Source organism: Lysinibacillus sp. FSL L8-0312 (assembly GCF_038003285.1).
Taxonomy (GTDB): Bacteria; Bacillota; Bacilli; order Bacillales_A; family Planococcaceae; genus Lysinibacillus; species Lysinibacillus fusiformis_D.
The window spans coordinates 519,045-573,730 of sequence record NZ_JBBOOV010000001.1; the positions used below are offsets into that span (position 1 = coordinate 519,045).

The 54,686-nt window shown below is 38.4% G+C and carries 75 protein-coding genes and 4 pseudogenes (2 of these 79 cut by a window edge); 49 read left to right on the plus strand and 30 right to left on the minus strand.

Translation table 11 applies throughout. The annotated features are described in order from the left end of the window. The 4 genes from MHI22_RS02630 to MHI22_RS02645 all read left to right on the plus strand — a co-directional run. On the plus strand, positions 1–318 hold the 3' portion of the coding sequence (locus MHI22_RS02630) for a toast rack family protein (protein ID WP_230594005.1). Its footprint begins 405 nt before the window's first position; 318 of the gene's 723 nt are visible here — the last part of the coding sequence; its start codon lies beyond the left edge, outside the window; its stop codon occupies positions 316–318. A gap of 400 nt (positions 319–718) precedes the next feature. Further along, positions 719–1,243, plus strand: a complete 525-nt coding sequence (locus tag MHI22_RS02635) for a tubby C-terminal domain-like protein (protein WP_340810966.1) — start codon at positions 719–721, stop codon at positions 1,241–1,243. Between the two features lie 26 nt (positions 1,244–1,269). After that, positions 1,270–1,998, plus strand: a complete 729-nt coding sequence (locus MHI22_RS02640) for an alpha/beta hydrolase (RefSeq protein WP_231745129.1) — start codon at positions 1,270–1,272, stop codon at positions 1,996–1,998. 420 nt (positions 1,999–2,418) lie between these two features. Further along, the gene (locus MHI22_RS02645; RefSeq protein ID WP_036128987.1) at positions 2,419–2,985 is read left to right on the plus strand and encodes a hypothetical protein; all 567 of its coding nucleotides are present in this window, start codon (positions 2,419–2,421) and stop codon (positions 2,983–2,985) included. Positions 2,986–3,677: 692 nt separating this feature from the next. Here MHI22_RS02645 and MHI22_RS02650 read toward each other — a convergent pair. The 5 genes from MHI22_RS02650 to MHI22_RS02670 form a co-directional block, all read right to left on the minus strand. Next, on the minus strand, positions 3,678–4,532 hold the full coding sequence (locus MHI22_RS02650) for an IS3 family transposase (RefSeq protein ID WP_340812692.1): 855 nt from the start codon (positions 4,530–4,532) through the stop codon (positions 3,678–3,680). Beyond that, the gene (locus tag MHI22_RS02655; protein ID WP_180957783.1) at positions 4,517–5,023 is read right to left on the minus strand and encodes a helix-turn-helix domain-containing protein; all 507 of its coding nucleotides are present in this window, start codon (positions 5,021–5,023) and stop codon (positions 4,517–4,519) included. The genes MHI22_RS02650 and MHI22_RS02655 overlap by 16 nt, the downstream gene beginning before the upstream one ends. Before the next feature lie 243 nt (positions 5,024–5,266). Next, entirely contained in the window at positions 5,267–7,738 is a 2,472-nt protein-coding gene (locus MHI22_RS02660) for an ABC transporter permease (protein ID WP_340810968.1), read from the minus strand. Then, positions 7,738–8,466 (minus strand): ABC transporter ATP-binding protein, encoded by a 729-nt coding sequence (locus tag MHI22_RS02665; RefSeq protein ID WP_036128982.1) that lies wholly within the window; start codon positions 8,464–8,466, stop codon positions 7,738–7,740. The genes MHI22_RS02660 and MHI22_RS02665 overlap by 1 nt, the downstream gene beginning before the upstream one ends. A 52-nt stretch (positions 8,467–8,518) precedes the next feature. After that, on the minus strand, positions 8,519–9,133 hold the full coding sequence (locus tag MHI22_RS02670) for a sigma-70 family RNA polymerase sigma factor (RefSeq protein ID WP_283778132.1): 615 nt from the start codon (positions 9,131–9,133) through the stop codon (positions 8,519–8,521). Between the two features lie 105 nt (positions 9,134–9,238). On the opposite strand from MHI22_RS02670, the pseudogene MHI22_RS02675 reads away from it, so the two are divergent. The 6 genes and pseudogenes from MHI22_RS02675 to MHI22_RS02700 form a co-directional block, all read left to right on the plus strand. After that, positions 9,239–9,439: pseudogene (locus tag MHI22_RS02675) on the plus strand (DoxX-like family protein); the annotation flags it as partial. A 188-nt stretch (positions 9,440–9,627) separates the two neighbouring features. After that, on the plus strand, positions 9,628–10,065 hold the full coding sequence (locus MHI22_RS02680) for a hypothetical protein (RefSeq protein ID WP_058843070.1): 438 nt from the start codon (positions 9,628–9,630) through the stop codon (positions 10,063–10,065). Positions 10,066–10,227: 162 nt separating this feature from the next. Next, positions 10,228–11,910, plus strand: coding sequence for a methyl-accepting chemotaxis protein (locus tag MHI22_RS02685; RefSeq protein WP_340810969.1), 1,683 nt, complete (start codon positions 10,228–10,230; stop codon positions 11,908–11,910). A gap of 71 nt (positions 11,911–11,981) precedes the next feature. Further along, complete coding sequence (locus tag MHI22_RS02690) at positions 11,982–12,938, plus strand: hypothetical protein (protein WP_340810970.1); 957 nt, start codon at positions 11,982–11,984, stop codon at positions 12,936–12,938. Positions 12,939–13,546: 608 nt separating this feature from the next. After that, entirely contained in the window at positions 13,547–15,076 is a 1,530-nt protein-coding gene (locus MHI22_RS02695) for a right-handed parallel beta-helix repeat-containing protein (protein WP_340810971.1), read from the plus strand. 457 nt (positions 15,077–15,533) lie between these two features. Then, complete coding sequence (locus tag MHI22_RS02700; RefSeq protein ID WP_036128950.1) at positions 15,534–15,725, plus strand: hypothetical protein; 192 nt, start codon at positions 15,534–15,536, stop codon at positions 15,723–15,725. 62 nt (positions 15,726–15,787) lie between these two features. On the opposite strand, the gene aac(6') is transcribed toward MHI22_RS02700, so the two are convergent. Further along, positions 15,788–16,222, minus strand: a complete 435-nt coding sequence (gene aac(6') / locus MHI22_RS02705; RefSeq protein WP_340810972.1) for an aminoglycoside 6'-N-acetyltransferase — start codon at positions 16,220–16,222, stop codon at positions 15,788–15,790. Between the two features lie 121 nt (positions 16,223–16,343). Here aac(6') and MHI22_RS02710 point away from each other — a divergent pair, with 121 nt between their 5' ends. Genes MHI22_RS02710 through MHI22_RS02720 form a run of 3 tightly spaced genes read left to right on the plus strand, consistent with a single transcriptional unit; the run spans position 16,344 to position 18,218 of the window. Then, a complete protein-coding gene (locus MHI22_RS02710) occupies positions 16,344–16,940 on the plus strand; it encodes a class I SAM-dependent methyltransferase (RefSeq protein ID WP_340810973.1) in 597 nt (198 codons plus the stop codon). A gap of 26 nt (positions 16,941–16,966) precedes the next feature. Beyond that, positions 16,967–17,542, plus strand: a complete 576-nt coding sequence (locus MHI22_RS02715) for a DNA-3-methyladenine glycosylase I (RefSeq protein ID WP_036128944.1) — start codon at positions 16,967–16,969, stop codon at positions 17,540–17,542. Further along, complete coding sequence (locus MHI22_RS02720; RefSeq protein ID WP_340808874.1) at positions 17,532–18,218, plus strand: DUF1963 domain-containing protein; 687 nt, start codon at positions 17,532–17,534, stop codon at positions 18,216–18,218. The genes MHI22_RS02715 and MHI22_RS02720 overlap by 11 nt, the downstream gene beginning before the upstream one ends. Here MHI22_RS02720 and MHI22_RS02725 read toward each other — a convergent pair. After that, on the minus strand, positions 18,212–18,520 hold the full coding sequence (locus MHI22_RS02725) for a hypothetical protein (RefSeq protein WP_036128940.1): 309 nt from the start codon (positions 18,518–18,520) through the stop codon (positions 18,212–18,214). The two genes, MHI22_RS02720 and MHI22_RS02725, sit on opposite strands and share 7 nt — an antisense overlap. Before the next feature lie 72 nt (positions 18,521–18,592). On the opposite strand from MHI22_RS02725, the gene MHI22_RS02730 reads away from it, so the two are divergent. Together MHI22_RS02730 and MHI22_RS02735 are read left to right on the plus strand one after the other, a co-directional pair. Beyond that, a complete protein-coding gene (locus tag MHI22_RS02730) occupies positions 18,593–18,796 on the plus strand; it encodes a hypothetical protein (RefSeq protein ID WP_170829805.1) in 204 nt (67 codons plus the stop codon). A 161-nt stretch (positions 18,797–18,957) separates the two neighbouring features. Next, the gene (locus MHI22_RS02735) at positions 18,958–19,257 is read left to right on the plus strand and encodes a hypothetical protein (protein WP_036128937.1); all 300 of its coding nucleotides are present in this window, start codon (positions 18,958–18,960) and stop codon (positions 19,255–19,257) included. A 116-nt stretch (positions 19,258–19,373) separates the two neighbouring features. Here MHI22_RS02735 and MHI22_RS02740 read toward each other — a convergent pair whose 3' ends face one another. Beyond that, the gene (locus tag MHI22_RS02740; RefSeq protein ID WP_036128935.1) at positions 19,374–19,898 is read right to left on the minus strand and encodes a hypothetical protein; all 525 of its coding nucleotides are present in this window, start codon (positions 19,896–19,898) and stop codon (positions 19,374–19,376) included. Positions 19,899–20,135: 237 nt separating this feature from the next. Between MHI22_RS02740 and MHI22_RS02745 the strand changes: the two genes are divergently transcribed. The 4 genes from MHI22_RS02745 (at position 20,136) to MHI22_RS02760 (ending at position 21,724) form a co-directional block, all read left to right on the plus strand. Next, on the plus strand, positions 20,136–20,522 hold the full coding sequence (locus MHI22_RS02745) for a hypothetical protein (protein WP_036128933.1): 387 nt from the start codon (positions 20,136–20,138) through the stop codon (positions 20,520–20,522). A gap of 87 nt (positions 20,523–20,609) precedes the next feature. Next, entirely contained in the window at positions 20,610–21,230 is a 621-nt protein-coding gene (locus MHI22_RS02750) for an NAD(P)-dependent oxidoreductase (protein ID WP_340810974.1), read from the plus strand. Between the two features lie 15 nt (positions 21,231–21,245). Beyond that, complete coding sequence (locus MHI22_RS02755; protein WP_340810975.1) at positions 21,246–21,428, plus strand: hypothetical protein; 183 nt, start codon at positions 21,246–21,248, stop codon at positions 21,426–21,428. A gap of 140 nt (positions 21,429–21,568) precedes the next feature. Next, positions 21,569–21,724, plus strand: a complete 156-nt coding sequence (locus MHI22_RS02760) for a hypothetical protein (RefSeq protein WP_170829804.1) — start codon at positions 21,569–21,571, stop codon at positions 21,722–21,724. Between the two features lie 193 nt (positions 21,725–21,917). Here MHI22_RS02760 and MHI22_RS02765 read toward each other — a convergent pair whose 3' ends face one another. Beyond that, positions 21,918–22,118, minus strand: coding sequence for a hypothetical protein (locus MHI22_RS02765; protein WP_036128927.1), 201 nt, complete (start codon positions 22,116–22,118; stop codon positions 21,918–21,920). Between the two features lie 144 nt (positions 22,119–22,262). Here MHI22_RS02765 and MHI22_RS02770 point away from each other — a divergent pair, with 144 nt between their 5' ends. The 4 genes from MHI22_RS02770 to MHI22_RS02785 all read left to right on the plus strand — a co-directional run bounded on the left by MHI22_RS02770 (position 22,263) and on the right by MHI22_RS02785 (position 25,229). Then, complete coding sequence (locus MHI22_RS02770) at positions 22,263–22,598, plus strand: hypothetical protein (protein WP_271913164.1); 336 nt, start codon at positions 22,263–22,265, stop codon at positions 22,596–22,598. Continuing rightward, entirely contained in the window at positions 22,582–23,220 is a 639-nt protein-coding gene (locus MHI22_RS02775) for an O-methyltransferase (protein ID WP_036128923.1), read from the plus strand. Before MHI22_RS02770 ends, MHI22_RS02775 begins: the two co-directional genes overlap by 17 nt. A 60-nt stretch (positions 23,221–23,280) precedes the next feature. Further along, on the plus strand, positions 23,281–23,838 hold the full coding sequence (locus MHI22_RS02780) for an isochorismatase family protein (RefSeq protein WP_271913169.1): 558 nt from the start codon (positions 23,281–23,283) through the stop codon (positions 23,836–23,838). A gap of 506 nt (positions 23,839–24,344) precedes the next feature. After that, a complete protein-coding gene (locus MHI22_RS02785) occupies positions 24,345–25,229 on the plus strand; it encodes an AraC family transcriptional regulator (RefSeq protein ID WP_340810976.1) in 885 nt (294 codons plus the stop codon). Between the two features lie 12 nt (positions 25,230–25,241). Here the strand turns inward: MHI22_RS02785 and csaA are convergent, their stop codons facing one another. After that, a complete protein-coding gene (csaA, locus tag MHI22_RS02790) occupies positions 25,242–25,574 on the minus strand; it encodes a chaperone CsaA (protein WP_340808876.1) in 333 nt (110 codons plus the stop codon). Positions 25,575–25,663: 89 nt separating this feature from the next. Further along, a complete protein-coding gene (locus MHI22_RS02795) occupies positions 25,664–25,840 on the minus strand; it encodes a hypothetical protein (protein ID WP_036128914.1) in 177 nt (58 codons plus the stop codon). 241 nt (positions 25,841–26,081) lie between these two features. On the opposite strand from MHI22_RS02795, the gene MHI22_RS02800 reads away from it, so the two are divergent. The 5 genes from MHI22_RS02800 to MHI22_RS02820 all read left to right on the plus strand — a co-directional run bounded on the left by MHI22_RS02800 (position 26,082) and on the right by MHI22_RS02820 (position 29,483). After that, complete coding sequence (locus MHI22_RS02800; RefSeq protein WP_271913176.1) at positions 26,082–26,366, plus strand: DUF5316 domain-containing protein; 285 nt, start codon at positions 26,082–26,084, stop codon at positions 26,364–26,366. A gap of 1,045 nt (positions 26,367–27,411) precedes the next feature. Further along, positions 27,412–27,621, plus strand: a complete 210-nt coding sequence (locus tag MHI22_RS02805) for a hypothetical protein (protein ID WP_230593831.1) — start codon at positions 27,412–27,414, stop codon at positions 27,619–27,621. 105 nt (positions 27,622–27,726) lie between these two features. After that, the gene (locus MHI22_RS02810; RefSeq protein ID WP_036122729.1) at positions 27,727–28,035 is read left to right on the plus strand and encodes a hypothetical protein; all 309 of its coding nucleotides are present in this window, start codon (positions 27,727–27,729) and stop codon (positions 28,033–28,035) included. 103 nt (positions 28,036–28,138) lie between these two features. Next, the gene (locus tag MHI22_RS02815) at positions 28,139–28,558 is read left to right on the plus strand and encodes a hypothetical protein (protein WP_051891658.1); all 420 of its coding nucleotides are present in this window, start codon (positions 28,139–28,141) and stop codon (positions 28,556–28,558) included. 103 nt (positions 28,559–28,661) lie between these two features. After that, a complete protein-coding gene (locus MHI22_RS02820; RefSeq protein ID WP_036122725.1) occupies positions 28,662–29,483 on the plus strand; it encodes a DnaD domain protein in 822 nt (273 codons plus the stop codon). 322 nt (positions 29,484–29,805) lie between these two features. Here the strand turns inward: MHI22_RS02820 and MHI22_RS02825 are convergent, their stop codons facing one another. Continuing rightward, positions 29,806–30,294 (minus strand): aminoglycoside phosphotransferase family protein, encoded by a 489-nt coding sequence (locus MHI22_RS02825; RefSeq protein ID WP_340810977.1) that lies wholly within the window; start codon positions 30,292–30,294, stop codon positions 29,806–29,808. 362 nt (positions 30,295–30,656) lie between these two features. Here MHI22_RS02825 and MHI22_RS02830 point away from each other — a divergent pair, with 362 nt between their 5' ends. Next, complete coding sequence (locus MHI22_RS02830) at positions 30,657–31,433, plus strand: N-acetylmuramoyl-L-alanine amidase (RefSeq protein ID WP_036122718.1); 777 nt, start codon at positions 30,657–30,659, stop codon at positions 31,431–31,433. A 106-nt stretch (positions 31,434–31,539) separates the two neighbouring features. Next, positions 31,540–31,824, plus strand: coding sequence for a hypothetical protein (locus MHI22_RS02835; RefSeq protein ID WP_036122715.1), 285 nt, complete (start codon positions 31,540–31,542; stop codon positions 31,822–31,824). A 40-nt stretch (positions 31,825–31,864) separates the two neighbouring features. Here MHI22_RS02835 and MHI22_RS02840 read toward each other — a convergent pair whose 3' ends face one another. From MHI22_RS02840 to MHI22_RS02860, 5 genes and pseudogenes are all read right to left on the minus strand, one after another. Next, a complete protein-coding gene (locus tag MHI22_RS02840) occupies positions 31,865–32,455 on the minus strand; it encodes a copper amine oxidase N-terminal domain-containing protein (RefSeq protein WP_058843076.1) in 591 nt (196 codons plus the stop codon). Between the two features lie 457 nt (positions 32,456–32,912). Further along, positions 32,913–33,011: pseudogene (locus MHI22_RS02845) on the minus strand (DUF2975 domain-containing protein); the annotation flags it as partial. A gap of 5 nt (positions 33,012–33,016) precedes the next feature. Continuing rightward, the gene (locus MHI22_RS02850) at positions 33,017–33,172 is read right to left on the minus strand and encodes a hypothetical protein (RefSeq protein WP_340810978.1); all 156 of its coding nucleotides are present in this window, start codon (positions 33,170–33,172) and stop codon (positions 33,017–33,019) included. A 105-nt stretch (positions 33,173–33,277) separates the two neighbouring features. After that, on the minus strand, positions 33,278–33,985 hold the full coding sequence (locus MHI22_RS02855) for a DNA alkylation repair protein (RefSeq protein WP_340810979.1): 708 nt from the start codon (positions 33,983–33,985) through the stop codon (positions 33,278–33,280). Positions 33,986–34,136: 151 nt separating this feature from the next. After that, positions 34,137–34,757, minus strand: coding sequence for a hypothetical protein (locus tag MHI22_RS02860; protein WP_271913563.1), 621 nt, complete (start codon positions 34,755–34,757; stop codon positions 34,137–34,139). A 147-nt stretch (positions 34,758–34,904) separates the two neighbouring features. On the opposite strand from MHI22_RS02860, the gene MHI22_RS02865 reads away from it, so the two are divergent. The 6 genes from MHI22_RS02865 to MHI22_RS02890 all read left to right on the plus strand — a co-directional run bounded on the left by MHI22_RS02865 (position 34,905) and on the right by MHI22_RS02890 (position 38,253). Then, positions 34,905–35,147: a hypothetical protein gene (locus tag MHI22_RS02865; RefSeq protein WP_180957795.1), complete on the plus strand. Its 243-nt coding sequence runs from the start codon at positions 34,905–34,907 to the stop codon at positions 35,145–35,147. A 71-nt stretch (positions 35,148–35,218) separates the two neighbouring features. After that, complete coding sequence (locus MHI22_RS02870; RefSeq protein WP_230593830.1) at positions 35,219–35,401, plus strand: hypothetical protein; 183 nt, start codon at positions 35,219–35,221, stop codon at positions 35,399–35,401. Positions 35,402–35,586: 185 nt separating this feature from the next. Continuing rightward, a complete protein-coding gene (locus MHI22_RS02875) occupies positions 35,587–35,805 on the plus strand; it encodes a hypothetical protein (protein ID WP_080717073.1) in 219 nt (72 codons plus the stop codon). Between the two features lie 532 nt (positions 35,806–36,337). Continuing rightward, positions 36,338–37,375 (plus strand): threonine aldolase family protein, encoded by a 1,038-nt coding sequence (locus MHI22_RS02880; protein ID WP_340810980.1) that lies wholly within the window; start codon positions 36,338–36,340, stop codon positions 37,373–37,375. A gap of 94 nt (positions 37,376–37,469) precedes the next feature. Then, on the plus strand, positions 37,470–38,021 hold the full coding sequence (locus MHI22_RS02885; protein WP_036122698.1) for a DUF1697 domain-containing protein: 552 nt from the start codon (positions 37,470–37,472) through the stop codon (positions 38,019–38,021). A gap of 22 nt (positions 38,022–38,043) precedes the next feature. Next, a complete protein-coding gene (locus MHI22_RS02890) occupies positions 38,044–38,253 on the plus strand; it encodes a hypothetical protein (protein WP_089932275.1) in 210 nt (69 codons plus the stop codon). 312 nt (positions 38,254–38,565) lie between these two features. Here MHI22_RS02890 and MHI22_RS02895 read toward each other — a convergent pair. The 3 genes and pseudogenes from MHI22_RS02895 to MHI22_RS02905 form a co-directional block, all read right to left on the minus strand. Beyond that, positions 38,566–38,637, minus strand: a pseudogene (locus tag MHI22_RS02895) (DinB family protein); the annotation flags it as partial. Positions 38,638–38,675: 38 nt separating this feature from the next. Then, a complete protein-coding gene (locus MHI22_RS02900) occupies positions 38,676–38,900 on the minus strand; it encodes a hypothetical protein (protein ID WP_058843081.1) in 225 nt (74 codons plus the stop codon). A gap of 97 nt (positions 38,901–38,997) precedes the next feature. Next, positions 38,998–39,870 (minus strand): DMT family transporter, encoded by an 873-nt coding sequence (locus tag MHI22_RS02905; protein WP_340810981.1) that lies wholly within the window; start codon positions 39,868–39,870, stop codon positions 38,998–39,000. Positions 39,871–40,062: 192 nt separating this feature from the next. Between MHI22_RS02905 and MHI22_RS02910 the strand changes: the two genes are divergently transcribed. After that, positions 40,063–40,275, plus strand: a complete 213-nt coding sequence (locus tag MHI22_RS02910; protein WP_271913191.1) for a hypothetical protein — start codon at positions 40,063–40,065, stop codon at positions 40,273–40,275. 266 nt (positions 40,276–40,541) lie between these two features. Here MHI22_RS02910 and MHI22_RS02915 read toward each other — a convergent pair whose 3' ends face one another. From MHI22_RS02915 to MHI22_RS02935, 5 genes are all read right to left on the minus strand, one after another. After that, positions 40,542–41,009 (minus strand): DinB family protein, encoded by a 468-nt coding sequence (locus MHI22_RS02915; RefSeq protein WP_340810982.1) that lies wholly within the window; start codon positions 41,007–41,009, stop codon positions 40,542–40,544. 129 nt (positions 41,010–41,138) lie between these two features. Continuing rightward, the gene (locus MHI22_RS02920) at positions 41,139–41,750 is read right to left on the minus strand and encodes a DUF7010 family protein (protein WP_340810983.1); all 612 of its coding nucleotides are present in this window, start codon (positions 41,748–41,750) and stop codon (positions 41,139–41,141) included. 78 nt (positions 41,751–41,828) lie between these two features. Continuing rightward, a complete protein-coding gene (locus tag MHI22_RS02925) occupies positions 41,829–42,017 on the minus strand; it encodes a hypothetical protein (RefSeq protein ID WP_271913197.1) in 189 nt (62 codons plus the stop codon). A gap of 105 nt (positions 42,018–42,122) precedes the next feature. Then, the gene (locus MHI22_RS02930; RefSeq protein ID WP_271913198.1) at positions 42,123–42,320 is read right to left on the minus strand and encodes a hypothetical protein; all 198 of its coding nucleotides are present in this window, start codon (positions 42,318–42,320) and stop codon (positions 42,123–42,125) included. Between the two features lie 133 nt (positions 42,321–42,453). Beyond that, positions 42,454–42,657 (minus strand): hypothetical protein, encoded by a 204-nt coding sequence (locus MHI22_RS02935; protein ID WP_271913199.1) that lies wholly within the window; start codon positions 42,655–42,657, stop codon positions 42,454–42,456. A gap of 170 nt (positions 42,658–42,827) precedes the next feature. Here MHI22_RS02935 and MHI22_RS02940 point away from each other — a divergent pair, with 170 nt between their 5' ends. Next, on the plus strand, positions 42,828–43,055 hold the full coding sequence (locus MHI22_RS02940) for an NUDIX domain-containing protein (protein WP_271913201.1): 228 nt from the start codon (positions 42,828–42,830) through the stop codon (positions 43,053–43,055). Between the two features lie 34 nt (positions 43,056–43,089). Here MHI22_RS02940 and MHI22_RS02945 read toward each other — a convergent pair whose 3' ends face one another. Beyond that, complete coding sequence (locus MHI22_RS02945) at positions 43,090–43,263, minus strand: hypothetical protein (protein ID WP_271913203.1); 174 nt, start codon at positions 43,261–43,263, stop codon at positions 43,090–43,092. 111 nt (positions 43,264–43,374) lie between these two features. On the opposite strand from MHI22_RS02945, the gene MHI22_RS02950 reads away from it, so the two are divergent. Continuing rightward, positions 43,375–43,749 carry a cytidine deaminase gene (locus tag MHI22_RS02950; protein ID WP_340810986.1) on the plus strand — a complete coding sequence of 125 codons (375 nt, stop codon included), beginning with the start codon at positions 43,375–43,377 and terminating at the stop codon, positions 43,747–43,749. Between the two features lie 112 nt (positions 43,750–43,861). On the opposite strand, the gene MHI22_RS02955 is transcribed toward MHI22_RS02950, so the two are convergent. Then, positions 43,862–45,046, minus strand: coding sequence for an MFS transporter (locus tag MHI22_RS02955; RefSeq protein ID WP_340810988.1), 1,185 nt, complete (start codon positions 45,044–45,046; stop codon positions 43,862–43,864). A gap of 21 nt (positions 45,047–45,067) precedes the next feature. Next, positions 45,068–45,886 carry a MerR family transcriptional regulator gene (locus tag MHI22_RS02960; protein ID WP_271913206.1) on the minus strand — a complete coding sequence of 273 codons (819 nt, stop codon included), beginning with the start codon at positions 45,884–45,886 and terminating at the stop codon, positions 45,068–45,070. A 446-nt stretch (positions 45,887–46,332) separates the two neighbouring features. Here MHI22_RS02960 and MHI22_RS02965 point away from each other — a divergent pair, with 446 nt between their 5' ends. The 4 genes from MHI22_RS02965 (at position 46,333) to MHI22_RS02980 (ending at position 48,731) form a co-directional block, all read left to right on the plus strand. After that, a complete protein-coding gene (locus MHI22_RS02965; protein WP_271913207.1) occupies positions 46,333–46,788 on the plus strand; it encodes a hypothetical protein in 456 nt (151 codons plus the stop codon). Between the two features lie 116 nt (positions 46,789–46,904). Continuing rightward, positions 46,905–47,168 carry a hypothetical protein gene (locus MHI22_RS02970; RefSeq protein WP_271913208.1) on the plus strand — a complete coding sequence of 88 codons (264 nt, stop codon included), beginning with the start codon at positions 46,905–46,907 and terminating at the stop codon, positions 47,166–47,168. A gap of 132 nt (positions 47,169–47,300) precedes the next feature. Then, positions 47,301–47,810, plus strand: coding sequence for a MepB family protein (locus MHI22_RS02975; RefSeq protein ID WP_271913210.1), 510 nt, complete (start codon positions 47,301–47,303; stop codon positions 47,808–47,810). 156 nt (positions 47,811–47,966) lie between these two features. After that, positions 47,967–48,731, plus strand: a complete 765-nt coding sequence (locus tag MHI22_RS02980) for a class I SAM-dependent methyltransferase (RefSeq protein WP_340810990.1) — start codon at positions 47,967–47,969, stop codon at positions 48,729–48,731. Between the two features lie 508 nt (positions 48,732–49,239). Here MHI22_RS02980 and MHI22_RS02985 read toward each other — a convergent pair. Both MHI22_RS02985 and MHI22_RS02990 read right to left on the minus strand, forming a co-directional pair. Beyond that, positions 49,240–49,743: a pentapeptide repeat-containing protein gene (locus MHI22_RS02985; RefSeq protein ID WP_340810991.1), complete on the minus strand. Its 504-nt coding sequence runs from the start codon at positions 49,741–49,743 to the stop codon at positions 49,240–49,242. Positions 49,744–49,820: 77 nt separating this feature from the next. After that, positions 49,821–50,756, minus strand: a complete 936-nt coding sequence (locus MHI22_RS02990) for a bile acid:sodium symporter family protein (RefSeq protein WP_340810993.1) — start codon at positions 50,754–50,756, stop codon at positions 49,821–49,823. Between the two features lie 908 nt (positions 50,757–51,664). On the opposite strand from MHI22_RS02990, the gene MHI22_RS02995 reads away from it, so the two are divergent. From MHI22_RS02995 to MHI22_RS03020, 6 genes and pseudogenes are all read left to right on the plus strand, one after another. Next, the gene (locus MHI22_RS02995; protein WP_340810995.1) at positions 51,665–51,856 is read left to right on the plus strand and encodes a hypothetical protein; all 192 of its coding nucleotides are present in this window, start codon (positions 51,665–51,667) and stop codon (positions 51,854–51,856) included. A 17-nt stretch (positions 51,857–51,873) separates the two neighbouring features. Further along, positions 51,874–52,026, plus strand: a complete 153-nt coding sequence (locus MHI22_RS03000) for a hypothetical protein (RefSeq protein ID WP_244504817.1) — start codon at positions 51,874–51,876, stop codon at positions 52,024–52,026. A gap of 12 nt (positions 52,027–52,038) precedes the next feature. Further along, positions 52,039–52,755: pseudogene (locus MHI22_RS03005) on the plus strand (tetratricopeptide repeat protein); the annotation flags it as partial. A 37-nt stretch (positions 52,756–52,792) separates the two neighbouring features. Next, on the plus strand, positions 52,793–53,242 hold the full coding sequence (locus MHI22_RS03010; protein WP_089932270.1) for a hypothetical protein: 450 nt from the start codon (positions 52,793–52,795) through the stop codon (positions 53,240–53,242). A gap of 19 nt (positions 53,243–53,261) precedes the next feature. After that, positions 53,262–54,173 (plus strand): tetratricopeptide repeat protein, encoded by a 912-nt coding sequence (locus MHI22_RS03015; RefSeq protein ID WP_340810998.1) that lies wholly within the window; start codon positions 53,262–53,264, stop codon positions 54,171–54,173. After that, positions 54,166–54,686 carry the 5' end (the start) of an ATP-binding protein gene (locus tag MHI22_RS03020; RefSeq protein ID WP_340810999.1) on the plus strand. Its footprint extends 754 nt past the window's final position, so only the first 521 of its 1,275 coding nucleotides appear in the window; the start codon lies at positions 54,166–54,168; its stop codon lies off the right edge, out of view. Before MHI22_RS03015 ends, MHI22_RS03020 begins: the two co-directional genes overlap by 8 nt.

A 54,686-nucleotide genomic window follows, 5' to 3' on the forward strand; every position in this document is an offset into this window, starting at 1 on the left:
GATTTACAGGGGCTCCAGCTGGAAAAGCTTGATATTGATGCAGGTGTCGGTGATGTAACGGTTAATTTAGGTGGCGATTGGAAAAAGAGCTTTAAGACATCGATTGAAACGGGCGTCGGTCAAACAACCGTTATTTTACCATCAAAGGTTGGTGTCAAATTAACGACAGAGAAGGGCATCGGATCTTCAAATATAGAGGGTCTTGTATCCAAAGGCCAGGGTGTCTATGTCAACGAAGCCTATGACAAGGCAGATGTTGTGCTAGAGGTTCATTCGGAATTGGGTGTCGGAGATATTACCTTTAAATTAGATCAATAAAGGAAAATGTAGTAGGCTACTTAAAATACAGTAGTCTACTTTTTGTATGGCCAAAAAAATAAATAAAAGTGAAACCTTTTGCTTGGATAAAAGACTCTAAGTATGGAAGGAGGGGAAACAAGTATGGAACAAAGCCTTTGATCCAATAGCACAACACGTTGAAAAATTAATCATTACGCCTTATGTTTCCATTCCATCAGGAGGTGGGAGCGTTCAAATAGACGCTGATGGCAAAGAAACACATATCCCATTCAATCCATCAGCCTATAAAGAAGTGAAGTTCCAACCATTTACAGTAGAAGTACCCAAACAATAATAGGAGCGTCAAATACATCCTTTGTATTTGGCGCTTATTTTATGGTAGCTTTAAGAAAGTTATTGTTTTGAAGGAGCGAAAGTCGTGAAAATTTATACATACAAGCAACCAGCAGCTATCGAGTCAACAGAGGCCATCCAAATTATCAATGAAGCAGGGGAGGTATCGTCCACTGTTCAACGTGTTTATTCCAATGCTCTAAAAAAAGCATTTGACCGCACGATGGACTATCGTTATTTTGTTCGCTTTGATGTCAATGATCGCAACGGTCGACCACTTTTTACGTGTAAAAAAGTATCCCGTCGTGGGCGCGTACATTTCAGAGGCAAGGATTTGGTGTCAGGCAAAGACTATATGATTGCCTATGATGGCTGGCAAATCATGATTCCTGATTTACTGATTACAAATGGTGAACAGCAAATCAAGCTCAACAAAGAAATGGAGGGCTGGTCTGTATTTACAGTGAATGAGCAGCCTATCGCACGTTGGCAAGCTACTTTCTGTGAGACGCATTTTGATATTACGCTAGAAATTGAAGACAGTAGTCCCATCCAGGAGGAATCCTTTTTTATTGCGATAGGACAGGCAGTATTGTTTGTGGGGGCATAAACGAATTCGAGAAAGGGCTTGATTGTGTGCTGAAGATACTACCAGCGAAAGAAATTTATTTACAGGGAAATGAGCATGCCGTATTACTTTTACATTCTTTTACAAGTCATACAAGAGATATGAAGAAAGTAGCCACTTCATTACATGCACAAGGCTACACTTGCTATGCACCATTATACCGAGGACACGGTCATACCCCAGAACAGTTATTACACTATCAGGTAGACGACTGGTGGCAGGATGTAGTCAATGCCCACCAATTTTTATTGAATGAAGGCTATCAGAAAATTTCGGTCATTGGCTTATCCATCGGTGGCATTTTTACTTTAAAGCTTGCCCAATTCGAAAAGCTATCACAAATCATTGTCTTATCAGTACCAATTGATAAGGAGCCAGCGCAATTAAAACAAAGAATAATTGATTATGCTTACAATTATAAAACGATAGAGGGCAAATCAGCGTCTCAAATTTCACAGGAAATGGAGCCATTTCACCACATGGCGTTAGATGCTATGAGCGCATTTCAACAGTTTATCCAAGCAACGATGCAGCAGCTTGATAGAATTACCGTTCCTATCGCTATCTACTACGGTGAACGCGACGATGCATCGTATGCACAAAGCGCTGAAACGATTTATCAACATGTTCACTCTTCCACTAAGCAGAAGAGGGGCTTTAAAAACGCTAAACATTTGATGACATTAGGCCGGGACCAAGATGAAATCATACAGGAGATAATAGATTTTTTGGAATAAATGCTAATGGAGGAATGTTGCAGGACAAGCATTCTGGAGACCAAGAGGTGTTAGGATAAAACCAATAGATGCACCCAATCGTTAGGGAAAATCTAATGACTGAGGTGCACGTTTCTTTCTAAATTAAAGGATCTTTTGTTTTTGTTTCTCCAGTTGGATTCTTTCGTATTCCACCTCTAATTCTCTGTGTTTAATCAAATACTCTTTTTTTATTTGATACACCTTAATCACACTGAAAATCGCAATAATAAAGGCAAATACAAGCATTAATAATTGTATATTTGAGAAATACAAAAAAACACCTCACTTTCTTTATATATTATACATTTATCTGGATATTATGTATAATGAAGTTAATATTACATTATCCATTAATGTAATATTTTAACATAAATAAATAAAACAAGGAGGTTTGCTGTGATGAAGAAGCTTCAATTTTTTATTTGTGGTTTGATTGTTACGTTGATTGTTGCTACAATTTTTCCGAATTTTGCGAATGCTAATGAATTTGGACGTAAAGAAAGTGCTTTAGCCGAATCCATCTACTATAATTTGGCTACACAAACATTAGAGTTTGATGAAGAAGCTGCCCAGGAATTATATCATTTCTCAGATGAAGAATTAAATTATTACGAATCTCTCGAATCACTATCTCCTAATGAGGTTCACCATAAACTTTTAACCTTTGGGCTAGACATGGAAAATTACGATGGTACAATCCTTTATAAAGAGAATGAAGATGGAGAAGTAACACCATATGCTGTTATCGCATGGCTTGCCGGAATTGGTTTGGTTTCTTTCATAGGCTATTTCTTCTGGGACCGATACTTGACACATAAAGAAAAAATGAATTACATGAATAAATGCTTTGCACAGGGTGGCAACCCCATCATTGACTCAAGAGATGATGCTGGTTTAAATGGACAAACCAATGCGACGGAGGCTAGAAAAATCGGTGGTTATAATTTTGCTTGCCAAAAACCATAACCTTCGATGGAATGGGCAACTCGTCGAAAAAATGACGAAACGAATGTGAGAGCCCTTCAAAATCTGAATTTTGAACAGCAAAGACAACGAGGCTGGGACATAACTCATTTATTTAGAAAAAGCAAAAAATGAATGTTATTTTTGTGATTTATTAAAGTTTATGTGTTCTAATTACGCAAAAAAATGTTAGACCAAACTTGTAAATGGTCTAACATTTTTTCTTTTGTCCCAGCCTCGTTTTCATAGTGTTGAAAAACAAAACTATCAATAGCATTTTTGTGAAAGGTGAGAGGTGAGAGGTGAAAGGTGAAAAAGGATTTCCGTTGCAGGCTACTTGCTTTTTCTTGTGGGCGAGCGCCGAGCCGCTTCGTGCAGGGGATCGCCTGTCTCGCTATCCCACGGGAGTCAAGTAGCCTTCCACTTCAACCCACAAAAATGGTACCTTTTTAGCAAAGGTTTTCAACTAAAGTGAAAGTATTCATTACTCTTTATGGAAGGGTGTTGTCACGCATCACTTCTCCACATGGAAAATAAGAACCTATCCTTTCTCTCGTCATACAAATAATGGGCTATTTTGTTCACTACGGCTCGTATGAAAGATAAGGACAAGACACTTTTGCCACATGGTGATTGGAGTGGAGCCAGCGTCACTCCTAGGGGATTTAGTGAACTGACCCCAAAAATTTGAACTTTTAAGAAACTCTTCGAAACTCAACTGGACTTTTTCCGTTGAGTTTTATTTTTATCCGCTCATGATTGTAGTAGTGGATAAAGTCTACTAACGCTTTTTTGAATGCTTCGTAGTTCTTAAACGTTGTTGCGTATAGAAATTCTGATTTCATAATGCCAAAAAAGCTTTCTATCACGGCATTATCTAAACAATTTCCTTTCCGTGACATACTTTGCTTGATTTCATGTGTTGCCAATAACGCTTTAAAACGTGGTATTTGATATAACCATCCTTGATCAGAATGGACGATTAAGCCACTCTTTTTCGATAACTTTGTATACGTAAACGCCTTCTTAAAAGACTGTTGAACTAACTCAAAATTAGGTGATTTTGATACCTCATACCCAACGATTTCTCGATTGAATAAATCTAATACAGCGGATATATAGATTTTTTGACCGTTTATTTTAAACTCCGTTACATCGGTTACCCATTTCTGATTGGGTGCAGTGGCTTCAAAATCACGTTGGATGACATTCTCTGCGACATAGCCGACTGTCCCTTTATACGAACGGTATTTTTTAGGGCGTACCGTCCCTTTTAAGCCCAATTCTTGCATCAATCGTTGGACCGTTTTATGGTTGATGAAAAACCCTTCATTTCGGAGGGCTAAACAAATACGACGATAGCCATAACGCCCCTTATGGTAATGAAAAAGCGTCTGAATTCGTTCTTTGATCGTTTGATATTTATCTGGTTTTACCCATTTTTGGAGATGATAATAATACGTACTTTTCTTAAGTTTCGCGACTTTTAATAGAGCTTGAAGAGGAAAATCCAACCTTAGCTCATAGACAGCTCTTACTTTTTCTTGGATTTGAAGGCATCCTTTTCTTGAACTAAGGCTTTCAACTTTTTTAAATAGGCATTTTCCATCCGTAAATACTCAATTTCGGCTTTTAACTCATCCGTTGTTTTTCCATTTAAATCGGACGAAGGTGGTTGTTTTTTTGGCATTGATTGGCGCTCCTTTTCTACTTGATAGAGCACCTCACCAGCCGTTGACATCCATTGTTTTTTCCATCTCCGAACGGTTTCACGGGAAGGAATATTAAACTTCGCAGCAGTCTGAAGGAGCGAATCGCCCGTCTCTATCAGGTGTTGAATTACTTTTATTTTAAAAGAATCTTCGTAATTCGTGAACCCTTGAGGACGAATAATTCCTTCGATGCCATGATAGCGATATAATTCAATCCATAATCGAATGTACTGTCGATCCCTCTGTAATCGATTGGCAATCTGATACGTACTTTCTTTTTCTTCAAAGTAAGCTAGAACTGCGGCTAATTTTTGTTCATCAGAAATCACTACCTGCACCCCCTATAGTAGATTTTTAAGTCCAATATTTTGGGTGCAGCTCATAGCGTCACAGATGAGACCCTGGAGCGAAACGCAGTGAGTGAAGCGGCTCATCGGACGCCCCCTGGAAAGGACGCTGGCGGAGCGGAAATCACCCGCTCACCTTGCCAAAGGTTCTTTTTCTGCTATTGACATCACCTTTTTTCAACAACAATAACAACAGCCCTTCTGATATAGAAGGGCTGTTGTTATTTAGATTTCCACGATTTCATTCGCTAATTTTTGTCGGCTAATCCAATAGCCTTGGAGCGTAAAGACAATAAGTGTTGCTATTAAGAAGGCGCTGCTTGTTATGCCTAATGTTAAGTAGTCATAGGACATCGGAGAGCTTTCATCAATGAATCCCAGCATTCTTGTTAAAATAAGTCCAATAAACGTGCCGACAGTGAGGCCATATAGCACAAACGATAGGACTTGCGTCAAAATAAGTTTTATTAAACCATTTGGTGATAAGCCTATCAATCGCTGAATGACATAGTCACTACGTTTAGTATAAATGGTATGCAGTAATGTTTGCAGTACACCAAGGACAGTAGCGACAATTAATAGTACAAAGACGCCGACAAATAGGCTCCAACGTTGGAAGAACATTTCACGGGATTGCTCCATCATGGTCACTTTATCCGTAAATTTCAAGGCTGGCCAGCGCTCTTCTAAGAATGACAGGTCAGACAATGCTTGCTCAGGGTTAGTCGTTTCGACCATAATGTCTTCAATGATTGTGTGGTCCTGAGAAGTGAGGAAGGATGACCAATCCACGATTAATTCTGCGTAGTGAAGAGGTGCATCAATAATTCCTATAATTTGTAATTCACCTGTTGGCCGATCCTGCTGTGCAGCAACATCATAGGAGCCTATTGTAATACGATCACCAACCGATAAATGATGACGATTCGCCAAGCTTTTTGTCACTAACAGTCCATCCTGTAAAGGGCCCTCGATTTTTGGCAACTTCCCTAATTGTCCAAATTTCTCGATATCAATGGTTGTATAGTTCTCTGGTAGCCATTCATCGCCGAGTTGCAGGGCAATGTACGCATTATTACTTTGTGCATAAGCATACTGCACGCTTGGCAAGGCCTCCATTTCCTTAATAACTGCGGGTGTAAGGGTTGGATCATTTAATTCATTATTGATTTTTACAGCGGTTTCGTATTGTGATTCGGTGAAGGCTAGGTCATTATGCTGTAACGTTTTCATTAACGAGCTACCAAAGGTTAAAATGACCATTAACCCAATAATGCTGAGCACAATCGGCCTATTTTTGCGTACTTGTGGCATGACTTGCTGGCACGCTAAATAGGCTTCCTTGCCAAACACTGCACGAATCGGCTTTAATGCAACCTGAAGGAGGGCTGTAAACAGATAGGGGATGAATAACAGTAAAATCCCACAAATCAATAGTGTTCCGATTAAAATCAAGAGTGCTCCTTGATTGCTTCCTGTTCCTGTCAGTTGTGCTTGCAACAAGAATAAAACAGCGATAATTCCTCCAATGCTGACCATGATCGTTTTCCATTTGGTCCAACGAAGACGTAAATTTTCGTTGTCTGTTGCGATTTGTAATGGCAATAATCTGGAACTTTTTGCTACTTGCCATTGTGTCATTACCTGAAGAATCAAGAAGCTCGAAAGCGCGATGACAATCACAAAAGGAAGAGGAAGCTCTGTTCTAGCATTTGGTAAATGTAAGAGGCTAATCAATTGTGGTAGCCAAATTTTTATGACCAGTAAGCTCATCGTTGTCCCGAGCATAACCCCAAAGCAAATAATAAGTGATAATTGTAGTTTGACAATGCGCCTAACTTGCTGCACTGATGCACCGAGAGCACGTAAAATCATCAGCTGTTCTTTAATTTTATAAAATAATAGCTGGAAAGTGGACAGTAATAAAACACTTGCAATGAGTAAAATAAAGACAGCTAGGACAATCATAAAAATCATTAAGCTTTGTAAATTTATTTTAAACAAATCATAATCACTCATGACATCTACACGAAAAGTTTCATCAAGCTGCTTGATCTCTGTGCCAACTGCCTTAGCAAGGCCACCCTCTGTTTTAATAAGTGCAAACATACCAGCAGTTTGTGGCTGACTATTATTCATCCATGTTTTCACAATGGTATTTGGCAACAATATGATATTAGGGCTATCCGTACCTTTCATCGTTGGTAAAATTTCTCGGACAATAAAATTCTTCGTTTGAATATGAATGGTGTCTCCGACGTTCTTCTTGAAAATACGTGCCACATTTTCTGAAATAATGGCATCGTTCGGACCAAGATTCATCTCGAAATGATAGCGGCTTTTCACAAGGTCATCATTTTCTACGCCAACGGTATAAAAGGTTGTGCTTTTTTCTTGCTCAACCTTTGTGTGAGCTAAAGATACATTAGACACTTGGGTGACACCTGCTAGGCTGGAAAGTAACTCTATTTGTTGTGTCGTTAACAGCTGATGTTGATCTGGATTATAGCCGACCATTATATCCATTTCTCCGTACAAGGCTTGGATGTCAGCCTTCATTTGATTATGGGCGTTTAAAGCGTAGACACTCATCGTCATCACAAGGCAAATGGAGATGGTTATAATGCTAATACTCGTTAGGACATTTGCCCAAGCGGCACGAAAAAGTTTTAGGGCAACGGCACGCATTGTAAACATTATCGCTCCCCCCTCGTAGCCTGCTTAAATTTCATTAAAATACAATCCAAATCCTTTTCATTTCGCTGGTTTTGATAGGAGTCTACAATCGCACCGTCATGGAAGAACAACACCCGATTGGCATAGGTAGCAACATAAGGGTCATGAGTGACAAGTAAAATCGTTTGTTGACTCTTTTTTTGAAGCTCAACAAGCAACTCCAATATCTCATCCGTCGTATTGACGTCCAGCGCTCCTGTTGGCTCATCAGCTAGCAAAATAGGCGGATTTGCGATAATGGCACGAGCAATAGCAACCCGTTGCTTTTGTCCTCCTGATAGCTCATGTGGTCGATGCTTTGCCCAAGCGCCGATTTTCAGTTTTTCCATCATGTGCTGCACGCGCACTTTAATGTCCTTACTAGAAATATCATTTAAAATAAGGGGGAGTGCAATATTATCTTCCACGGATAAATCTTTTAACAGATGAAAGGATTGGAAGATAAAGCCGATATTTTCTTTACGAAATTGCGATGCTTTGGGCTCTTGATATATATCCTGAGCCTCCTGACCAAATAAAAATAATGCCCCGTCTGTTGGTTCATCAATCGCACTAATCATATTCAGTAGGGTACTTTTACCAGAGCCGCTTGTCCCCATAATGGCCACCATCTCTCCTTGATAAATGGTGCAATGGATATTTTTTAAGGCGTTCACGGTGTGATGCTTTTGCTGATAAATTTTGGACATCCCTTCAACACGTAACACTTCCGTTAAACGTCCTTCAGGGATGGGTATTGCATTAATGACTTCTTTCAACGGATTGAACCCACTCATCAAGATATGCCCCCTTTAATTGTTGTCGTAATGCTTGCAAGCCACGGCGAATATGTGTTTTGACGGTGCCTTCAGGGCATTGTAAAATCGCTGCAATATCCTTGACGGAGTAGTCCTGATAAAATCGTAGCAATAACACCGTTTTATACTTTTCCTCAAGCTGGCAAAGAGCCTGCCATAAATCCAGCTCTTCCTCGATATATGTAGGAGATGTACTTTTTAAATCCTCTAAGGTTTGTGGTTCGACAAGCTGAACCTTCTTTTTCTTGGCTATATAGGTTTTACAGCAATTGATCATAATGCGGGTTAGCCAAGTGGTAAAATAGTGCGGCTCCTTTAATTGTGCTAAGCCCTCAAAGGCTCGAATAATCGTTTGCTGAAAAACTTCTACGGCGTCGTTTTCATTTTGTACATAGACATAAGCCATACGATAAAGCTTATGCTGCTCCAGCTCAATTAGCTGATAAAACGCTTGCTCATCGCCATGTTGGGCTAAGGCTACAAGAGATTGTTGCGTGGTTGTAATGAAAATCGCCTCCTTTTCGACTATTAGACTCGGCAAGTCGTCATTTCGATTCAAGTTTTTTATTTTTAGGAAGAAACTTAATAAGCATACCCATTTAATAGAAGGTTATCAATTTACTGCTATAATGATAGTGGTTTAATCGAAAAAAGGAGTGAGTTTATGAGCAAAAAACCTATTTATGTTGAGATAGACATCCAGGCTCCTATAGAAAAAGCATGGGATTATACACAAAAACCTCAGCTGCATGAGCAATGGGATTTACGGTTTACATCCATTACATATATACCGAAAAGAGCACCTGAGGAGTCACAGCGTTTTACCTATGAAACGAAGGTCATACCAGGTTTACAGGTTAGTGGCTGAGGAGAAAGCAAGGGGGAGCATCATAAAGAAAATGGCATCATTGACCGCTTCGCATCGGATGACGATATTGGGGATTCCTTTTTTACAAATTGATTATCATATTGAAAGAAATAAGGTAGATTGGCAGGAAATGACTAGTTCAAACGAGAAGGTCCTTATAGAGTCAACTAAAAAGGAGTGATGGTTTGCGTTTAACAAAAGGAATTACTGGTTTTGATGCCGAGCATTTAATCGAGCAGGATATGCGTACGTTTCAGTCGATGGTGTACCATTTAGTGACAAGTGAACAGCGAGCAAAAGTAAGACAATTTATCGATGAACCTCCCTTTGTCTACATGCAGGCAATGGTGGACTTAGATGGGGAGAAGCTGACAATTCTTCATCATCGATATATGCCCTATATTGCGTTTGCGAAGCAGAATGAGGAGCTTCCCTTTACATTTTTATCAAAGCCTCGGCTACACAAATATTTCCCCATGCGTAAATGCTTAGAAGCGACTACTCTTATGACATTACTATCAAAGGATCAGGCTTTACATAGCTTATCAGTGACGGAATGGCAGTACATCGCTTATTTTAATAGCCAAACGATTGGCGACGTTATGTTTAATGCTTGGGATTGATTGTAGTCCAATATACTCAAGACGAAAGATGCTATAAAAAACACTATATTGACCAAGTTATTTCTGGAAATCTAGTAAAAATTCCTAAAGCCACCAATCCTTCTTGTTAAATGGTAGATTACTATTTATGGAATAGATATGGAAAATAAGGAGTTTTTGCAGATGAAGTTCAAAACAATCAGTCGACGCATTGTTTTTTCCTTTAGTATTGTCATCGCCATCATGATAGGCTACATTGCGTACAACTATTATGCCATCACACAAAGCAACAATGCGACAGAACAAATTGTTCAGCAAGAATTACAATTATTAATTGCAGATTTTGAGCAAGCACAAACAATCGATTTAAGAATAGCGGCAGTTAGAGGCTATGTACTGTCTGGTAATGAAAAATATAAAGAGATTTTCCAAGATAATGTGGCGAAGGCAGCCGACAACGAGGAAAAACGATCAGCACTCACAACCTCAGGTGAATTCGGGAAATATGCGCAAATGGCAAAGGAATGGAATCGTTATATTGAACAACAAGTATTTGCAGTATATGACAAGGGTCAAACCGAGCTTGCTATCCAAAATTTAACGAAAATGGATGACGCGGCAACCGCGATTCGTGAGGGCTATGAAGGGTTAGCGGCGCAACGAAAGCAAGCCATTAATGAGGTAGGCACGGACATGATTACTGCTGGTGAAAATAAACAGCTAATTGCGATTGTCGTAGGTATTTTCATTGTCCTGCTAGCCGTGATGATTGAACTACTAAGTGCCCGTGGTATTTCAAGACCCATTATTACATTAACAGAGCGTATGCAACGAATGACGAAGGGGGATTTAAGCGAGCCCCCTTTACCTATTCAATCAACGGATGAAGTGGGCCAGTTGATGGAAGCGACCAACACAATGGCAGATATTTTAAATCAACTCTTGAAACATATTCAAACAGTGTCGGATGAGGTAGCGGCTCACAGTGAGGAGCTTTTGCAGTCAACCACGGAGGTAAAAGCAGGTACAGAACAAGTTGCCCATACTGTTACAGAAATCGCCAGCGGTACAGAACGACAGGCAAACCATGCAGCAGATGTCGCTTCCTCCATAAACGACTTTGCTGTCAAAGTAACGACTGTTCATGACGGCAGTAAAGACGTTCAACAATATTCGCAGGAAGTCAAAGCTTTAACAGAAGAAGGTAGAGATGCCATGACCTCTTCCACAAAGCAAATGGAAGCGATTCAGCAGATGGTAAAGAACGCGGTGGATCAGGTAACTGGTTTCAGTAAACAAACACAAGAAATTTCTAAGCTTGTAGCGGTCATTCAAAATATTGCGGCACAGACAAATTTATTAGCACTGAACGCAGCGATTGAAGCAGCCCGAGCTGGGGAACAAGGAAAGGGCTTTGCGGTGGTAGCCGACGAGGTTCGCGCATTAGCCGAGCAGGTGGCCTTCTCCGTTGATGATATTACAGCTATCGTAAGAGCTATTCAGGATGATTCAAGTACAGTGACCTCCTCATTAGAGCAGGGCTATGGAGAAGTAGAAAAAGGCACAGCGCAAATTGCCACGACCAATACAACATTCTATCGTATTGCAGATGCGATCGATGCCATTGCAGCAAGCATTAATGGGATGTCCTCCGATTTACACGGGGTTGTTCACAATACTGTCACGATTCACCAATCTGTCGATGATATTGCGGCTGTCTCAGAGCAGTCAGCGGCAGGTATTCAGGAAACATCGGCGACCATTGAGCAGGCTGCAAGCTCTATGGAGGAAATGAAACATAGTGCCGAGCATTTAGCAGAAATGGCCGAACAATTAAATGGCCTCATTCGTCGCTTCAAACTATAGAAAATTGCGCTTGATTTCAAACTTCCAACACATTTACGCTGTATACTATTGCATTGGAAGGTGGAATCATTTTGAGAAAATATTTACTTTTATTATTAATGAGTACTTTATTCATGGCACCAGTTGCCTATGCCCATACGATGGATAAAAGTACACTATTCACAGATGTCCCTGAAACAGCCTCCAATATTCAGGACATTATGGTATTACACAGTATTGGGCTTCTTGGGTACAATGGCAAAGATATGGCCTTAAACCCAACAGACAACTTATCACGCAAGGATTTTGCAGGCTGGGTAGGTGGCTTCTTTGGCCTAGCAGGATCGACTGTAGATGAGCTAGCACAAGCAGCACAAAAAGAGGATTACGTTTCTTCCTTAGAGGGGGACCTTACGTACAAAGAAATTAATACTGCCCTTTTTCATCATAAACTAGAACTAGCGAATCCAGATGCAACCATGACAAAAGAGGAGTACATTGCGTTCTTAACAGAGAACCTAACATTTGATATGGGTGGTCATACGCTTATTCAAATGGGCGGCTTTGCAGAAGGACCAACAGGCACTATTGAAGATGTCGTAACAGGTGACGAAACAGGGCTCATCATTGGTGGTAAAACATACATGCTGTCAGGACACCCGCGCATCTTTGCTGATTCAACAGATGCCAAAAGCTGGGTAGGTCAACAACTGGAACGCTCTATTTTCACAACAGCAGGAGATCATCATCATGGTCATGACGGTGGTCAAGAAGAAAGTCACGGGGATCATGCCGAAGGGCACGGCGACAGCCATGAACACGAAGCAGCAGCCTCGAATGAAGCTACTCTACAATATGTGCAAATTAGCTCCGCACAAGTAGCAAAAGAGGACGCCAAAGAAGTGCAGTCATCGAATGCCACGCCAAAAGAACAACAAACAACTGCAGCAGATGACACAACATCCAACTCAAATACAGTATGGATGATTGCCATCCTAGTAGTCCTAGCAGCCATTTTCGCCTTTGTTTTTGTGAAACGAAAAAAATAAAACAAATTTTAAGAACCAGCAATGATCGAGGAAATTCGGTTATTGTTGGTTTTTTTAACAGGAAATGATTGCTATAATAAAGTAAAGTGCGGATAGTAAGCTAACATGATTTCATAGCATGATTCGCACCAAAAATATTGATGGAAATGCCGCTTGGACAGAACTATATTGGTTATTAATACCTATTTTTTATTTATAAACATTAATATTAAGGATATTTTGTTGAGAATTTATTTATTTTCGCAGTCACTCTCTGTAAGGAGAGTGTCGATTGAAATCTCCTGCCCCTCGTAACTGCCTGAGTGAATCCGTCACTTACTGCATAAAGAGTGTGCTATTCTTTAAAACTAAATAACCATCACAGATAAATAAAAAAGGTGAACAGCAACAGGTGGGGTCAGTTGACCTACAATCGCTGTTCATTTTTTATTCCCCAAAACCGTACACATTCATTAAAATGTCAAACCTTTCATGTGAATGCATGCATATTGCAGCAATTTTGCACAAAATTGAATAACCCTAAGCATGTTCGGTATATAAATAGGGTACGATCATTTTTTAGGCTAAGGAGTGTGCAAATGGCTGTACTTGTGGTGAAGAGGAGTATTATGCATCGGTATCAAAGTATCGGGCAGGCAATTGAAGAGGCAATGCCTGGTGATATGATTGAGATTCGGGATGGGATTTATGAGGAGAGCTTGGATATTTCCAAGCGGCTGACGTTGTATGGGGTTGGGAATGTGACCATCAAGGGTGGCGTTTTTATTCGCTATCAAACTCATGTGGATATGCGGAATTTACGGTTTCGGCAAGGTCAAGGGCTATATATCAAAGGGGATTTACAGTTAGAAAACTGTATTATTGAGGAGCAATTGATTCGGACACAGATGATGGTGAGCTATGGTAGTTTGCTGATGAAAAATTGTGCTGTACTGGCGACATCGCTAAATCATTTTGGGCTGCGGGTGGCAAATGGTTCAAGTGTGATCCTCGTTGACACGACATTTGAGCATCATGTGAAGGCCCAAATCATTGCCCAAAATTGTGAGCTGACGTTGACGAATTGTCTGCTGCTGGAGGGGAAAAAGCATGGTATTTTTGCCATTCGTCATGTGAAGCTGGTGCTGGAGGACTGTGAGATTCATGGGCATGCCAAGGCACAAATTATTGCAGCAGCGAGTGAAATGGCTATGACGAATTGTCTGGTTCATCAGGGGCAAGGGGTAGGAATTCAGCTATTTGATGGCACAACTTTGCGGATGGATGGCTGTGAAATAAAAGAGCATCTCGATACGAATATGGTTGTCCACCGCAGTGAGCTAATGATCGCTGATTCAATCTTTTCAGATGGGCAAGGTCACGGTCTTTACCTTGGTGAAAAAACGGAAGCGAAGTTATATGATTGCCAATTTTATCGACATGTGAAGGCACAGATTCTGATTGAAAATAGCCAGGTAGAATTTCGTAAATGCCACATTCGAAATGGCATGGCTGTGGGTGTAGCGATTGTCGACGAAGCAGATGTTTCGTTGACGGAATGTCAAATTCAAAATCATCAGCAATTCCATATCATTGTGGATGCCAGTGGACTTCAGCTTCGTCAATCTACCATTCAATTCGGACAATCGGGTGGTATTTATGGCAATGATCATGCCAAGATTATGATGCAACATACAATGATTCGAGAGCTGCAAAGCCATCACATCTATATAAACAATGCCCGTTTGTTTACACAGTATTGTACCTTTGAACAAATGCAAGGAAATGGCATTACTTGTATTGATGCCATTTTTGAAGTAGCCCATAGCTATTTTAAAGACGGTCAAGAAAGTCCTTATGCCATGATTTGGTCAGATCAATCAATGGGACGTATTGAACATTGTACGGTGGATGAGGCAGCTCGACCATTTTTAGCATTGTCCAATAAATCATTAATGGAGATGCGTCATACGGATATTCATGCAGTAAAGGCTCCGGCTGTGGTCCAGGAAAATAGTCAATTATTTGTGCAAGGGCAAGTTCATACAGGGACATGGCAAAAGGATGCAGCGTCCAAGGTTTCCTCAATTGAGGGTATGCAGGTGATGAAAGACCATAAGATAGAAATCACGAAACATGATATTAAAAAAATAATATAAAAGCCGATTATACAAATAAGATAAGTAGTTTCAATTTTGAAATTACTTTTTTTATGGAATGGAGAAAATAGGTTTTATTCATGTGAAAAGTGGGTAAAGGAATATGTTTGCACAGTTGAAAAACCTTGAGTTTGTGCAAAAGAACACGATAATTCGACAAAATGCATGATTATTTTTATAATAGAATAGATGTCATCCTGCGATTTCTGTAATATTTTGAATATTTTAATGGAAAAGCTATACAATTCCTTGTAAAAGTTATGATAAAAATAATAAAGTATAAATAAAATGTAAAAAATTTATTAAGTAATAATCGATAAGAGATTGATTATTTACGATGTTTTATCCTATAATTAGTAAAAATGGTTCATGTGATAAGGTAATTATACGTTATTTGAGAAATGTGTGTAATGATTTTACAATAATAAAATGACAGAGATATTGGGGTGATATGTGTATGTTTGGGCTGACAAAAGAAGAAATTATGTTGCTGCTAGAGGGGATTGAGTTAGCAGAAAAGCAAAAGAATGTGATTGCTGATATCTTACATTTAAACAATATGCGAATCGAACAACAACTCGCATTAATGATCCATTTAATCATAGATGAGCGCGAACGAAATATTTCCAACAATACATATCTAAACTAAAAAGTATCGAAAAATCACAGGTGAGCTACACAAAGCACCTGTGATTTTTTTGTCAGCCATTTTTATAATTTTTTTATGAAGCAGATAATGCGATTGGCTTCTGTAAAACCGAGTTGTAGATGGACGCGTAAACTTTCTTCATTGTGCCATTCACAGTCACTAGCAAACTCTTGACAGCCTTTGTTCTTTGCCCATTGCTCACAGTGCGCTACAAGCTGTCTTGCATAGCCTTGCTGTCGATAATCTGCCATGACGAAAAGACCTTCTAAATAGCCTACGGGGCTAGAGTTAGTACCTTCTACATAATCCGTTCGCAATTGGCATTGAGCAAATCCAATGGCTTTAGCCTGGTCATAGGCTAGAAAAATAGCGGCGTTGTCTTCCTTTAAGAGCTGAGCCATCTGTTCGGCAAATGCCTCTAGTGAATGATTGGGCCAAAGCAGTAAGGCTAATGTGGCTGTTGCTAGAGCATCCTGTTGTGTTGCTTGCTTGATCATACAATCCCCCCTGGAAAAAAATGAAACGAAACGATTTTTAGCACGTACAAACTAGTAAGAGCTTCCACTAATGTTACATTTTCTATTTTAACACCAGTACTGAAAAGGGGGAATCTACTGAATGTCACTCTTACAAACGTTAATTGAACAAGCGAAAAAACCTAATGGCTGGATTGGCTCATGGATGCTACGGATAATGAATATTGCCCATCGAGGTATGTATGCATGGCTCATTCGGCAAGGCGCTATCAATGATGGGGATCGTGTGTTAGACATTGGGTGTGGGGGCGGAAAAACGCTTCAAATTCTATCCAATTTGAATCCAAATGGTATAATCTATGGTATAGATATTTCTGAGCAGGCAGTGAAGGAATCCATCAAACTGAATGACGCACGTGTCGCCAGTGGCAAAGTGATGGTCAAAGAGGCGAGTGTGACAAGTATTCCATTCGAGGATCAATTTTTTGATGCTATTACAGCCTTTCAAACACATTATTTTTGGCCATCATTGGAACAGGATGTCAAGGAAGTATGGCGGGTGCTGGAAAACGGAGGGAAATTTATTATTATAGCAGAGCTATATAAAATGAATTACCATATGGAAGCTTATCAAACACCAACTGCTATGAAGCAATTATTAGAACGTACAGGTTTTCAAACAGTCTATGTTACGGAAAAGTCGAGTAAAGGGTGGCTCTGTATGACAGCCATTAAGTAAGAGATACATAAAATGGAGGGAATAAAATGAAAAGATGTGATTGGGTCAAGTTAGATGAGCCTTTGTATGTGGCATACCATGACAAGGAGTGGGGAGTGCCAGTCTATGATGATCAGCATTTATTTGAAATGCTTTGTCTAGAGGGAGCACAGGCAGGGCTAAGCTGGTGGACGATTTTACAAAAGCGTGAAGGCTACCGTGAGGCATTTGATCAATTCGATGTGGAAAAAATTATACATTATACAGAGGACAAGCTACAGGCATTACAGCAAGACACACGAATCGTGCGCAATAAATTAAAAATTGCTAGTGTGGTGACAAATGCTAAAGCCTATCTACAAATCAAGGAAAAATACGGTTCATTCTCTGACTATATTTGGGGATTTGTTGATCACCAGCCATTGATGAATGAATGGGCATCTATAAAAGATGTACCTGTGACGACAGAAATTAGTGATCGTATGAGCAAGCAATTAAAGAAGGACGGCTTTAAATTTATCGGTAGCACGATTTGCTATTCCTTTATGCAGGCAGTTGGCATGGTGAATGATCATACAACGGACTGCTGCTGTCGCCAGAAGGAGCTAGCGCATGACAATTGAATATATTCGTGCGCAACTAGCAAAGCAGGCCACGATTTTTCAAACAGGTGGTATTCGACCGACACATGATTTATTGGAAAGCTGGATTGGCTATGTCGGCTGGTCTTTACCAGAGGAGGAACAACCACCATCTGGCTATCAGCCGCTTGCTACCTTCTTTTTAAAAGATCTACCCTATGTACCAGCAGCGCTAAAGCCTTTTCAATTAGTCACACTGTTTGTCGATGAACGTCTTTTGGATCATCTAATGGAGGATGATCTTAGTCCTTATTTTCATATTAGAACATACACGACATTGGAAGGTTTAGTAAAGCGTGAATGGCAGCATGATGGCATTCGTGCATTTCCTCTCCAACCAAAGCTTATTACGAATGACTATCCAGTATGGGATGGGGGAGGTATACCGCTTCAAATAGAAGAAGATATTTTGACCTTGGAGCATGAAGAGGAGCTAGAATATTTTGAGGATATCGTAGAAGACCTTTATCCGCTTCATAAAATCGGTGGCTACCCAAGCTTCTGTCAGAGTGGCTATGATTTTGGAGAGGATACACCATTTGTCCTCCAAATTGCCTCGGATGCGAAGGCACGATTGAACATTGTGGATCATGGCAATTTTTATTTTTTCTACAATCCAACAACGCAGACTTGGCGCGTCTATTGCGATTTCTACTGAAGGGAAGAGGGCTTGCCTTTTTCACGAACGGTCCAATCGATGATTCGGTTAATCAAGTATAAGCCGAGATACGCTCCTGTCAATAGAAAAAGAGGGTTTAAGAAAACCGCATGAATCGTTGTCATAAAAACCGCATCCTCAAGAATAATGTGCGTTATAGAAGTAGCAGCAATCGTGCTGAAAAGTATGGCAGCGATGATTCCTACTATGTTGAACAGCAGGCGAAAGATCGCCCATTTGAGCTGTAGATAAACCATAAGGCTCGGGATCACAATGGTGGTAGCCAGCATGAAAATGGTCATAACATCACATCCTTTCTTTCAGGATGCCCTTGTTCGCTTATGCATAAACATCATTGACGATAGGAGGAAAACATGTTGCGCTGGCAAGATGGAGAGGTGAAAAGAACAAAGAAGGTGAAAAGAGTGGAGCATAAAACGGTCGTAAAAAATGGCATTGGCTTTGGTTCAGTTTTAGCGATAACGATTTCATGGAGTGTCCATCATTCGATTATTTGGGCAATCATCCATGGCTGTTTTAGCTGGTTGTATGTTGTATACTATGCCATTACGCGCTAAGCTTGTCTGTCAAACTATCAACGAAGAGGTTGTTTGAATAAAAATAACTGAGGGTACATAAAAACAAATGTTCATAATTTTTGATTTGCCCGCATAAATAACAAAGTGCTCTTTTTCCAAGGCCAATTAAACTGTATGAACGTAGAAGAAAGGTTGATAGTATGACACATCAAGTAACGGCTTTAAGTAATGTTAATGGAAATGCTACGGGAGTGGAAGGTATTTTACAAAATGTAGCATTTATTTTATCAACGTTTACGATCCCTTGTCCGCTTCGAGAATATGCGATCAAGTGTGAAACTCGTAAACCCTTCCAACGTATAAAGAAGCTGAACACAACTCGCCTCATAGAATGTATTCAACGTTTTGAGCCACGAGCTGTTGTAGTAGATGTTGATTATCTTGGCGATGTCAATAGAGGAAAACTAGAGCCCATTGTCAAAGTGATTGTGAATGCATAATAGAAAAAAATGTATTCTGCCAGGTTTGAGTCAAATAACCTGGCAGAAGATCAAATGTGCTAGTAGTGGTAGGATTTATAGTATATGAATTGGTATCCAACAGGGCGTTCAAACATTTACGCTAGATTGGCACTTCTAATGGCGATAATTTGTTGGCAATCGATGATGAGTGGCGACGCGGCTGCACCGGCTACCTCAAAGAATGTTGCACAGCAAGTTTTAGGATCTAAGCTGATAAAATAAATACCCGCGAAGCTACCGCCACCTGCTAAAATAACATCTACGAAAGCCCCAGTAGACAGGCATTTTAATTGATGACAAATACAGCCTTTACAGTGGTGATCTTTAGCATGCTCCGCCTCGTAGTAATAATCTTCTTCATCACAGTATTTTTCCTCTTTTTTGCAATGGCAGTGCTTATGCTTTTGTTCCCGCTGACATGGCTCATTTTTTTGCCAACACTTGCATCCATCCTGTTTATGTTCCCATTTATATTGGTCATATTTATGCTTGCACTTGCATTCTTCTACTTTGTGCTCACATTTCTTCTGTAAATGACAATTACATTTTACATACTGTTCACAGCACTTTTCTTTTTTCTTATTCCAATTCATATAATGGCTAAATCTACTATCTTGCATCTTTTAATCTCCCTTTTTGTTAGTTTTTTAGTAATGGTAGCGCTAACCTTTACACTTATAATCTATGAAATGATGAACGATACTTCTTGGTAATTGCCCCCTGCGACAGCTTAAAATTATTTTTTGAAAAATCAAGAGAGAGATAGCCATAGATAATTGTGATAACCCTAACAGTTTTCAGGAGAAAAGATTGCTAGACTTCCGCCTGTTAATTTCATGAAGAAATGGAGTGAATGTATGAAGAGAATACTGCAAATCTTCTTTCTTTTCATGTGCTTAATAGTAGTGATCTCATTGCTAATTGTACAAAGGCAGCCTTTAACCACAGCGACCAGTACGAATAGTCCAACTCCCTATGCAGAGGAGCTTGGCCAAAAATTACAGACTACAGATTTTACGAAAAAGGTGTTGCAGGCGATACGAGAGGTAGGCTACGCCCCTGATAGTACGGTTGGCTATTTAATAGACTCGCCAGAACATCAGGTCATCACGATTCAATTACACAATGGCGAAGAAATTGATGTAAGTACAGAAAGTGAGATTCAATCCATCATCGACGAGCTAGCCAGAAAAAACAATATCCCTCTATTTATGGTTAATGTCCAGCTAATAGAGGCTAAATGAGCTGAGAGGGAGGCACATTGGATAGTGTCTCCTTTTACATATAAAGGGAAATTAAAGCGTGCTATAATAAGAAAAGAGGTGAGATCAATGAAAATCTTAGTATTAGGGGCGAGTGGACGTGTAGGTAGCCATCTGGTTGAGCTGGCATTAAAGGATCAGCACGAGGTCACTATATTGGTCCGTGACCCTAATAAAATACAGCAACATCATCAACAGCTGCGTGTTATTCAAGGAAATGTTTTAAATAGGCAGGATGTTGAACAGGCAATGGTTAATGTGGATGTGGTGGTCAGTGCATTAAATACAGATGGTGGCGATACATTATCGGCGAGTTTACCGTTGATACTTGAGGCGATGACACAACAACAGGTGAAAAGAATCATTACAATCGGAACAGCAGGGATCTTACAAAGTCGTGTTACACCGACGATTCTCCGCTATCAATCGACTGAATCTAAACAAAAATCCACGTTTGCCGCACAGGAGCACCAACGTGTATTCGAACAATTACAGCAGTCTGATAGGGACTGGACGATTGTCTGTCCTACTTATCTACCTGATGGGGCTTTGACAGGGAACTACCGAATCGAACGTGATTTCTTACCAGAGGGTGGCACTCAAATTTCAGTAGCAGATACTGCAGACTTTGCCTATCAACAAATCTTTAGCGAGGAATTTTTGAAGACACGGGTAGGTATTGCGTATTAAAAAGGGGAATGAGAGATGAAAATTATTCATGCCATCATTGGTATGGTTATCATTGTCGTGGGACTTACATTCCTCAGTACAACGATTGAAGAGGCGCCTGTTAGGAATGTGATGCTAAAAATCTATGGCAGTATTCTAGTTTTTATGGGTACATTCTATCTCAAAAAAATTGCGAAATTTGGTAAGCGAATAGTTTAAATGAACTTATTGCTTTAACTTATTTTCATACCAGCAGTCAATCCAATATTCAAAATGAGTGAAAAAATATACTGATATTTTCCTTTTTATAGAAGGTTTGCTATACTTTATGTCGAATATATCATTGAAGAGGTGATTGTATGGACAAAGAAATATCAAATAACTGTCAATATCCTCAACACCTAACAGGCCATGATGGAATCGAAACGACAGAATTATATGTCATCAAGATCACAAAGGAACAAGTGGATAGGTTGATTGAGGATATCGATCAAACATTAAAGGCGTCTACATGACGTCTTTTTTTAATGGCAAAAAGGCCACCTTCAGGGGAAAGTGATCTCAAAACAGGAGAGCTTTGGAAAGGCTAGATTTGCTTTACACTACTATACATATGAAAAAGTAATTTTGTTTGCTAGCCATTTGCCCGAGAAATAGATTAAAATTTCTTGAATTTCTAGCATACCACTGCCTGCATTATGTACAACCTCAGTCCTTTCGACATGAAAAGGAATAATTCAATGCCAAATAATCTCGTACGATTTTTGGCTGGCCTCCATTTTCAAGACATAGCTTACTAGCAATTTTAATTTCCTGCTGATTATAGTGAGATTGTGCCCCAATCAAAAATATGCCTGACAGTATCAATAAAGTACCGATTCCCAAAACATATTTTATAATCCTTTTCAATCAACTGACCTCCATTTCCACCTGCCTATTTTCTAGCATATGTTTGACTAGCAAAGCAATATGTTAATTGACATTTTGTATGCAAATGTATACAATCAGTTTAAATAAATGTATACATTTGTATACGAGAGGAGGATTTTTATAATGAGAGGTTCTGGATTTAGAGAACATATGCGAGAAGGACATCACCGTGGAGGACGTCATAGAGGCATGGATGGTGCAGCACAGCGAGGAGCGAAAACATTCCGACGAGGCAAGGCCATTTCATTTTTAGAAATGCTACATGTTAAGCGAGCAACGATTAAACAGCAATTAGAGCAGCCTGAGTTTCAATCGATTCAGCAAATTTTGATAGGGGAATTAAAAGCGATTGACATGGTCATCCAAGAATTTAGCCAGTTATTTGACATTCAGGAAGGTGAAACAACGGAAGCAGCTGACAGTCCACAGGAGGAAAATGTGCATGAAACAAATGAATAACTATATTGATACGGTATTTTATCAGCAGGATACGCTGTTAGAGAATGTTATTTCCTCCATTGCAGAAAAAGGCATGCCTGCCATTTCCGTGTCACCATCTTCAGGGAAGCTGCTGACGATGCTTGTATCGATTACAGGGGCTAAGGCTTTATTAGAAATCGGTGCGCTCGGTGGGTATAGTGGCATCTGTTTGGCAAGAGGATTGGATGCAGAGGGCTCATTGACTTCATTAGAGTTAGATGAAAGCTATGCACAGCTTGCTGCTAAAAATCTTGCCAAGGCAGGCTTTGAGAAGCAGGTTACCTATTTGACGGGCCCTGCATTAAACAGTCTGGAAAAGCTAGTAGCAGATGGACGACGTTTTGATTTGTTCTTTATTGATGCCGATAAGGATAATTATGAAAATTATGTAACGGCGTGCATCAAGCTGGCAAACCCTGGTGCATTAATTGTGACAGACAATGTCCTGGCAGGGGGCAGTGTAGTAGACCCTGAGGCTACACCAAAGCGTTATACAGCCATCATGAAAAAATTCAACGTGACGATCGCTAATCATCCACAGCTTGAGTCCATCCTTCTCCCAATTGGGGATGGCATAACCGTTTCCAAGGTTAAAAAATAGTATAACGAACTGACTATTAATGGTAAAATATTGTTAGCAAACAATAAGGGAGAGATGCTTTTGAAGCAAGCACTAGTGGTGATTGATGCACAGCAAGAACTAATCGAGGGTAATCAGGATGAACAAGCCGTCTATCAGAAAAACGAATTACTGGAGACAATCAATGCCGTCATCCAGAAGGCCGCGGAAGCCCAGGCACATATTATTTTTGTTCGTGACCAAGATGTGGCAGGTGGCGAAGGGGAAGGCTTTCAAGTACATCCAGCGATCCAAGTTCCAACGACAGCTGTCTTCTTTGATAAACTGGCAACGAATGCTTTTTACAAAACAGGCTTACTGGACTATTTACAGACCCATGACATTAAACATTTAGTGATGATGGGCTGTAAAACCGAGCATTGTGTGGATACAGCAGTAAAAACAGCAACCGTTCATGGCTTTGATGTCACATTAGTGGCAGAAGGTCATTCCACTAACGGCTCCGACTGTTTATCACCAGAAGCTATTATTGCACATCATAACGACATTTTACATGGCCATTACAATGTGGATCATTTCTCACTTGTGCGCAACGCCGATGAAGCACTATTTAAACCAACACATAATAATTATCGCTAACAAAAAATGACCAAGAATCTAGGTTCTTGGTCATTTCATATTAGGATTGAAAATCATCCTACCACAGTACATACGATGCTAAAACGTATCAAACATAGCCCCTGAATATTCAAAGACCCCCTTAAATAAAGCGCATAGTATGCTTGAAAAAGGATCGCTTGGCTATATTTAATAATAGTAGTAAATGGTATATACAGAAAATTTAAAAATTACATTGCATCATGAGTTCTTCTATTTATAAGGGTGTTTTACAAATATTAACATGTAAGCTATTGCTGGTTACAATGGATAGGGCCACCGTGCGAGCAGTGACCCTAAGTATCAAGTCAGGAGGTGTAAGGCTAAAAAATTAGCTTTACACTATTATATATATGAGAAAATAGCTTCGAAAGTTAGTTATTTGCCTGTTCGATAGATTATTTTTTGAAAGGCGACTAAATGGTGCATCAATTGTCGGATGTCGTATTGTTATGCCTGTTAAGGTAGTGATAAGGAAGGTGATGGATATGGATTCTTTAACAAGATTAAATGAGGCAGTGGCGTATATTGAAGCTCATCTAACAGAAGAAATAGACTTAAAAGAGGCTGCAAGAATAGCTTATTGCTCGGACTATCATTTTAAACGAATGTTTTCCTTTCTAGCAGGGGTATCGTTGTCCGAGTATATTCGTCGTAGGCGGTTGACACTTGCCGCTCTAGAACTGTCGCATTCCTCTAGGAGAATCCTTGATATTGCCATTTGTTATGGCTATCGCTCCGCAGATGCTTTTACGAGAGCCTTTCAGCAAATGCACGGCATCACACCATCTGAGGCGAGGCAAAGTGGTCAAATCTTGAAAGCTTTTCCACGGATGACCTTCCAACTTACTATTAAAGGAGGTAGTGAAATGAATTACCGACTCGAGCAAAAAGAAGCATTTCACATTATCGGACTCATGAAAAGAGTACCCATTGTTTTTCAAGGAGAAAATCAAGCAATAACAGAGCTGGCTCGCTCTTTGACAATGGCGGACATTGAGCAACTGAAAAAGCTGTCCAATATCGAACCAAAGGGGATAATCCAAGCCTCCACCAACTTTTCAGAAGGGAGAATGGACGAAAAGGGGGAACTCGACCATTATATTGGAGTAGCCACAACAGAAAAAGGTACCCACCACTTTACAGCGTTGGATGTACCTGCGTGTACGTGGGCCGTATTTGAAGCGGTCGGACCATTCCCGCAAACACTACAGGAAATGTGGGGCCGCATCTATGCCGAATGGTTCCCATCATCTGGCTATGAGCAAGTAGCTGGCCCTGAAATCGTACGCCATGCAAGCATCGATTTCTCCTCCCCAACATTTACAAGTGAAATATGGATCCCCATTTATAAAAAGGAGCCTTTTGCGTAATGCAAAGGCTCTTTACTGTATTTTTGTGCCATTTGGTACCTGCTGATCAGGTGTTAACAGGATCACATCGCCCTCTACAGGCACCCCACCAATAACTAATACCTCAGACTTAAAACCCGCGACACGGCGGGGAGGAAAATTAACAATCGCCACTACTTGCTTCCCAATCATTTGCGCCGGTGTATAACGCTTGGTAATTTGTGCAGAAGACTGTTTAATACCAAGCTCTTCACCAAAATCAATGGTCATTTTAATCGCAGGAACACGCGCTTTTGGCAATTCCTCTGCCTCTAAAACCGTGCCAATTCGTATATCAAGTGCTATAAAATCTTCAATGGTAGCCATAATCATACTCCTTCTTCTTTTATGACAATGCTATCATTGAATAGAAAAATATTCAAAAAAAGAAGAGCACATGCAGCGCTCTTCTCTCATTAACGACGATGCTCTACCAGGTCAATAGCTCCTAACACAATGTGTGCTAGCCCAAAACCAAAGAGGGTATTGGCCACCATTTTGTTAGAGCCATGCTTTTGCTTCATGGCATATCCAGCAGCAGTAACAGCCGACCCTAGGATAGTAGGGATTAAACCTTCACGAATTCCATTCATAATTTGATCCCTCCGTCGTATGATTCGGTGTGAATTTCACACCATACTTACTATGAACGTTTGGCGAGCATACTATACTAAGCATCAATCAAATAGCGTATTTTTGTACTAAAGGAAGAAAGCCTCCTGCAAAAAAAACGTAATAGAATGGCCACTCTCATTTACATAATGTATGTAATTTTTGAAATTATTGAAACAAATAGGAGACATTAGCCGTATAATAAAATAAGGGGGGCTGAAAATGAAGTATGTAGGCATTGGCACGATATTATCGATTCTAGGCGTTGTATGTTCCATCTTCATATGGGGTACCGAGCAAGCGCATTTACTCTCAGGGATACTAGGCGGAGTGTTCATCTTTGTCTCGATAGTCATGTCAGGAGCAATAGCGAGCGGAGATAGAATACGAGCCAATCTTGCTACAGAAACAAAAGAAGCTAGAAACGAACGCAATCGCATGATGACTAACGCGTCACTATTAGCCTTACCCAACATTATTGTAGCCATCTTCGCCTATTATCTCTGAAGCATCCATCAATCTGAACAAACACTCCATTCAAAGTAGTTCTATCGCTCAAAATAGTGGTTCGATTCACTTAGAGTAGTTCTATCAATCAAAAAAAGCGTTTTATCGATCAGTTTATGCATTTTATCCACTACATGTTGAATTCTATCCATCAAACTAGATGAACAATCCAATCATAGAAGTTTTATCAATCAAAAAAAGGTTTCTATCGCTCAATATATGCGTTTTATCCACTACATTTAGAGTTCTATCCATCAATTTGGATGAACAATCCACTTAGAGCAGTTCTATCGCTCGAAAAAAGAGTTTTATCAATCAAAATAAGTATTCTATCGCTCAATATATGTGTTTTATCCATCACATGTTGAATTCTATCCATCAATTTGGATGAACGCTCCGACCAGAGTAGTTCTATCGATCAAAAAAAGGTTTCTATCGATCAGTTTATGCGTTTTATCCACCACATTTAGAATTCTATCCATCAATCTAGATGAACGCTCCACTGAGAGTAGTTCTATCGCTCAAATAAAGGTTTCTATCGATCAGTTTATGCGTTTTATCCACTACATTTAGAGTTCTATCCATCAATTTTAGATGAACAATCCAACCAGAGCAGTTCTATCAATCGAAAAAAGAGTTTTATCAATCAAAATAAGTATTCTATCGATTAATATATGCGTTTTATCCACCACATTTAGAATTCTATCCATTAATCTAGATGAACGCTCCACTGAGAGTAGTTCTATCGCTCAAATAAAGGTTTCTATCGATCAGTTTATGCGTTTTATCCACTACATTTAGAGTTCTATCCATCAATTTTAGATGAACAATCCAACCAGAGCAGTTCTATCAATCGAAAAAAGAGTTTTATCAATCAAAATAAGTATTCTATCGATTAATATATGCGTTTTATCCACCACATTTAGAATTCTATCCATCAATCTAGATGAACGCTCCAACCAGAGTAGTTCTATCGCTCGAAAAAAGAGTTCTATCCATCAAAATAAGAATCTATTCACCTCTAATAGAAAGGATGTCGCGTGCTATGGATGAAGAAAAAGATTATTACCCAGAAGCTTCTAGATACACACTTGCTGTTGTTCTTTTGACACTAATTATTTGGGGTATTTATGATTGGCGCAATGCACATGCAAATGGTTTTCAATTCCTGTTAATTAATGAAATTGTAATCACACTTGGGATCACGCGCTATATGTTGAAGAAGCGAGATCAAAGAAGGAAGCGCTCTCAATAATCGGTACATATAAAATTCATAAAACGTGTCACATCTACCCTAGGTGTGGCTTTTTTTATTGCATTTAATAGTGGATGAGTACATTTGTAATAGAGAGGTGGTACTATGCAATTAACAGATGGTACACGGACATTTGACACGGACATCATTGATGAGGCTGCCAGAAAGAAAGAGCGTGATGAGCAGGAGCGGGAGATGCTCAATGCCTTTGCACGTTATGCTTATCTTCGCTACAAGCAAATACGAGATAAAGTAAATCCACGTAAATGTAAATATATGTATATTCATCAAGTTCGCCAGCAAATAACATCACCTGCTAGGCTTCAACGTGTTTGTAAGCTTCTGACGATGACAGAGGAGGAAGTTCTGTACATTGTGGAATTTGTGCGAAAGTATTTGAAATATGTGAAGTAAACCTCATCGACTGATGGGGTTTTTTTACATAATTTCTAGGGAGAATTATTTTTCAACGACCTGCTCCATATAGTATGATGAACGTGGGTAAAGGAGTGAGAATTTGAGATTCATTAAATTTCTAGTAGTGATGATTATTTTCCTTGGCGTAGCTGGGTATGGTGTGTTACATTTCGGCACAAAATTTGCCTCTGAAAAAATCGTAGATACGTTGTCAACGGAATTAGAAAGCAGCGGACAAAAGGAAGAAATCAAAAATACCATTGAAAATGACCCTCAGTTGAAAGCCTATATGGAGGAAGCAAAAACGGTTGACAGCAGTACATTGCCGTTTACGACAAAAGAAGAGGCGACTAAAGTATTAATTCAAAAAGTGGGGATCACGGAGCTGAACGACATTCGTGTGAAATTGCAAGATGGCTCGATGACACAAGAGGAAGCACTGCAAATGGTTGAAGGAAAATTGTCGGATGAAGAGCTTGCTGCTTTAAAAGTAATCGTTTATCAAGAGCTTTATCAATAAAATTCGGACATGCTGTTGTGGCATGTTCTTTTTTTATGTCCCTTTTTCGAAAAATTCCCTTTATATAATAAGAAAGGGAATTTGACAGAAAGAGGGGATCATAATGATTTATAGAGTAGCCAAAAAGGAGAATTTCGTTGTCTTGGACAAGGGATTTTTAAATGATGATCAATTAAGCTGGAAGGCGAAGGGGCTGCTTGCTTATATGCTGTCCTTACCAGATGATTGGTCTTTTAGTCTTGCCGATTTAGCAACCCGCAGTAAATGTGGACGAGAAGCGACTGCACGAATTGTAGACGAACTGATACAGACGGGTTATCTTCAAAAAATTCAAGAGAGAACAAAAGATGGTAAGTTTCGTAAGGTGGAGTTTCTCGTATATGAAGCTCCAGCACTTGCTGCCATGCCGTCAACGGGAAATGCGTCAACGGTAGCACCACAAACGGAAAAGCCCACACTACTAAATAATGAATTACTAAATAATAAATTACTAAAAAATATAGATGATGATAAACAATCTGCACCCTCTGTCTATCACTTTTACGAGCAACAAGGCTTTGGTGCACAAACTGCCCATATTGGTGAGAGAATTCATCATTGGCTCACTATTTTTACGGAGGAAATGGTTATACATGCGATGAAGCTAGCAGTGGAACACAATGTATTACGTTGGCGGTATGTAGAAAAGATTTTGCAAAATTGGTATAGCAAAAAAATAAAAAGCATGGAAGATATAGCCATCGAGCAGCAGCGATTTCAAGCACGTAAGCAACAGATGGCACGACAGCAAGTTAACAGACGTCAAGAAATCATTCCGAAGTGGTTTCATCAGCGTCATGAAGAGGAAGTACTATGTGATCAACAGCCAACAATGGATTTTGCAGCGGAACGTCAAAAAATATTAGCATTATTAGAGAGCATATAATCGTCCGAATACCATAAAGGTTTGGTTGATGAAAAGTCATCATGATCCTGTAATATCAAGTGAATTCTTGCTAACGCATCGTCAAAAGAACGTGGGTCATATTGGCGTGTCCAAACAATGGTGGAAAAGACCGTCATTGCCACATATAAGGCATAAAGCTGCCAAAATGTATCGTCTGGAGTAGCCGAAAAATAGCCATTGATTTGCCCGATGCAGTAGGGGATGCTGTGACGTCTACTAAATAAGGCAAGATTATAAAAGTCATGAGAAGGGTCACAGGTCGATGTTTTAGCAGTGGCAGATGCGCCTCAATAAAGCTTCATCATTTTGCTTCCTGTGGTATGTGATAGGAACCTTGCTGGTATGCCTTCCAATAAGCAGAGAATTTCTTGGGCTGTGTCGCCTCCCAATTGAGCATTGGCGGAGCACTCACTTGATGGATTTTTCTCAATTGTTGCCCAGCAGCAAGACCGAGATGGAATTGCTCAAAGTCAGTGAATTGCTGGATGACATCATCCGCGGGTATTCCTTCTAAAAAACGAACGACCGTTGCGGTTAAATGGGCTTCTTGCAGCACCTTATAGTCAATCGCTTTATGTGTTTTTACACCCTGTTTTTCTAATTCCTGTAGCAACATAAATTCATTTTTGCGTTTTTCACGATGCGCTACATCTGCTAATCGTACAAAAAAGCGCGTTTCTCCCACAGTTACGAGATACTTAGTATCAGGAGAATAACCTTTGTGGACTTCGGTTATTTGCGTAAAACCATCTAAGCTTGGTAATTGCTGAAATATATCTACTATACGCACATGTCATCCCCTCACTTTCAATATTTTAGAAGATACAAAATACTATAGGAAGCAATCTTTGTCAATGTCTTGGATAGTAGGAAGGGGTAAAAAAATCATATATAAAAAATAGTAAAAGAGCACAATTAACTAGAAATCACTGGTATGGGAGCATTTATTAACTATAAGTGAATGTCTTTGTATCATTCACACTCAGAAAGAGAGGTGAAATGATAGCAATAGTCGTATGCAAGAAAAGAACCTGTTAAGCCCCGTAAGGAATACCTCTGATTAATTATCGTTTTTCCCTGAACATCACAAATAGTAGAAATGGATAACATAGCTGTCATTCACGAAAAAATGATAGGAAAGGGTGGTGTAGTATGAGTTATGTTATTGAAAAACAGATCATGTCAGGGTTACCGAATCAAGCGCTCACGGCTATAAAATATGTGGTGGCGCATGAATCAGGTAATAGCAGCAATACTGGTCCAAACGCATTGGAAAACGAGATTGCCTATATGAATAGAAATAAAGCGAATGCTTTTGTATCCCACTGGGTAGGCGGTGGTGGACGAATCGTACAAGTAGCCCCCGTGAATCGTGTGCAATATGGCTGTGGTCCAAAAGGAAATCCATATAGCTATGCCCAGGTGGAGCTGGCACGGACAGCTAATAAGGAACAGTTTAAAAAGGATTATGCAGCGTATATTTGGCTGTTACGTAAGCTTGCCATAGAGGCAGGAGTCCCAACTGTTTTAGATGGCAATGGTAACGGCATTAAGTCACATCGATGGATTACGGAAAATCTAGGAGGTACCACACACAAAGATCCTTTTGCCTATTTAAAAAGTATGGGGATTTCAGAAGCACAGTTCCAGCTAGATATTAAAAATGGACTTGAGGAGGGATTAACAGTGTCACAATATAATGAGCTGAAACAAGAAATTGCGATGTTAAAAAGCTTATTAGCTGAAAAAGCTAGCCTACAAGCAAGCAGGGAAGTAGGAGCATCTCATAAAGAGGCATGGGAATGGGCCGTTAACGAAGGAATTATCCGAGGCGATGGCAGTCAGAACATGAATCCAGCAGGCGCTCTCACGAGGGAACAAATGGCGACAATGCTTAAACGTTATTACGATAAATTTATAGCGAATTAACTGGGGAGGATAGAGCTTGCATGCAAAAGCGAGCTTTATCCTTTTTCATTAAATAAAGGTTTTTTCAAAGTTTTGTCGAATGTAGTAGAAGAGAGGAGGGGTTTTGATGTTAACGAAAATAAAAAAAGTGAAATTCGAGCAAGAAAGAAAAAAACCATTGTACAAGGTGATAATGGAATGTCCAGAGGGGAAACAATTATATGTGAAGTTTGATTATACTTATAAAACGGAAAATTTCTGGCCTTTAGAAGTGAATTATAATAAAAAGAACTATGGTGCGAAACTAGCATGGTATACAAATGAAGTCGAGAATATGACAGTGGCATCATTTTTAGAAACCATTGCTGGGAAAATTAATAAGAAGTACGACTTTGACTTTAAGCAACAATAAAAAACAGCATCCTGAGGAATGCTGCTGTAAAGCCTATCCATTAATTGGTCGAGATATAAACAATCAATGCTGCCTCATCAAATGTTACATTTGCACCAAGTGCTTGACTAACAAATCTTAGAGGGACCATCGTTGTTCCTTGATAAATTTCAGCTGGATGGCTGAGGGCGATAGTGGATGTAGTACCATTTGCATCAACATAAGCCATTTTATTCCCCACACCAAGCACAATTTTTTTACTGCCCTTTGTTGCCGTTACTTTTTTCGTTGCACTTTCATAAGCAACTGTTGCTCCAAGTGATTCAAAAATGGCCTTCATCGGCACTAATGTTGTGCCATTTTTCATATAAGCGCCAGGCGTGTAATGTTGCTTTACATTATTTAAATAGACAGCAACTTTTGTCAACACTGGGGCTGTAGTTGCTTTTGGTGTCGGTGTAGATTGGCTTTGACCACCTGAGGAGGACCCTCCATTATGATAATGGTAGCCTGAACATAGCCCTTTCGCTTTGGACTTGTCCGAGCAATTATGCCCACCATTGCCATCTAAACGCCCAGGATGCGCTTCCGCAATAGAGGCTGTAGCGAGAAATAATGTAAACATCGCCATTAATAAAACCAATTTCTTCATAAATACCCTCCTATTATTGAAATATGTAATTATTATACTGTTAAAAAGTAAATTTTGATATGTTTTTATAGTAAAATAGTTGTAAAAATTGGAGGGAACTAGAGCAATAGGCATGTGGCGTATAAAATGAAGCCCTTTTACGAAGAACTTTCGAAACAGCGGAAGTAGTAGGACATGTATAGGCGATAAATTGGCACTAACAATTAAAAGTTGTTAGTGCCAATTTATTTTGCTTCAGCGGGTGTTGAAACCCATGTCTTATGGCAAACCAATATCCTGTGCCTCTGACGGATGGCACTGGTTTTCGAGCAACTCGAAAAAATGTAGATGCAGCGTAAGCGATTATGCCGAATCGTAATGCCAGTTATGTCTTCCTTGTCAGTAAACATGATGATAGATGCTGCAATGCCAGTGCAAGAAAGAGAACAATCGTGAATGCACAATATTTGATAGTTCTCAAAGCCTTTACAGACGATGCCGAGAACGCTTTATGCTGGTCGGTGTTGATTAAGAGACGATATAACGTAATGTAGTAGGGAACACATAGAGCAGACACATAGATTAAAAAAGATAGGACAAATAAGCAGATTTGGGATGTGCTACTGCGTCTCGATTAGCCATGTCAAGTAACCAACATAGCCCTAAAGCTAAAGCAGAAATACCTAGCAGAATAGTGCCAATTTTCAAGAAAATGGTTGCCCTTTGTTTCTGTCTCATTCAAAGCACCTCACTGGTTACGGTACCTTGATTTTAAAATTCATTGTTTTCTATCTAAAAAAGACATCCATCCTTGTGGGAGGGATGTCTTATTAGACACGATGTTTAACATCTTACATATTTTCGTTTAAAACCAAGTCTGCCTCGCTCTACTTCCTTTTGAATCGTTTCATAAGCATTTAGCGTAGTGTTTTTTTTGTTGTCTCTTTTCATTTCCACTGGACCAATTGCCTGTGCCGTTTCAATGGCTTGCTCATGAAGTGGTACATAGGAAATGGCCACTGTGTATAGAAAATTATTCATCGCAGATTTCGTGCGTGCTGGTGCATCATGAATTGTATTTTTTACCACTTCCAGCATGTTGGCTAATTTGCTCATAGAAAATTCGCTATCCTTGCGATTTCCTAAAAGCCAGCAATAGCAGCTCCAGCCCGCTGACATTCTTAGCTCCTCACCGCTGGCAATCCATGCATCCGCAACCTCCTGTGCAATAGGGGCTTCCGCTAACGTGACCGCTACAACATAATCAGACAGCATATAAAAATAAGCCGCATCCATCCAACGATCAAAATCTTCCACAGTCATTGCTTTGGGATCAGCAATAACGCCTGCAAAATACATCGCATCATAGTTACCTGTAGCATAAAGTTCTTCTGCTAGAGCTTGATTGATTTTGATTTTCTTCGCAATAGGCTTCATGGCTCCCGTTGCCACACCAAACAGTGGCTCCTGAGCACCATTTGACAGATACATTTTTTTCGTCCGTTCCTTGCCTAGAGCCTCTAGCTCCTGCATCACCATTTCTGCATTCATCCAGTAGCACTTCCTTTACCTTTAATAGACACAAGCCCATTATCCTATAACAAACACTCATTTGTCATGGAGGATACAGATAAAATCGCCTAATAATAATGATTTTATGTTAGATGAATGCCTTTTGGGAGATTTAGCTTGGTTGAAGAGGTTAGAGCCTATTCCATATAAACATAAATTGGGCTGCATCGGATTCTAGCGCAATTCGATGATCGTCCGTCGATTGATCTTCAGTCAGCAGGCGACCTTTTTGCACGTTTAAAATGGCATGTTTAATAGTGTCAGGGTGTTCTATTTCGTAGTGAGAGTTTTTCAGGAGGGTTAAGGCAGATTGGCATTTATATTTATCAATGCGCTCATTTTTACCTTTGAAATACAGCTTAATCAAGTAGGGGATATCGTCGATGATTAAACCAAGTTCTGGATTGGAACGCACCGTTAATGCATCACTATACCAATTAGCCTTACCTGGTGCAAACCATTGAACATTTTTATTTTTTAAAAATTTTAAATAGGCTTTTACGACATCCTGATAATTTTTCTGACGTGCAGGGAGGGCATTATCGATCATATCGAGTAAATAATTGTCAGGCAAACCCTGTTCATGGTATTTTTTTAAACCATCGCGTAATGCCTTCCAATAATCTTTAATTGGATGATAATCTCCCTGATATTTAATATCTTTCACAAACTTCGTCTTGGCTGTACTTCCCTTCATCGTGAAGTCTGTAAATTGGGTTAAGCCAATGGATGGCTTTGTGATAATCGTCATCATTCCATCGTCCTTCTTTCCTTATCAATGACATGTTATAGATTATATTGGAAAGGGGGACTGTATATGATTTTCTGGCGTGTTAAAAGTTATCAATGAAAAGAATTCTACTAGGCATCGCTTTCTCGTACAATTGACATCTTTACAATGAAAAAACAACATTCTATAAAAGAAATGTACCGCCAAGAACACCTTCTATCGATGCTCATTGAAGAACATGAAAGGAATAGTCAATTTGAGCAAACCGTATGGATTCTTAATTGTGCACATCATTTCGTTTCTGACAAGGACTTTGACTATACCAAGCAGCATAGCCTTGCGACCTACCATAAATTATATGAGCAACTGTATGACCATCTTTTGAACCAGCAGACAGTGAAATTAGTTTAGCTAGAAATAATCATTTCATACTGTACTGGGAATAGATCAAACCAAATAGGGCAATGTAAGACTACTTGGAGGTGATCATTTTGTCGAAGGGCAAGCAATATAAACGTCAGTCAGAGTTGGCAGAATTAGCGACAGATTTAAGTCCAGATGATTTAGATGTGCGTGAAGAAAATGCTTTAACACAAGAGCAAAAGAAAAATTCGAACGAAGGTACTCGGTCGAAAAAATCTGCAACACGTAAATCGCAATCATAATACTGACACCACAATCATCGTGATTGTGGTGTTATTTTATCTTTCATTTCACGTCCACTAGACCAATGCCACCTTTCTACAAAACACATTGGCAATAAAAGAAATCCAGAAACAATCCATAGTATACTGTAAACAATAACAATAAATGGTATAATATATAAAATGGTTGAGAGGAGTTGATATAAATGACTTTATTTATCTTGTTTATTGGGATCATCGTTGTCGTCGGTATAGTCAGTATGCTCAATCAACCGTACAATAAATCGAGCGAGCAATCACACCATAGTCACCCAACAAACGATTTTCTAACAAATGATGCACAGATTTCCTCACAGGAAAGCCATCATTGTGCTGATTATAGCGCGTCCACTAGCGATTCCTCATGTGGCTCATCAGGAGAATGAACGAATGGTTTAGATAATTTGCTATATTTCCTTGTAATTCCGCTCAAAGGCAAAATCACAAGAAAACGCAGCCAAAAGCGTGTTATAAAATAACCGAATTGTCAGGAAGCGTCTCAAAATCGGAGCATAAGCATCCACCACGAAAAAGCTGGAAACCGGTAGTAAACTGGTCTCCAGCTTTATTCATATGTAAGGTTATCTTAAATGTCTTGTTTCTGCATCAATCATCTAGTTAGCCAAATTGACACTCGGAGCGATAGTACTAAAGGAGTACTTGATGTTTACACAGGACGCGGTATGAATGATAGAGGAGCCAGTAAATAGTCAATATTCGGAGCATTTGTTTCTACAATCTCTATTAATTGTGCAGAATCATCGGTGAATGCTGATAAAATGACGATTCATTTGGGACGAACAAAGGGACATCATAATGAGAAGCATCACCCTATCATAAGAACAAACAAATGGCGAAGATGGGGCAATATGGCGTAAGATAGAGTAATAGATAGAGAGAATTTTGGAGGGACTCAATATGATACGATTCGAAAATGATTATGCAGAAGGCGCACATCCACAGATTTTGCAACGATTAGTGACGACAAATGAGGAGCAAACACCTGGCTATGGTATGGATAAGCATTCGGAAACAGCTAGAGCTTATATTAAAAAAGCGATTGCAGCAGAACAAGCAGATATTCACTTTTTAGTCGGTGGTACGCAAACGAATACAATTGTTATCTCGTCTATTTTGCGTCCTTATCAGGGAGTCATTGCCGCGCATACGGGACATATTGCGGTGCATGAAACAGGTGCAATTGAAGCCACTGGTCATAAAGTGCTGACATTGCCGAGCGAGGATGGCAAAATAACGGCGGCACAGGTGAAAGCATGCTATGAGGCTCATTGGCAGGATAGCACGCATGAGCATATGGTGCAGCCGGGCTTAGTGTACATATCTCATCCTACAGAAAATGGCACGACGTATAGCAAGGCGGAATTAACGGCTTTAAGTGAGGTTTGTCGAGAATGTGGCTTACCGCTATTTTTAGATGGGGCGCGACTAGGATACGGGCTTGTAGCGCAAGATAGCGATTTATCCTTAGCAGAGATTGCGAAGCTTTGTGATGTTTTTTATATTGGTGGCACGAAAATGGGCGCATTATTTGGCGAAGCGGTCGTAATAGTGAATCCTGCGTATCAAAGGGATTTTCGCTACATGATGAAGCAAAGAGGAGGGCTGCTTGCTAAGGGGCGTTTATTAGGCATTCAGTTTGAAACCCTATTTGAAGAAGACCTTTATATGGCTATTTCTCATCATGCTGTAGACATGGCGATGCTAATTCGACAGGCGTTTATCGACAAAGGCTTTGCATTGCGCTATGATTCGAAAACCAATCAGCAGTTTCCGATTTTACCAAACGACATGCTGACGGCTTTGGCTGAGAAATATTCCTTCTCTACTTGGGAAACCTTTGATGACAACTATACCGTTGTGCGCTTTTGCACAAGCTGGGCCACAAAAAAGGAACAAGTAGATCGCTTGATAGAGGACATTCACCAATTAGCCTAATCAGTGAACTGCACCTGGAATAAAAGGGTGCAGTTTTTTCCTATTATTCCTTAGAGGTTGCTATACTAGAGGATGAAAGGAAAGGTGGAATGGCATGACGAAATATATAGCATTTTTAAGAGGCATTAATGTAGGTGGACACAATAAATTGAAAATGGCTGAATTAAGAGAAGCGCTTATACCGCTGGGATTACAAAACATTCGGACATATATTCAAAGCGGCAATATCCTGTTTGAATCAAGTGAGTCTGAGGTATACCTACAACAGCAAATACAAGCAACCATTCAAACAGTTTTCCATATCACGAGTATCGTGATAATCAGAACAGCCGAAGAACTGCAATCAATCGTCCATAATTGTCCGTTTTCAGAGCAAGATATGGCTGAGGCAAGTACCACAGCTACAGGGGAAAGTCTCCATGTCGCCATGCTACCAGTTGCACCCACTGAAGTGAATGGTGCGAAGTTATTAGCCTACGAAAGTGAAAAAGAGCGTTGTCTCATCAAGGGCAGAGACGTTTATCTGTTATTTTACGAGAGCATCCGCAATGCCAAGCTGGGTCAACAGCTACACAAGCTGGAGATACCTGCAACGGTGCGCAATTGGAAAACGATGAACAAGCTTGTGACGATGATTGACCAGTAAGACGGATAATAGAGGTGTAAGATTGAGACGAGACCAAATAAGTTATTTTATCTATCCTTGTGCTTATTTCATTGTGAGAACGATCAATCAATGGAGAAAACAAGAATCGATTACATGGGGAGAAAATGTCATGATGATGATCGGCCTAATGTTCTTCATCTATCTGTTGATTCTCATGTGGAATTGGTCAAATAAGCCCTATCAATGGGGGAAAAAAGATAAAGAAACATAAAACAAGAGAGCCCTTTCATTTTCTTTTAAATGATTGCTCTCTTTTTTTCAACTCGTCAACATATAAAAAAACCTGCAGCGAAGTTAATCGCTACAGTTCAGAATTGGTTGATACCCTTTGAGTATTCTCATGTATTATAGCATAACTCTTTATTTCCTGTATAGAAATGTTTAAGTCTAAATCAATTTATGCAATTACTGCTTCATCATCACTTGAACGTTTTATAAAAATAGGACTCGATGTGCAGTAATCTCCTCCAAGCAATGCGACCAAAGATGTTATGGTTTGCTGAAGCGATTCAACCGTCAGCTAATCAAGCAATTTTTGTGTAGCAGCAGCTTCACATGTCCAAGAATGTAAAAAATGGTCCATTGTCTGAAACATAAAATCCTCCCCAAAATAGCATAGGATGTTTTATTTTGCTATGTGCCCAAAATAAAAGCAATATAAAGTACCGCATAAAGAGGCAAGGCAATCGAAAGCATGATATACATGGTCCATTCACCAATTGTTAGTGTTCTTTGCCATTTCGTTAATTTTAGCTGTCGACGATATACCATACTGGCAATTAATATGACTAACAAAGCGAGTTCCTTTAAGTTATCGAAAAAGGTAATCACAGTATCAGCTCCTTTAGGCTTTTGCAATATATGAGCCTACAATTGTCAACATGACTAGCTAAGGTAGCGTCCAGATGTCAACATAAAAAGTGCGTCTCTATATAAAATAGAAACGCACGTCCATTTATTCATCTCGAATGACGATAAAAACACCACTCAATATGAACAGGGAGCCTAGCCAAAAGGACAGTCCTATCGTCTCTCTTAATAAGAGCCAGCCTAAAAATGTGCCGACAATGGGCTGGAAGAAGAAAAATAAGCCGCCACTTGACGCATTCATTAATTGAAGCCCTTTATTCCACAATAAAAAGCCACCCGCTGTAGAAACAATGCCTAAGTAAAGCAAGCCGCCTGAAATCGTTGGCTGCAAAATAGTTGTTAGCGCCAAATCCTTTAATCTTGGCAGGATAAAAGGTGTCAACAAAATCACAGCTACTATAGATGAATAGGTTGTCACGACAATTTGTGAGTAGTGGCTAGGCACTTTTTTTACTAATGCCGACATGAAGGCCCATGTTAAAGCAGCGACTAGTAAGTAGAATCCACCTAATTGCTGTGTAATATCGATTTGGGCGTTGCCCACAATGATCCCAACGCCAATGGTCGCGAGGACGATGGACAAGCATTTTTTAATCGTAATGTTTTCCTGCAAAATAAAACGAGCGAAGACAACCATAAAAGCAGGGGTTGTAGCAGTAATCATCGCTCCCATTTGAGCAGTGGAGAGCATTGTCCCCATTTCTTGCGTGACAATCGAAATCGTATTTCCGATGAGACCAACAAGAAAAATAATCAACCAATCTTTTTTAGCGATTGTCCAAGATTGCTTCATCACGATGCCGATAATACCGAGTGCAATCACCGCAATCAAATAACGAATCCAAACAAGCTCCAATGGTGGCACAACCTCCACCACTACTTTAACTACTACATACATGGCGCCCCAAATACTTGCAGCAAGCGATAAAAAGATGGCGCCGATACCTTTATTTCTCATGTTTTTTCCTCCGTTTTCATAGATACCTATGCCCTTAACGGAGAAAAAGCGCTTCTACCGTTAAGGAAGAAGGATTGCTGGTACGTCCTGTTCAAATAATGGAGCAAACATCATAATAATCCCACCATCCCCAAGTCATTTTTATTAAGTATAATAGACTATCCATCGTTTTCCTAGGGGAGGTGGATGATAATGGTATTACTTCAATACGCGATGGGAGAGAAGGATTTACCAATAATAAAGGAGGTTTACCAATCTGTTGGATGGAAGAAACATGATGAACAGATTATCAAACAAGTTTTCAATGTAAGTACATATCAAGTATTCACTATGGTGGATGGAAAAACAGTGGGCTTGGCCAGATGGAGTATTTTATGCCGCCATTTACAGTGTGGTTGTACATAAAGCTTATCAAGGCTCATTTACTCCTAGAGGATATGATCGTCCAATGAGGAGAGGTATCCTGTAATCAGTTAATCATTACAACAGAAAATGAACCGTATTTATGTAAAAATGGGCTTTGAAAAATATGAAGCTGGGTATGACCATCTATCAAAATCAGCAACTTGCTCAAGAATATCTGGAGTAAAAGGACGCTTTTTCCCACGAAATTTTTTCAAATTACTGTTCCTCCATTTAAAGAAGTTGTTCTTTTCCTTGCTTTCCCTTTATTAAAATAATGGCTTTGGCAATCCATTAAGGTGCGCGATAACGGAGATTTGCCCAATATGGTAAGCTTCATGCGAGTATACATGATGAAACAACCAGTTAAGTGTAGGTACGGAGGGTGGTGTCCAACCATCGGAAAATTTAGGAACTTCAACTAATTGATTGAGTTGCGAATTGTCCAATGTATGTAGAATATTATCCGTATAATTTCTAATTTCAATATAGCTATCTAGTATTTCCTTCGGCGAACAATCATCGTGAAGGTTTAACATACAAGGTTTTTTAAGTCCAATTTCATTCACCCAATAGTCTTCACTACTTGATAAATGCAAAATAACCCATGCTATATTATTTGGATAAAAATCTGACTTTTTAAACCAAAATGCCTCATCAAGTGTGTTTAGGTAAGGTATTAATGTTTTTCTAAGATCATTCCGATATGGAAACAGCAAATCCATCCATCCTTTCATTTATGAATACGTTTATTGTAAAGGGACAAACAAGGGGTAGAAAATGAATACTTTATTTCTCAGGTTGAAGGAGGTCTGGAATAATTAAACGATAGATAGTGTCCAAAAAAATCACCTAGAGAAAGGTGATTAAATCGGATTGACTTTAAGTTCTCTTAGAATCAAAAGAACGCCCATTCCATACACGATAGAGATTGCTAAAGGTACAAGTGTGTAAGCTTGATCGACAAAGAAGCCACCTAAAATCAGAGCAGAAAAACAAACGCCTAAAGTCACAAATAAATAAGCTTTACTTTTATAAATCCATATGTAAGGTAGAAAATGAGCGCCTGCAAGTAAACCAATTGTGAAGGGAAGGAATTCAGGTATGTTCATATACACAATGATAAATACAGGTATGTAAAAAGCTTGAGGAGCGGCAACGATTCCTCCTAACGTCCCTAAAGGGTTACCAGTAGCGTTTAAATTAACACCAAGAATTTTACTAATGAAGAAGCCGATGGGAAAAATAGCTCCTAAGCCAAATATCCAAATTAAACGTACAACTTCTATTGGCAAAACTAAGGGCATTAGGGTGAAAAGTAAAAAAACAACGGCACCAGAAAGTAAAATAGGGAATCCTTTTTTAACTTCAACGATCATTTCTCTTTGTAAATCTTCCAGCGTTTTATCCATCAACGCACCACCTTTCATGAAATAAATACAACCTATAATATACCAGTAATTATCTATTTTTACCATATATGATTTGACATGGAGTTTTTGAAAGGAGCTATGCTGAAAAAGATTGAACATAAAAAAGCCGATTAGCTCGCCTAATCAGCTTCTATTTTTTAGCTTTTTCTCCGTTTCCATACCGACACTGAAAGCCGCGAATACCATACCAAAGAAAAATATAATTTGAACGAATCTGTCTGCGGTCCAATGCCCTAAAAAATTCATGAAGACAAAGATCATAATGAAAATGGTTGAAACCACTTGTATATAGAAACGTAAATTAACAACCATTTGTACACCTCCAATTTATGTAAATCACATCACACTTTAAGGTTAACATGACTAAGGGTGTAAAACCATTATTATTGAATATTGGAAAGATAATGTTATGTAAAGTTATTTATCTTTTTGAGGTTTTACAAAGAATGAAATGAACATAACAGAAACCCCCATGGCAATGAATAGTACTGCAATAGATTTATTTGAAATAAATCTATTGTATTCTAGGGCACCAGTTAATCTCGCTGATCCGATTGAAAGCGATAAGATGCCTAAAACAAATATGATATGTCCAATTTTAGAATGTGTTTTCATTGCATAACAACTCCGGATATTTAGGTTAATAACTTACAAAATGATAACATTATTAGGGAATATTTAAAAATATGGTTCTGTTTGATTGCTGCACAATATAAGGAACATGCTTGAAAGATATTGATTGGTAAAACTATGAAACTTTTTCTTTTTTGGGTTTCACAAAGAAAGAAATGAACATGACAAAAAAGCCCATAGAAATGTATATTAGTGCAACAAATTTATTTGGAATAACTGAATCATATTCAAAGAAACCAGATAATCTTCCCACTCCGCTTATAAGCAAAGTAATGCCAAAAATAAATATGATCCATCCAAGTGTAGACATTGTTTTCATTGCATAACAACTCCTGATATATAGGTAATTACCTATATAAGGACAATATAATTGGGTAATATATGAAAATATGGAATGATGCATTTACTGCACAATCTGAGGATTACAGTAAATAAAAAGGAATTAATAGGACAATTAATTGTTAGGAAATTTGAAAGAAGGTTATAAGCATGAGAGATAGAAGTTCGGTTGTAATAATTGAAAATAAAATGGTTGCACTTATTAGAAGGGAAAGAGATGGTACCGTTTATTATGTTTTTCCAGGCGGTGGAATGGAGAATAATGAAAAACCTGAAGATACTGCAAGGAGAGAAGCATTAGAAGAATTAGGCGTAATCGTTAGGGTCAAGAATTCTTTACTGAACACTTTAAGGCGATTATGCAAAAAAGAGATTTAAAATCAAAAAAAGAGCTGTCCAAAAGAACAGCTAATTATTTGGCAGCTTTAAAAAGAGTTTTTCCCTTATTGTAGAAAAATCTTTCCCACTTAGCTAACAACCCATTGCCATTCTCGCCATTTTCTATTGCTAACGAATGATTTTTATGGAAATCTTTTACTCGTTTATGATGTTCTTTTTGCCATGGGTGCAAAGGTTGATGTTTCATTTTTTAGCCTCCTTTTCGTTACTTAAGTATATGATGGAGTCAGATAAATTAACAGTAAGCTAGATCATCTAATTAAACAGAAAAAATTAGTTTAATAAGGGGATGGAAATGATGGAATTTGAAGAATTATATACTATAGCAAAAGGTGCTTTAAATCCAAAACAAATTTCAAAAAATCTTATGCAGGTTCTGTTGCTGCTGCCATTTTATGCGAAAATGGTAAGGTATAAAGGGGTGTGTTTCGATATGCCTTGCTCTATGGGATTTTGTGCAGAACACGAAGCGATAGCAGCGATGATTACGGATGGTGAATGTAAAATAAAAGGAATCATTGCAGTTTACAAGGATGGAACAATCATACCATCGTGCGGAAGATGTAGAGAGTTTATTTGTCAAATTCATGATGATGACTATCAATGCGAAGTAATGATAGGAGAGAATAAGATCTTGACGATAGGTGATTTACTTCCTATTCGTTGGGCATGAGGATGTTGATACAAAGGAAGGCATTGCAAAGAGCTGAAAGTGTGAATGGATTAGAAAAACTACCTTTATATTGAATATGCCGATTTTCAATATAAAGGTAGGATAAAAACATTTAATATTTTACTTTAGTCATAAAAGGAGTTTCAGTCCTACTATTCATTTTTTTGAATAGCAAGATAGCAAGGAATAAAGCCATGCTTACAATGCCAAAACCTACCGAATTCAAGTTTAGGACAGAGGTATGGCCGATGACAAATCCACCTAATGCAGACCCTAGCGCAAAACCGAATTGGATAAAGGAGGTATTTATGCTTAGGGCTATGTCTGGATTTCGAGGTACTAGCGTGACAAGAAGGAGCTGCTGGGCTGGGGAAATACTCCATGTTGCTACCATAAAAATCATTAAAACTAAGATCAATACAAAGAGATTGATACCAGCTAATGCAAATAAGAGGAGCGTTGTTGCTTGTAGCAGCAAGCCAAAATAAATGGTGAAATGCGAACCCTTTGCATCAGCCAATTGCCCACCCATTCTTGATCCAAGGAAGCTACAGATTCCAGCCAGAAATAGAATGCCGCTAATTTCGGTTATAGAAAGAGTGGATGTGGCTTGCAAGAAAGGCGTTATATAAGTAAATAGGGTAGCGTAGCCACCTACATAAAATAAAGTAATAGCCAGTGCAGTTAGAATTTTTGAATCTTTTAAAATGGAAAGCTGCGACCGGAGGGTAACGGCTTCTTCTTCCTTGATTACTGGAACTTTTTTATAGAGGATAAGCAATGGAAGAATGGTTAATAAACCGATCAACATAAATAAAACTCTCCATCCAAACATTTCGCTAAAAAATGTGCCAATTGGAACACCCAGCACAAGCGAACTGCTTAGGCCCATCAAAATTATGCCGATAGCACGGCCTCTTCGTTCTTTTTCAACTAGTCGAGTAGCTACTGCCATGGCTACCACTGTAGCGATTCCTCCGCTAACTCCTTGAATAATTCGTATCCATAGTGCGAATTCAAACGTAGAGCTTATAAACATTAGCCCGTTGCTAACAATAAACACACTAACGGTAGCCATAAGCAACTTTTTGCGATCCATATTTATGGTGAGCGCAATGAGAATTGGAGCGAAAATGGCTGCGGCTAGGGCAAATAATGTCACTAATAACCCAGCTTCTGAAATTGTTACTCCAAAGTCTACTGCAATCATTTCAATAACGCCTGTAATAATGTACTCAACGGTTCCGATTAGAAAAACAACAAGCGATAGAACATAGATAATTAGATTATTTTTCAACTCAATTCACTCTTCTTTCAGCTATCTATTTGTAATAGGTATTTGTATTTCCATTAATTGGACGTTTTGTGTTGTAGATAATGGTAAATATATTTCTCTACCTGGTTCGTTTTCCTTGATCTGATAGTTATTTTTCACAATCCAGTTAGCTAAATCAACACAGGCCGTACAGGCAAAGTTAGAATCCGAACGAAAGGTCATTGTGGCCATCATCGGCTCTGGAGGAAGCGTCCGTAGTTGAAATGTATCAGGGAATGATGGAAGCTCCTTGGTTAAAAAATAACCGACTTCAAATTCAAACTCATCTTCTTTTTCCTCTATTTCTTTCCATAAAACGACCTGGGGACTTTGAGCCAAATGGCGCATTTCCTTTTTTAATAATTGATTAAATGTACGAAACAGGTCTGGAATATCTTCTTCTCTCCCACGTGCTTTCAATGAAAGGAACTGCTGAACACCTTCTGCCTTGATTCGGATTTCTTGATCTGATTCCACTTGTCCCTCTCGTTCTAAAAGCTGCATACGCTCTTCAATCCGTGCGAGCTTGGCTTGTTCCGTATCGATAACCAGTTGGATTTCACTTTTTTTCAGCTTAAACATCCCTTGAATATCCTTCAACGAAATATCTTCGTGGAGCAAACGTATAATCTGTGGCAAGGTGAACCCCAATTCCTTATAGAGAAAGATTCGATTGAGCTCAAGTAACTGGTCTGCTGAATAGTATCGGTAGCCAGTGTCATCGTCCACCTTTCTCGGCTTTAAAAGGCCAATCTGATCATAATAGCGCAATGTTTTTAAGGATACTTTGCTTAGCCTAGAAAATTCACTGATTTTAAACACAATATCATCTCCAATCTAATAACTTAATGTAAGTATACAGTTTCCTGTGCAGGGGAAAGTCAAGTGTGCAAAAGGAATTTTTTAAACAACTTTAAGGAGCCTTACTTCAATAAAATGTAGTAAGGCTCTGTCCCTGTAAGCCGATTTTGCGAAAAGTCCAGTTTTCCTAAAGAACCTTCAACCCTTAGTAGCACATTCGCATCATTTTGAATCAATGTAAATCAATCAAACTACATTTTAAAAATCTTAAGTAATAGTGATTTCACAAGGAGACCATAATTTTTAACATAGGCTATCAAACGATGGTTTGGGGGGCTATATTTCATTCAAATAACGAAGCAAACTACTTTAGCGAAGAAAAATATTTAATACAAATTGACTGAACATGATATGATAAAATGGTTATTAATTCCATTGGGTGATTTTAATTTATATGGAGGGTATTTATGCATGATTTTTATTTAATAAAAAAGACTGAAACACAAGATGAAGAGTTTTTTGAATATTTTTGGAGAGACATAGAGCAATACAAAGATTTAATTGTTGCATACATTGGACTTGAAGACAACATCGTTGATTATATTTTTGATTCGCTTACATGGATTCCATGCAGGAACCCAAGCTTGCCTGGAATGCCTCAACACATAGGCTTTAATAACATTGGTGTCACCCTATTTGATGAACATTCGGCAACTTCCCTTATTTCGATTTTCACTGCTTGGTGTGATTTATTAAAAAATGGTCCAGAAGAAATCCTCAAAATGATTTATTACCATGATTACTCTGAGGATGAATTACTGCGTTTCGATAGAGACTATGCGATAGCCAAATTTGAAAAAATGAGTTCAATATCTAAACAACTGTCTGAGGGCAATTATTATATCTATCACATGGGGATATGAAAATCAAAAACTAATTTTTCTTTGAGCAGAAAGCGATGAGCGTTTATCCTGATTAACAATCATAAAGCAATAATCGTACCACACGGCTTTGGGGATTTCGGAAGGTGATGCTGTTAATGGAAAACAAAGAAATAATACTTAAAATCTTAAATGAACTCAAAAATGGCAATATACCTGTTCATACAGATTACAATTTTAATATAGACATGTGGGCAGATCTTATTGAGTATATGCATGATAGAGCATATATTGCTGATGTTACAATTTATTGGTTTGACGATGATGATACATATAACGATGAAAGAGTTTACTCTGTCGATCTATCTAAAGTCATAATGACAACTTTTGGAGAAAGATTTTTAACAGAAGAAATGAATTAATTATGTCATATCCTTTTATATACAGCTTTGGTTAGTAAATCAAAATGAAGAGACTAATGGTTTAAAGCTATTACAGTAACAAGTCCGCAGATGATATACTGGTATTCGTCGTATAAGATAGGGAGTAAAACTATGAATGAATTTAATAAAGCGTTAACATATGTAAATGAATTACTTTATGAACCTCATCATTTGACTATAAAAAACATCCAAGAGGAAACTCAAAATGCTTATTACGGGGCTGGGATTTTTCAGTTGGATTCGAAATCTGTTAGATTTAGAGTCGCAAAAATAACGCCTACCAAGGTAGGACAGTTTGTTTCCTTTTGGGAAAAGGATGCTGCTAATAAAAACCAAGCATTTTCATATGAGAACGCCACTGATTTACTGGTAATAAACACTTTTCATACTAATGGTGATTTTGGCCAATTTGTATTTCCAAAAGAAGTTCTTTTACAACAAAACATCCTTAAAACGGCTAATACAAAGGGGAAAATGGCTATTAGAGTTTACCCAAGTTGGGATACGCCCACCAGCAAACAGGCAATCGCAACTAAAAAGTGGCAATCACCGTATTTTGTTAAAGTGGACGCTACTACTCGTTTATCAATCCATGAGCTATTAAAATTATACGCCCTCTAAAATTAGATATTTTTAACTGTGTCATTCATTTCGAGGGGAAATGTTGTCGCTTCTTCTATAATCAGACGTCATCCTGTAGCATGGATAAATGTAGGTGTAGGATCATCGAATATTAAAAACTTATCAGCGCTCTACTTAGGAGGAATCTTACTGAAGATGAATGAACAAAGCATAAAAAATAAAAAGGCGTGGGAATATCGAGCATATGAATTTTGGCATAAAAGTAACGGCACTCCAAAGGATTTGGCTATTCATATATTAGAAAACCCTAGCGCATGTCTGAAAAAGCACAAACAATACTTTGAACATATTGAAGGAAAGAAGATTGCCAATATTTGCGGTTCAAATGGCAGAAAAGCAGTACCATTAGCATTATTAGGTGCTGAAGTAACCGTATTTGATATTTCAGCAGAAAACCAAAAATATGCCTTGGAATTAGCAGAGCATGCAAATACCTCTATTCATTATATTGTCACTGATATTGATGAAATTGACTTAACAAAGTATCGATGTCATTTTGATATGATCTATTTGGAAGGTGGCATATTGCACTATTTTAATGATATTGATAAATTTATGTTGATTCTGTTTTCTTTACTAAAAGATGGTGGGGAAATGATTCTCAGTGATTTTCATCCTTTAAGAAGATGTATAGTTAAAGGGCCTAACGCTGAATGCCAATATCAAATCCAACAAGGTTATTTTGACCAAGAATTACAAAATGGAGACGTAGCGTATAAGCATTTCTTTGATGAGCATGAACAACAGGACTTTCCTGATGTATCTATACGATTTTATACACTTAGTGAGATAATAAATGCTGTCATCACATCGGGTTTCAAATTAAAGAAATTTGATGAGCATCGTGGTTGGAAAAATGAAAATATCCCATGGGAATTTACGATTTTAGCTTTTAAATAAAGACAATCGAAGGAGAAGTAACCACGACAGCAGAAGGCTTAGCAGTCGGTTTCTTTCCGATTGGTCGCCTAATTAATAAGGATAGCAGGTGAATTGAATGAATGAACACTTTAGAGGATGGCCCTCAAATAGCAGGAAAGAATTCTAAAAGTGCAGGATAGAACTAAAAAAATAGCGGATAAAACGTTCAAAGTGGAGGATAGCCCTAAATAGAAGGATAGAATTCCGAAAGTGCAGGATAGAATTAAAAAAGTAGCGGATAAAACTAAAAAAGTAACGGATAGAACGCTCAAAGTGGAGGATAGCCCTCAAATAGGAGGAAAGACTTCTAAAAGTGCAGGATAGAACTGAAAAAGTAGTGAGCGCTATCCATGAATAAGGATAAGCGCTCCATTTTTTTCCTGAACTTTTAAGTATTTAAACTAGTATTTAACCTTCAATCCTAGTAATGAAGCAAAGCCAATCGCTTGTTCAGAAGATACTTCACAGCCATTTAAACTTTCAGGCGTTACTTGCAGTCTTTTAAAAAATCACTTTCATGAAACGCCACTTTATTTAGTAAACAATCATAATAATTTGCACCCTGTAGGGAGGTGTTATCAAATAATACTTGTTTGAAACGTACTTCAGGGAAATTGCATAAATTTGCAATACAATTTTCAAATGAAACATTGCCAAGATTAGCTTCAGTAAAATTCAACCCTAATAATTTACAGTTTTTAAAAGCCACTCTATGAATGATGCCTTCACTTAAGTTTGAGTTAGACAAATCACAGTTTTCAAAAATGACATCCGTTAGATCAATTTTTTTAAAGGTACAATTGATGAATGTGACATTTTTAAACATAACTTTAGATACAATGAATCGTTCAACTTCTTCGTGATCAATGACCGTATCAGCAATCATGCCATTTGTTAAATACGGTTCTTCATCATAAAAAATATCCTGAAAATTTGCCTTTTTAAGATTAGTAGGTATTTTTGGTGATGTAATTTGGAAACTGAATGACATATCAGCACACCCTTCAAATGTAAAATAAAAAGATTTTCCTATTTAGTATAAATGTAAATCTAAAATAAAAACACCGTCTATACAACGGAGCTTTTTGTCACCAACTTACTAAAAACAGAAGCTAGCACCTGTTGAAAGAGCATACCGAACACAACAGGCATAGCGACTTTACCTGGAAAGTATGTTGTGGCAACAATGACCCCGACAGCTATATTTCTCATACCGCCCGTAAAGACAAAGGTCGCCATTTGAGGAGCGTCTTTTAAAAGCGTCCGACCAATTAGATAAGCAAAAGCATAGCCTGACACAGCAAGCAAGAACACTAAAAGTATGACGAAAAATAGTTGTAAGTTTATATTTTTTAAATAGGTTGAGATTGCACTACTGTTAATCATGATGACCGCAAATAAACATAGCTTTGAAAAAGGAGCCAGCTTCTTGCCATACTTTTTAGGTATTTCGCCCTTGGAAAGCTCATTCACCAATATGCCTAAAATCGTAGGTAACACAATCATCAGCAATAAATTCACAATCAGTGAGGCTACATCCAATTCAATTTTTTCACCCGACACGATATAGAGTATGAAGGGAAGAATGAATGGAGCGAGTAATGTATCAATTAAAATAATCGATAAGCCTAACGGTAAATTGCCTCTACAAATATTAATCCAAATCACACTGGTTACACCTGTTGGGAGGGCGACAGCTAAGACAAAGCCAACCGTCAACAAATGGTCATCGAAAATAACGGTGGATAAAAAATAAGCCCATAAAGGCATCAAGAGATGAAGAAAAATGATGGAGAATAAAATGAGTGCAGGATGCTTGGTAAAAATCTTTACATCTTTAAATTTCATGGATAAGCTTCCTGAGAATGTCATGAATGCAAATAGCCATGACACAAGGAATAATAAATGATGTCCAACACTTTCTAAGAACACACCTACAATTAAACTTAATGGTGTCAGGAGCGCTATGTATTTTTGGAGAAATCTATTTAATTTTTCTAACATACAAAGACCTTCTTTTTTTATCTGATTTTATCACATTATTATAATAGTAATCATGGAATAGTAGGAGTATTTGTAGCAAAAAAAGCAGAAGGAATACTGCCGATGACTAATGTTTATGGGGTAGGGGCGGCCCTGTCCATCAATTGGGGATTCACTGACAATAGAAAAGCCATTTCTTAAATAACAAATCTTTGCCTTTTTGACATCAAAATGTGGATGTGTTGATGAATTGGTTTGCCATGAAAAGTTGAAAAGCGAAGAGAAGAAGTATTGTGAACCGCATTTGGATAGCAAGGTAGGGGAAATATGAAGGGATTTCTTTTGCTATCTTTAGTAAATCTTCTAATTTGATAAAATCATTTGTTGCTTTTCTCTTTTGTTTTTTATCACACGCGTTCCCTAGCCCGATTTTATGATCCTCACGATGAAGCTCCAAGATATATAAACCACCATATGTTTTCCTTATTTCAATTCAATAAAGCAGGGATATCATTTTGCTCCATCTGATCTTATTGCCATTTAAGTATAGTAAAAAACACTGCAATCTTTTACACCTAAGTAGGAAATTATACATTTAAAGAAATAGTTTCCAATATTAATAAATAAATGTATAATACAAAATGTCGAAGGGATATGTAATAAACTAGAAGGAGGCTGATGTATGCTTGCATTCACTTTAAACATCAAGCTTAAATGGTAAGAAAGTTGGCAAGACAAAAAGCTTTATCATACATAATTTAGTCATCGTTGCCTTTATTGGAGGTCTACTTGCTGTTACGATCATTGGGTTTATAAATGCACACGCACTCAAACTAGATAAGCATTACATCAGACTACTGATAGTAATCAGTATAATCCTCAATACAGCTACTATCATCTGCTATGCTTGCCTTCCTTTGTCCGCAGAAATGGATGTACTTATCAATCGATTACTGGCTGGAGTAAGTTATTTTATCTTTTACATTATTCAAAAGAAACCTTATAAAGAACATTTAGTATTTGTAGGGGACACACAATCCTTGTACTGGCGAGGGATTATCTATTGTTTACTTTCCATCTTTATAGATGGTTTTCTTAGAGAAGGTGTCCTAGCTTATTAAGGAAGGAATTCATGTGCATGAACAGTGAAAAGGAAAATACACCTATGGCTCTTATTGAACATTATTTTACGCTTGGAAAGTACACAAATGTTATTGCCTTAGTGGAACAGGGAATAGCTGATGATATGGAAAATAAGGAATTGTGGTATAAACTAGCTGTCAGTCATTAGGCCAAAGGTCAATATGAAGAAGCGTTAGAGCCATTTCATAAAGCATTTCAGTTAGGTTATGATAAGAGCGCAATTTACTATTTTTTAGGCGGCATCTATGTGGTAACAGAGCAGTGGCAAAAAGCAGAAGAAGCTTTTTTGGAAGCATTACATAATAATCCAAATGATGCGGATGTTTATTCAGCGTATGCTATTTTGATGAACATGACGGATCATAGAAAAAAAGGCAGTTTATTTTTAGAAAAAGCTCTAGAATTAGATTCTAATAGCACAGTCGTTTTACACCACTATTTACTTACCGAAATGGCTGCAAAAAAGGAAAAGCACAATACTGCTTTAGCACTTTATATGAATTCAGCGGATAGTGAGTTCGCAAAGTTCATCCATCTAGGCTGGAGTGTTGCCTTTTATAATCGATTTAAGGAAGCTAAAGAATATTATCACCAAGCCTTTATAATAAAACCTGAGGATAAAGGAATTTTAGCAACTTTAGAGGAATTGGAAATTAAAACGCACCCACTTTTACTTCCCAATCGTATAGTAGAGCGATTAGGCGGGATTGGCTTTGTTTTAATGATGTGGATTATACTATGTATCCTTCTTGACACGTTTATTTTAAACGATAACTTTGTCAATCACCTTCTGGGCTTTTCTATTTTTTTAACACTTTATTATTTTATATCTATTCCCATTGTAAAAGGCTTAAGAAAATGGAAGAGTCCCAGATAGGGGAGACAAAAATTGTAAAGGATGAAGATAAGAGATAATGGAAAATATTTATCAACCTAGCTTAATAAGCGAAAATGAGGATCGAACACGAAGTTATAATGTAAACAATTTATTTTTCGTCGCTTTTTTAGGAGGAATTATTGCTATAACAGCATTAGGTATCCAAAATGCTAAGTGGCTAAAACTTGAGAAAAAATATATACGTATACTAACAATTCTTAGCGGTTTACTAATTACAGGAAAACTAATAATGGTATATGCCATCGGACAGGGAATCCTAGCAATTGATGAAAACTACATAAAGGTTTTTGGACGAATTATTGCAGTGGCAGGATTTTTTATTTTTTTCGCCTTTTTAAATAGGCCCTATAAAGATCATCTAGCTGTTGGTGGACAAACTGAGTCCTTATGGAAGCCTGGCTTTCTAGCATGTATGATTTCTGGGTTTATCGAATACCTCGCTATGGCATTCCTATTAGCGCTTTAAAAAGGAGTTTTACTACAGAATGATTGAACATGAAGATATAGAAATGAATGAAAACTATGAAGAAGCAGCATTTGAATTAATAGAACACTATTTTGAAATAGGAAAATATGCACAAACGATTGAACTTATTCATGGAGTATTAGACGAACATCTTGAAAACAGCCGACTATGGTATATATTAGGCTATAGTCATTATGCGATGGGAGATCATAATCGAGCTGAATTGCAATTAAAGGAAGCTCTGAATTTAGGTTTTTGTGAAGAATCGATTTTCCATCATCTCGGCTATATTTATATGAAAAAGGAGCATTGGAAGGAGGCCGAGGAAGCTTTTCTAGAAGCATTACGAGCCAATCCAGATAGTGCTGTAAACCATGCTGCTTATGCAGTTCTAATGAAAAAAATGGGGCATCGAAAAAAAGCAAAACAATTAATTACTAAAGCACGTGAGATGGATCCTGAAAATAGTATTGTATTACGTAACTATTTTATATTAGAGGAGATTAATAGCCCTAAAAAACAACGAGTGCTTGCATTGGAGCAATATATGAATTCAAGTGATAGTGAATTATCTAAACTATTACACTTAGGAATCCATGCTGCCTTTCATAACAAAGAAAAAGAAGCACAAGAATATTTTAGACAGGCATTTCTGCTTAACCCTGAGGATAAAGAATTGTATGAATTATTAGAGGAGTCTGAACTGTCGGTACACCCGCTATTAGCACCTAGTCGCCTCATTGAACATGTAGGAGGCACTGCTGTCATTTGGCTGATGGGAGTGGTCATTTACTTTTCATTACTAGGTTTAGGTTTTAATACGGCAGCGGTTCTATTTATAAAATGTTATATTGCATTAGCATTATATACATGGATTTCATTTCCTCTTGTAAAGGGATTAAGAAAAATAAGGGGCTACAAGTATGGATAAAATAAAATGGTTACAACAAATGGTAGAGCAAAATCCTAATGATCCACAAGGGTATTTGTGGCTTGGCAAAGAACTTGCTGATCATCAGCGTTGGCTTGAAGCGGTTCAATCTTATTCTACTGGTCTCTCACATTGTACTGATGTGGCATTGCAGAAAGACATCATTCATGAGTTAACAAAGGCTAGTTCACAAATTCAACAGGGTGCTAGCCTTCCTAATGGCAATGAAGACCTAGCCGCATCACCTATTGAAGATGATTATGTGGCCACAATAGCTGAGGAGGAGCAAGATCATTTAGAGGGCTGTTCTGACATTCAGGTGGAAAATGGGAAATTAAAAAATCTTGAGCCGAAGTTTAAGGTGATTGATGGCGACGCCACAAAAAAAGCCATGAAAAAAGTCAACGAAACAGTGACCTTTGCGGATGTTGCTGGTCTTGAGGATTTAAAGAAAACGATTAACTTACGTATTATTAGTCCATTTTATAACAAGGGATTGTTTGCAAAGTTCCG

Excerpts from the sequence above, each read along its gene's own strand:
- MHI22_RS02730 (WP_170829805.1), top strand. The coding sequence starts at position 18,593 with ATGTTGCGCTGGCAAGATGGAGAGGTGAAAAGAACAAAGAAGGTGAAA.
- MHI22_RS02660 (WP_340810968.1), bottom strand. The coding sequence starts at position 7,738 with ATGTTTACAATGCGTGCCGTTGCCCTAAAACTTTTTCGTGCCGCTTGG.
- MHI22_RS02850 (WP_340810978.1), bottom strand. The coding sequence starts at position 33,172 with ATGAGACAGAAACAAAGGGCAACCATTTTCTTGAAAATTGGCACTATT.
- MHI22_RS02785 (WP_340810976.1), top strand. The coding sequence starts at position 24,345 with ATGGATTCTTTAACAAGATTAAATGAGGCAGTGGCGTATATTGAAGCT.
- MHI22_RS02755 (WP_340810975.1), top strand. The coding sequence starts at position 21,246 with ATGAAAATTATTCATGCCATCATTGGTATGGTTATCATTGTCGTGGGA.
- MHI22_RS03015 (WP_340810998.1), top strand. The coding sequence starts at position 53,262 with ATGATTGAACATGAAGATATAGAAATGAATGAAAACTATGAAGAAGCA.
- MHI22_RS02645 (WP_036128987.1), top strand. The coding sequence starts at position 2,419 with ATGAAGAAGCTTCAATTTTTTATTTGTGGTTTGATTGTTACGTTGATT.
- MHI22_RS02835 (WP_036122715.1), top strand. The coding sequence starts at position 31,540 with ATGTTAACGAAAATAAAAAAAGTGAAATTCGAGCAAGAAAGAAAAAAA.
- MHI22_RS02760 (WP_170829804.1), top strand. The coding sequence starts at position 21,569 with ATGGACAAAGAAATATCAAATAACTGTCAATATCCTCAACACCTAACA.
- MHI22_RS02990 (WP_340810993.1), bottom strand. The coding sequence starts at position 50,756 with ATGTTAGAAAAATTAAATAGATTTCTCCAAAAATACATAGCGCTCCTG.
- MHI22_RS02800 (WP_271913176.1), top strand. The coding sequence starts at position 26,082 with ATGAAGTATGTAGGCATTGGCACGATATTATCGATTCTAGGCGTTGTA.
- MHI22_RS02740 (WP_036128935.1), bottom strand. The coding sequence starts at position 19,898 with ATGCAAGATAGTAGATTTAGCCATTATATGAATTGGAATAAGAAAAAA.
- MHI22_RS03000 (WP_244504817.1), top strand. The coding sequence starts at position 51,874 with ATGAACAGTGAAAAGGAAAATACACCTATGGCTCTTATTGAACATTAT.
- MHI22_RS02910 (WP_271913191.1), top strand. The coding sequence starts at position 40,063 with ATGGTATTACTTCAATACGCGATGGGAGAGAAGGATTTACCAATAATA.
- MHI22_RS02865 (WP_180957795.1), top strand. The coding sequence starts at position 34,905 with ATGAAAAAACAACATTCTATAAAAGAAATGTACCGCCAAGAACACCTT.
- MHI22_RS02665 (WP_036128982.1), bottom strand. The coding sequence starts at position 8,466 with ATGTCCAAAATTTATCAGCAAAAGCATCACACCGTGAACGCCTTAAAA.
- MHI22_RS02710 (WP_340810973.1), top strand. The coding sequence starts at position 16,344 with ATGTCACTCTTACAAACGTTAATTGAACAAGCGAAAAAACCTAATGGC.
- MHI22_RS02820 (WP_036122725.1), top strand. The coding sequence starts at position 28,662 with ATGATTTATAGAGTAGCCAAAAAGGAGAATTTCGTTGTCTTGGACAAG.
- MHI22_RS02995 (WP_340810995.1), top strand. The coding sequence starts at position 51,665 with ATGGATGTACTTATCAATCGATTACTGGCTGGAGTAAGTTATTTTATC.
- MHI22_RS02725 (WP_036128940.1), bottom strand. The coding sequence starts at position 18,520 with ATGACCATTTTCATGCTGGCTACCACCATTGTGATCCCGAGCCTTATG.
- MHI22_RS02885 (WP_036122698.1), top strand. The coding sequence starts at position 37,470 with ATGACGAAATATATAGCATTTTTAAGAGGCATTAATGTAGGTGGACAC.
- MHI22_RS02915 (WP_340810982.1), bottom strand. The coding sequence starts at position 41,009 with ATGAAAGGATGGATGGATTTGCTGTTTCCATATCGGAATGATCTTAGA.
- MHI22_RS02695 (WP_340810971.1), top strand. The coding sequence starts at position 13,547 with ATGCATCGGTATCAAAGTATCGGGCAGGCAATTGAAGAGGCAATGCCT.
- MHI22_RS02775 (WP_036128923.1), top strand. The coding sequence starts at position 22,582 with ATGAAACAAATGAATAACTATATTGATACGGTATTTTATCAGCAGGAT.
- MHI22_RS02975 (WP_271913210.1), top strand. The coding sequence starts at position 47,301 with ATGAATGAATTTAATAAAGCGTTAACATATGTAAATGAATTACTTTAT.
- MHI22_RS02940 (WP_271913201.1), top strand. The coding sequence starts at position 42,828 with ATGAGAGATAGAAGTTCGGTTGTAATAATTGAAAATAAAATGGTTGCA.
- MHI22_RS02880 (WP_340810980.1), top strand. The coding sequence starts at position 36,338 with ATGATACGATTCGAAAATGATTATGCAGAAGGCGCACATCCACAGATT.
- MHI22_RS02925 (WP_271913197.1), bottom strand. The coding sequence starts at position 42,017 with ATGGTTGTTAATTTACGTTTCTATATACAAGTGGTTTCAACCATTTTC.
- MHI22_RS02920 (WP_340810983.1), bottom strand. The coding sequence starts at position 41,750 with ATGGTAAAAATAGATAATTACTGGTATATTATAGGTTGTATTTATTTC.
- MHI22_RS02930 (WP_271913198.1), bottom strand. The coding sequence starts at position 42,320 with ATGAAAACACATTCTAAAATTGGACATATCATATTTGTTTTAGGCATC.
- csaA (WP_340808876.1), bottom strand. The coding sequence starts at position 25,574 with ATGGCTACCATTGAAGATTTTATAGCACTTGATATACGAATTGGCACG.
- MHI22_RS02810 (WP_036122729.1), top strand. The coding sequence starts at position 27,727 with ATGCAATTAACAGATGGTACACGGACATTTGACACGGACATCATTGAT.
- MHI22_RS02745 (WP_036128933.1), top strand. The coding sequence starts at position 20,136 with ATGAAGAGAATACTGCAAATCTTCTTTCTTTTCATGTGCTTAATAGTA.
- MHI22_RS02980 (WP_340810990.1), top strand. The coding sequence starts at position 47,967 with ATGAATGAACAAAGCATAAAAAATAAAAAGGCGTGGGAATATCGAGCA.
- MHI22_RS02985 (WP_340810991.1), bottom strand. The coding sequence starts at position 49,743 with ATGTCATTCAGTTTCCAAATTACATCACCAAAAATACCTACTAATCTT.
- MHI22_RS02945 (WP_271913203.1), bottom strand. The coding sequence starts at position 43,263 with ATGAAACATCAACCTTTGCACCCATGGCAAAAAGAACATCATAAACGA.
- MHI22_RS02750 (WP_340810974.1), top strand. The coding sequence starts at position 20,610 with ATGAAAATCTTAGTATTAGGGGCGAGTGGACGTGTAGGTAGCCATCTG.
- MHI22_RS02715 (WP_036128944.1), top strand. The coding sequence starts at position 16,967 with ATGAAAAGATGTGATTGGGTCAAGTTAGATGAGCCTTTGTATGTGGCA.
- MHI22_RS02770 (WP_271913164.1), top strand. The coding sequence starts at position 22,263 with ATGAGAGGTTCTGGATTTAGAGAACATATGCGAGAAGGACATCACCGT.
- MHI22_RS02950 (WP_340810986.1), top strand. The coding sequence starts at position 43,375 with ATGGAATTTGAAGAATTATATACTATAGCAAAAGGTGCTTTAAATCCA.
- MHI22_RS02905 (WP_340810981.1), bottom strand. The coding sequence starts at position 39,870 with ATGAGAAATAAAGGTATCGGCGCCATCTTTTTATCGCTTGCTGCAAGT.
- MHI22_RS02700 (WP_036128950.1), top strand. The coding sequence starts at position 15,534 with ATGTTTGGGCTGACAAAAGAAGAAATTATGTTGCTGCTAGAGGGGATT.
- MHI22_RS03010 (WP_089932270.1), top strand. The coding sequence starts at position 52,793 with ATGGAAAATATTTATCAACCTAGCTTAATAAGCGAAAATGAGGATCGA.
- MHI22_RS02965 (WP_271913207.1), top strand. The coding sequence starts at position 46,333 with ATGCATGATTTTTATTTAATAAAAAAGACTGAAACACAAGATGAAGAG.
- MHI22_RS02860 (WP_271913563.1), bottom strand. The coding sequence starts at position 34,757 with ATGACGATTATCACAAAGCCATCCATTGGCTTAACCCAATTTACAGAC.
- MHI22_RS02855 (WP_340810979.1), bottom strand. The coding sequence starts at position 33,985 with ATGAATGCAGAAATGGTGATGCAGGAGCTAGAGGCTCTAGGCAAGGAA.
- MHI22_RS02805 (WP_230593831.1), top strand. The coding sequence starts at position 27,412 with ATGGATGAAGAAAAAGATTATTACCCAGAAGCTTCTAGATACACACTT.
- MHI22_RS02875 (WP_080717073.1), top strand. The coding sequence starts at position 35,587 with ATGACTTTATTTATCTTGTTTATTGGGATCATCGTTGTCGTCGGTATA.
- MHI22_RS02830 (WP_036122718.1), top strand. The coding sequence starts at position 30,657 with ATGAGTTATGTTATTGAAAAACAGATCATGTCAGGGTTACCGAATCAA.
- MHI22_RS02935 (WP_271913199.1), bottom strand. The coding sequence starts at position 42,657 with ATGAAAACAATGTCTACACTTGGATGGATCATATTTATTTTTGGCATT.
- MHI22_RS02795 (WP_036128914.1), bottom strand. The coding sequence starts at position 25,840 with ATGAATGGAATTCGTGAAGGTTTAATCCCTACTATCCTAGGGTCGGCT.
- MHI22_RS02970 (WP_271913208.1), top strand. The coding sequence starts at position 46,905 with ATGGAAAACAAAGAAATAATACTTAAAATCTTAAATGAACTCAAAAAT.
- MHI22_RS02685 (WP_340810969.1), top strand. The coding sequence starts at position 10,228 with ATGAAGTTCAAAACAATCAGTCGACGCATTGTTTTTTCCTTTAGTATT.
- MHI22_RS02720 (WP_340808874.1), top strand. The coding sequence starts at position 17,532 with ATGACAATTGAATATATTCGTGCGCAACTAGCAAAGCAGGCCACGATT.
- MHI22_RS02840 (WP_058843076.1), bottom strand. The coding sequence starts at position 32,455 with ATGAAGAAATTGGTTTTATTAATGGCGATGTTTACATTATTTCTCGCT.
- MHI22_RS02735 (WP_036128937.1), top strand. The coding sequence starts at position 18,958 with ATGACACATCAAGTAACGGCTTTAAGTAATGTTAATGGAAATGCTACG.